At 70.9% G+C, this 57,671-nt stretch carries 49 protein-coding genes and 4 pseudogenes (1 of these 53 running past the window's edge); 27 read left to right on the forward strand and 26 right to left on the reverse strand.

All coding sequences use genetic code 11. From position 1 onward, the window contains the following. Positions 1–612, reverse strand: a 612-nt coding sequence (locus tag ACH499_RS13930) for a plastocyanin/azurin family copper-binding protein (RefSeq protein ID WP_399015677.1), incomplete at its 3' end; no start/stop codon positions are given. Between the two features lie 631 nt (positions 613–1,243). On the opposite strand from ACH499_RS13930, the gene ACH499_RS13935 reads away from it, so the two are divergent. From ACH499_RS13935 to ACH499_RS13980, 10 genes and pseudogenes are all read left to right on the forward strand, one after another. After that, positions 1,244–2,224: a multicopper oxidase domain-containing protein gene (locus ACH499_RS13935; RefSeq protein WP_399015678.1), complete on the forward strand. Its 981-nt coding sequence runs from the start codon at positions 1,244–1,246 to the stop codon at positions 2,222–2,224. A gap of 270 nt (positions 2,225–2,494) precedes the next feature. Then, positions 2,495–3,457, forward strand: a pseudogene (locus tag ACH499_RS13940) (ThuA domain-containing protein); the annotation flags it as partial. Positions 3,458–3,460: 3 nt separating this feature from the next. Next, positions 3,461–5,410 (forward strand): annotated as a pseudogene (locus ACH499_RS13945) (ThuA domain-containing protein); the annotation flags it as partial. Between the two features lie 9 nt (positions 5,411–5,419). Continuing rightward, positions 5,420–6,553, forward strand: a pseudogene (locus tag ACH499_RS13950) (family 16 glycoside hydrolase); the annotation flags it as partial. A gap of 274 nt (positions 6,554–6,827) precedes the next feature. Then, positions 6,828–7,616: a GntR family transcriptional regulator gene (locus ACH499_RS13955; protein ID WP_356205172.1), complete on the forward strand. Its 789-nt coding sequence runs from the start codon at positions 6,828–6,830 to the stop codon at positions 7,614–7,616. Between the two features lie 32 nt (positions 7,617–7,648). After that, on the forward strand, positions 7,649–7,876 hold the full coding sequence (locus ACH499_RS13960; RefSeq protein WP_010986276.1) for a ferredoxin family protein: 228 nt from the start codon (positions 7,649–7,651) through the stop codon (positions 7,874–7,876). A gap of 13 nt (positions 7,877–7,889) precedes the next feature. After that, on the forward strand, positions 7,890–9,251 hold the full coding sequence (locus ACH499_RS13965) for an ABC transporter substrate-binding protein (protein WP_399015681.1): 1,362 nt from the start codon (positions 7,890–7,892) through the stop codon (positions 9,249–9,251). After that, positions 9,248–10,141, forward strand: a complete 894-nt coding sequence (locus ACH499_RS13970) for an ABC transporter permease (RefSeq protein ID WP_399015682.1) — start codon at positions 9,248–9,250, stop codon at positions 10,139–10,141. The genes ACH499_RS13965 and ACH499_RS13970 overlap by 4 nt, the downstream gene beginning before the upstream one ends. Further along, the gene (locus ACH499_RS13975; RefSeq protein WP_399015684.1) at positions 10,119–10,907 is read left to right on the forward strand and encodes an ABC transporter ATP-binding protein; all 789 of its coding nucleotides are present in this window, start codon (positions 10,119–10,121) and stop codon (positions 10,905–10,907) included. The genes ACH499_RS13970 and ACH499_RS13975 overlap by 23 nt, the downstream gene beginning before the upstream one ends. A 12-nt stretch (positions 10,908–10,919) precedes the next feature. Further along, positions 10,920–13,649, forward strand: a complete 2,730-nt coding sequence (locus ACH499_RS13980) for a fumarate reductase/succinate dehydrogenase flavoprotein subunit (RefSeq protein ID WP_399015687.1) — start codon at positions 10,920–10,922, stop codon at positions 13,647–13,649. A 317-nt stretch (positions 13,650–13,966) separates the two neighbouring features. Here the strand turns inward: ACH499_RS13980 and ACH499_RS13985 are convergent, their stop codons facing one another. After that, on the reverse strand, positions 13,967–14,191 hold the full coding sequence (locus ACH499_RS13985) for a hypothetical protein (RefSeq protein WP_356205168.1): 225 nt from the start codon (positions 14,189–14,191) through the stop codon (positions 13,967–13,969). A gap of 602 nt (positions 14,192–14,793) precedes the next feature. On the opposite strand from ACH499_RS13985, the gene ACH499_RS13990 reads away from it, so the two are divergent. Beyond that, complete coding sequence (locus tag ACH499_RS13990) at positions 14,794–14,997, forward strand: cold-shock protein (protein WP_356205167.1); 204 nt, start codon at positions 14,794–14,796, stop codon at positions 14,995–14,997. A gap of 264 nt (positions 14,998–15,261) precedes the next feature. On the opposite strand, the gene ACH499_RS13995 is transcribed toward ACH499_RS13990, so the two are convergent. The 15 genes and pseudogenes from ACH499_RS13995 to ACH499_RS14065 form a co-directional block, all read right to left on the reverse strand. Continuing rightward, the gene (locus ACH499_RS13995) at positions 15,262–16,578 is read right to left on the reverse strand and encodes a phytase (protein ID WP_399015690.1); all 1,317 of its coding nucleotides are present in this window, start codon (positions 16,576–16,578) and stop codon (positions 15,262–15,264) included. 213 nt (positions 16,579–16,791) lie between these two features. Further along, complete coding sequence (locus tag ACH499_RS14000; RefSeq protein WP_399015692.1) at positions 16,792–18,042, reverse strand: lytic murein transglycosylase; 1,251 nt, start codon at positions 18,040–18,042, stop codon at positions 16,792–16,794. Positions 18,043–18,080: 38 nt separating this feature from the next. Next, positions 18,081–18,845, reverse strand: a complete 765-nt coding sequence (locus ACH499_RS14005) for a hypothetical protein (protein ID WP_399015695.1) — start codon at positions 18,843–18,845, stop codon at positions 18,081–18,083. A 27-nt stretch (positions 18,846–18,872) separates the two neighbouring features. After that, positions 18,873–19,493 (reverse strand): hypothetical protein, encoded by a 621-nt coding sequence (locus ACH499_RS14010; RefSeq protein WP_399015696.1) that lies wholly within the window; start codon positions 19,491–19,493, stop codon positions 18,873–18,875. Continuing rightward, entirely contained in the window at positions 19,448–20,173 is a 726-nt protein-coding gene (locus tag ACH499_RS14015) for a hypothetical protein (protein WP_399015699.1), read from the reverse strand. The genes ACH499_RS14010 and ACH499_RS14015 overlap by 46 nt, the downstream gene beginning before the upstream one ends. Further along, complete coding sequence (locus ACH499_RS14020) at positions 20,170–20,688, reverse strand: hypothetical protein (RefSeq protein WP_399015701.1); 519 nt, start codon at positions 20,686–20,688, stop codon at positions 20,170–20,172. The genes ACH499_RS14015 and ACH499_RS14020 overlap by 4 nt, the downstream gene beginning before the upstream one ends. After that, positions 20,685–21,977: an MCE family protein gene (locus tag ACH499_RS14025; RefSeq protein ID WP_399015703.1), complete on the reverse strand. Its 1,293-nt coding sequence runs from the start codon at positions 21,975–21,977 to the stop codon at positions 20,685–20,687. Before ACH499_RS14025 ends, ACH499_RS14020 begins: the two co-directional genes overlap by 4 nt. Beyond that, complete coding sequence (locus tag ACH499_RS14030; protein WP_399016016.1) at positions 21,974–23,158, reverse strand: MCE family protein; 1,185 nt, start codon at positions 23,156–23,158, stop codon at positions 21,974–21,976. The genes ACH499_RS14025 and ACH499_RS14030 overlap by 4 nt, the downstream gene beginning before the upstream one ends. A gap of 152 nt (positions 23,159–23,310) precedes the next feature. After that, positions 23,311–24,345, reverse strand: coding sequence for an MCE family protein (locus tag ACH499_RS14035; protein ID WP_356205160.1), 1,035 nt, complete (start codon positions 24,343–24,345; stop codon positions 23,311–23,313). Continuing rightward, positions 24,342–25,445: an MCE family protein gene (locus ACH499_RS14040; protein ID WP_356205159.1), complete on the reverse strand. Its 1,104-nt coding sequence runs from the start codon at positions 25,443–25,445 to the stop codon at positions 24,342–24,344. Before ACH499_RS14040 ends, ACH499_RS14035 begins: the two co-directional genes overlap by 4 nt. Then, positions 25,442–26,500 (reverse strand): MCE family protein, encoded by a 1,059-nt coding sequence (locus ACH499_RS14045; protein WP_399015705.1) that lies wholly within the window; start codon positions 26,498–26,500, stop codon positions 25,442–25,444. The genes ACH499_RS14040 and ACH499_RS14045 overlap by 4 nt, the downstream gene beginning before the upstream one ends. Next, entirely contained in the window at positions 26,497–27,759 is a 1,263-nt protein-coding gene (locus ACH499_RS14050; protein WP_399015707.1) for an MCE family protein, read from the reverse strand. Before ACH499_RS14050 ends, ACH499_RS14045 begins: the two co-directional genes overlap by 4 nt. 1 nt (position 27,760) lies before the next feature. Continuing rightward, on the reverse strand, positions 27,761–28,567 hold the full coding sequence (locus tag ACH499_RS14055; RefSeq protein ID WP_356205156.1) for an ABC transporter permease: 807 nt from the start codon (positions 28,565–28,567) through the stop codon (positions 27,761–27,763). Between the two features lie 5 nt (positions 28,568–28,572). Further along, positions 28,573–29,325: pseudogene (locus tag ACH499_RS14060) on the reverse strand (MlaE family ABC transporter permease); the annotation flags it as partial. Between the two features lie 8 nt (positions 29,326–29,333). Continuing rightward, on the reverse strand, positions 29,334–30,362 hold the full coding sequence (locus tag ACH499_RS14065; protein WP_399015709.1) for an ABC transporter ATP-binding protein: 1,029 nt from the start codon (positions 30,360–30,362) through the stop codon (positions 29,334–29,336). Between the two features lie 753 nt (positions 30,363–31,115). Here ACH499_RS14065 and ACH499_RS14070 point away from each other — a divergent pair. From ACH499_RS14070 to ACH499_RS14090, 5 genes are all read left to right on the forward strand, one after another. After that, positions 31,116–31,748, forward strand: coding sequence for a hypothetical protein (locus ACH499_RS14070; protein ID WP_399015711.1), 633 nt, complete (start codon positions 31,116–31,118; stop codon positions 31,746–31,748). 109 nt (positions 31,749–31,857) lie between these two features. Beyond that, positions 31,858–33,444 carry a DUF6801 domain-containing protein gene (locus tag ACH499_RS14075; protein ID WP_399015713.1) on the forward strand — a complete coding sequence of 529 codons (1,587 nt, stop codon included), beginning with the start codon at positions 31,858–31,860 and terminating at the stop codon, positions 33,442–33,444. A gap of 37 nt (positions 33,445–33,481) precedes the next feature. Next, the gene (locus ACH499_RS14080; RefSeq protein WP_399015715.1) at positions 33,482–34,429 is read left to right on the forward strand and encodes a hypothetical protein; all 948 of its coding nucleotides are present in this window, start codon (positions 33,482–33,484) and stop codon (positions 34,427–34,429) included. A 219-nt stretch (positions 34,430–34,648) separates the two neighbouring features. Next, the gene (locus ACH499_RS14085; RefSeq protein WP_399015717.1) at positions 34,649–35,857 is read left to right on the forward strand and encodes a helix-turn-helix domain-containing protein; all 1,209 of its coding nucleotides are present in this window, start codon (positions 34,649–34,651) and stop codon (positions 35,855–35,857) included. A 643-nt stretch (positions 35,858–36,500) separates the two neighbouring features. Next, positions 36,501–37,727, forward strand: a complete 1,227-nt coding sequence (locus tag ACH499_RS14090) for a SpoIIE family protein phosphatase (RefSeq protein ID WP_356205889.1) — start codon at positions 36,501–36,503, stop codon at positions 37,725–37,727. Between the two features lie 319 nt (positions 37,728–38,046). Here ACH499_RS14090 and ACH499_RS14095 read toward each other — a convergent pair whose 3' ends face one another. Both ACH499_RS14095 and ACH499_RS14100 read right to left on the reverse strand, forming a co-directional pair. Continuing rightward, entirely contained in the window at positions 38,047–38,652 is a 606-nt protein-coding gene (locus ACH499_RS14095; RefSeq protein WP_356205888.1) for a dihydrofolate reductase family protein, read from the reverse strand. A 376-nt stretch (positions 38,653–39,028) separates the two neighbouring features. After that, positions 39,029–39,673 (reverse strand): LysE family translocator, encoded by a 645-nt coding sequence (locus ACH499_RS14100; RefSeq protein ID WP_356205894.1) that lies wholly within the window; start codon positions 39,671–39,673, stop codon positions 39,029–39,031. Between the two features lie 394 nt (positions 39,674–40,067). Here ACH499_RS14100 and ACH499_RS14105 point away from each other — a divergent pair, with 394 nt between their 5' ends. Then, the gene (locus ACH499_RS14105; RefSeq protein WP_399015719.1) at positions 40,068–40,727 is read left to right on the forward strand and encodes a LysE family translocator; all 660 of its coding nucleotides are present in this window, start codon (positions 40,068–40,070) and stop codon (positions 40,725–40,727) included. Positions 40,728–40,952: 225 nt separating this feature from the next. Here the strand turns inward: ACH499_RS14105 and ACH499_RS14110 are convergent, their stop codons facing one another. Then, complete coding sequence (locus ACH499_RS14110; RefSeq protein WP_356205886.1) at positions 40,953–41,513, reverse strand: TetR/AcrR family transcriptional regulator; 561 nt, start codon at positions 41,511–41,513, stop codon at positions 40,953–40,955. A gap of 96 nt (positions 41,514–41,609) precedes the next feature. On the opposite strand from ACH499_RS14110, the gene ACH499_RS14115 reads away from it, so the two are divergent. From ACH499_RS14115 to ACH499_RS14125, 3 genes are all read left to right on the forward strand, one after another. Then, the gene (locus tag ACH499_RS14115; RefSeq protein ID WP_399015721.1) at positions 41,610–42,482 is read left to right on the forward strand and encodes an alpha/beta fold hydrolase; all 873 of its coding nucleotides are present in this window, start codon (positions 41,610–41,612) and stop codon (positions 42,480–42,482) included. 340 nt (positions 42,483–42,822) lie between these two features. Continuing rightward, positions 42,823–43,230, forward strand: coding sequence for a (2Fe-2S) ferredoxin domain-containing protein (locus ACH499_RS14120; protein ID WP_356205884.1), 408 nt, complete (start codon positions 42,823–42,825; stop codon positions 43,228–43,230). Positions 43,231–43,993: 763 nt separating this feature from the next. After that, on the forward strand, positions 43,994–45,484 hold the full coding sequence (locus ACH499_RS14125; protein WP_399015724.1) for an alpha/beta hydrolase: 1,491 nt from the start codon (positions 43,994–43,996) through the stop codon (positions 45,482–45,484). Here the strand turns inward: ACH499_RS14125 and ACH499_RS14130 are convergent. The 3 genes from ACH499_RS14130 to ACH499_RS14140 all read right to left on the reverse strand — a co-directional run bounded on the left by ACH499_RS14130 (position 45,472) and on the right by ACH499_RS14140 (position 47,314). After that, the gene (locus ACH499_RS14130) at positions 45,472–45,615 is read right to left on the reverse strand and encodes a hypothetical protein (protein WP_399015726.1); all 144 of its coding nucleotides are present in this window, start codon (positions 45,613–45,615) and stop codon (positions 45,472–45,474) included. The two genes, ACH499_RS14125 and ACH499_RS14130, sit on opposite strands and share 13 nt — an antisense overlap. A 47-nt stretch (positions 45,616–45,662) precedes the next feature. Further along, positions 45,663–46,247 (reverse strand): DinB family protein, encoded by a 585-nt coding sequence (locus ACH499_RS14135; RefSeq protein WP_399016019.1) that lies wholly within the window; start codon positions 46,245–46,247, stop codon positions 45,663–45,665. A 167-nt stretch (positions 46,248–46,414) separates the two neighbouring features. Next, the gene (locus tag ACH499_RS14140; RefSeq protein WP_399015728.1) at positions 46,415–47,314 is read right to left on the reverse strand and encodes an MBL fold metallo-hydrolase; all 900 of its coding nucleotides are present in this window, start codon (positions 47,312–47,314) and stop codon (positions 46,415–46,417) included. 229 nt (positions 47,315–47,543) lie between these two features. Between ACH499_RS14140 and ACH499_RS14145 the strand changes: the two genes are divergently transcribed. The 3 genes from ACH499_RS14145 (at position 47,544) to ACH499_RS14155 (ending at position 50,098) form a co-directional block, all read left to right on the forward strand. Continuing rightward, positions 47,544–47,753 (forward strand): hypothetical protein, encoded by a 210-nt coding sequence (locus ACH499_RS14145; protein WP_399015730.1) that lies wholly within the window; start codon positions 47,544–47,546, stop codon positions 47,751–47,753. Next, positions 47,740–49,131 carry an amidase gene (locus tag ACH499_RS14150; protein WP_399015732.1) on the forward strand — a complete coding sequence of 464 codons (1,392 nt, stop codon included), beginning with the start codon at positions 47,740–47,742 and terminating at the stop codon, positions 49,129–49,131. Before ACH499_RS14145 ends, ACH499_RS14150 begins: the two co-directional genes overlap by 14 nt. 391 nt (positions 49,132–49,522) lie before the next feature. After that, positions 49,523–50,098 (forward strand): TetR/AcrR family transcriptional regulator, encoded by a 576-nt coding sequence (locus ACH499_RS14155; protein WP_399015734.1) that lies wholly within the window; start codon positions 49,523–49,525, stop codon positions 50,096–50,098. Positions 50,099–50,662: 564 nt separating this feature from the next. On the opposite strand, the gene ACH499_RS14160 is transcribed toward ACH499_RS14155, so the two are convergent. Beyond that, on the reverse strand, positions 50,663–51,580 hold the full coding sequence (locus ACH499_RS14160) for an alpha/beta fold hydrolase (protein WP_399015736.1): 918 nt from the start codon (positions 51,578–51,580) through the stop codon (positions 50,663–50,665). Between the two features lie 189 nt (positions 51,581–51,769). Here ACH499_RS14160 and ACH499_RS14165 point away from each other — a divergent pair, with 189 nt between their 5' ends. After that, positions 51,770–52,189 (forward strand): DUF6221 family protein, encoded by a 420-nt coding sequence (locus ACH499_RS14165; protein ID WP_399016021.1) that lies wholly within the window; start codon positions 51,770–51,772, stop codon positions 52,187–52,189. 201 nt (positions 52,190–52,390) lie between these two features. Here the strand turns inward: ACH499_RS14165 and ACH499_RS14170 are convergent, their stop codons facing one another. Next, a complete protein-coding gene (locus ACH499_RS14170; protein ID WP_356205875.1) occupies positions 52,391–52,879 on the reverse strand; it encodes a GNAT family N-acetyltransferase in 489 nt (162 codons plus the stop codon). A gap of 173 nt (positions 52,880–53,052) precedes the next feature. Here ACH499_RS14170 and ACH499_RS14175 point away from each other — a divergent pair, with 173 nt between their 5' ends. Next, positions 53,053–54,738 carry a ribonuclease J gene (locus ACH499_RS14175; protein ID WP_399015738.1) on the forward strand — a complete coding sequence of 562 codons (1,686 nt, stop codon included), beginning with the start codon at positions 53,053–53,055 and terminating at the stop codon, positions 54,736–54,738. Positions 54,739–54,912: 174 nt separating this feature from the next. Here ACH499_RS14175 and ACH499_RS14180 read toward each other — a convergent pair whose 3' ends face one another. Beyond that, a complete protein-coding gene (locus tag ACH499_RS14180; RefSeq protein ID WP_356205873.1) occupies positions 54,913–55,545 on the reverse strand; it encodes a TetR/AcrR family transcriptional regulator in 633 nt (210 codons plus the stop codon). A gap of 130 nt (positions 55,546–55,675) precedes the next feature. Here ACH499_RS14180 and ACH499_RS14185 point away from each other — a divergent pair, with 130 nt between their 5' ends. Beyond that, positions 55,676–56,458 carry an alpha/beta fold hydrolase gene (locus ACH499_RS14185; protein ID WP_399015740.1) on the forward strand — a complete coding sequence of 261 codons (783 nt, stop codon included), beginning with the start codon at positions 55,676–55,678 and terminating at the stop codon, positions 56,456–56,458. Positions 56,459–56,649: 191 nt separating this feature from the next. Further along, on the forward strand, positions 56,650–57,671 hold the 5' portion of the coding sequence (locus ACH499_RS14190; RefSeq protein WP_399015742.1) for a PQQ-binding-like beta-propeller repeat protein. The gene runs 208 nt beyond the window's last position; only the first 1,022 of its 1,230 coding nucleotides appear in the window; its start codon is at positions 56,650–56,652; its stop codon lies off the right edge, out of view.

The raw sequence follows: 57,671 nt of genomic DNA on the forward strand, positions 1-57,671 counted from the left end.
GGCGTCCGAAGCGGACAGTGCGACGCTGGCGCTGCCGACGTAGTTCCCGGCATCGTCCTTCGTCCCCGACACCGTCGCTGAAGTGTCCGGGGCAGTGGTGTCGTCGCCGGGCGCGGCCGTGACGATGAGCTCGCCCGCCATCATCTGATGGCCTGGCATCGCACAGAAGTAACGGTAGACGCCAGGTGTGAGGGTGACTTCGGCCGTGTGCCTGCCTCCCTGGGAGTCGAAGGGGCTCGCCAGGATGTTGAGGCTGACGTCGTTGTTGTAGTCGGGGTTCGAGGTGTCGAACGTCAGGGTGTGCGTCAACCCCGTCGTGTTGCCGGCCGCCGTGCTGTTGTCGAACACGATGGTCGCCTTGCCCGCCACCGCGGTGGTGGGGGCCGACGTGTACTTCATGTAGTCGTCGCCGGCCGTCCAGGTGAGCACCTGGTCCGCTGCGGTCTCCTCCGCGCTCTTCACCGTCGCGTACGCGGCCGGAACGGCCAGGGCGAAAGCCGTGAAGACAACGGCCAAGAGCGCCATCAGCACCGGATGCGCGCGGAATCGTTCACGTGGCGCGGATCTTGAAGAGGGCGGATCCGTCTGGGTATGGAGCAGTCTTCCGAACACCGCTGCACCTTTCGGGAATTCGCTTGTGCGGCACCGCGCAGGACCCGCGGTCCCGCCGGGTGGACGATCGGCCGCCGGGATGAGACACGAGTCCTCCGCTCACCCGACCGGCGCCCTGGACGGAACGGGGGCGGGCGCCGCGCTTCGGTTGATCGCCCGCGCGCGACGACGGCGGGGGCGCCGTCACTCACGCGCAGGCGGCATCCGCCCCTGTCTCTGCGAGGCCGCTGGCACCGCGAACCCGAGGGCGGGGTTCACGCAACCTCTTTCCATGCGGCAACGCTGGGAAGTTAGCGGGTCTTTTGACGGTCCGCCAAGACCTATGACCGGAATCCAACCAACTTTGACCTGAGTCTGGAAAAACTGGAGGCGTGCCCGCTACGGTGTCCAGCGCCCCGAAGTGAATCCTGTCCGCCCAGCCGATCCGATCCCGGATGCAGCCGGCACACCGAGCCAAGCTCGACCGCTTCCACCGGAGTCCGGTCCGACGACCGCTCCGCCTGCCTGGCGGGGCCGAACACCCGGCGCACCACCGCGTACCGCCGTGACGGGACAGCTGCCGTCGGCGGCGGCTCATACCACGACCACGAAACACCTTCGGGCACGCACGCGTTTCGAGGATTGGAGAACGATGACCGACTCAGGCGCAGGCACGAGACGCCTCTTCTCCCGGCGAGCGTTCGCCACCGGCGCGGCCGCCGCGGCGGTCGTGCCCACGGTGCTCGGCACCGCCGCCGCCACCGGCCCGAAGGACGAGCCCGGTGAAGGAAACGGTCGAGGAAAGGACAAGGGCACCGTCCGCGAACTGACGCTGTACATGGAGAAATTGTCGAACGGGGAGATGGGCTACGGCCTGGAGCCCGGCAAGGCGACCATTCCCGGCCCCCTCATCGAGATGACCGAGGGCGACACCATGCACATCGAGGTCGTCAACAACCTCGATGTCGCCGCGAGTCTGCACGTGCACGGAGTGGACTACGACGTCGCCAGCGACGGCACGGCGATGAACAACAGCGTCGTCGAGCCGGGCGGCCGGCGGACCTACGTCTGGCGCACCCACGCCCCGGGACGGAACAAGGACGGGACCTGGGATGCCGGCAGCGCCGGATACTGGCACTACCACGATCACAACGTGGGGACCCCACACGGCACGGGCGGCCTCAAGAAGGGCCTGTACGGACCCGTGATCGTGCGCCGCAAGGGCGACGTGCTGCCCGACAAGCAGTTCACGGTCGTGTTCAACGACATGACGATCAACAACAAGGCCCACCACGACACTCCCACCTTCAAGGCCGTCCGCGGCGAGCGCGTGGAGTTCATCGTCATCACCCACGGGGAGTTCTTCCACACCTTCCACGTGCACGGCCATCGCTGGGTGGACAACCGCACCGGGATCCTGCAGGGCCCGCAGGACGTGAGCCGGGTCATCGACACCAAGACCGTCGGCCCCGCGGACTCCTTCGGGTTCCAGGTGATCGCGGGCGACCATGTCGGCGCCGGCAACTGGATGTACCACTGCCACGTTCAGAGCCACTCGGACATGGGCATGGCCGGCCTCTTCGTCGTGACCGAGGCCGACGGCACGGTCCCCGGCGGCACGCCCCACCACTAGAAGGCAGCGGGCGGGGGCCTGATTCGGGCTCCACCCCCGAAACCACGCCCGTCCGGCCTGCCTGACGGCCTGGCGGGCGTGCACCAAACCTGCCGCTGGTCGGTCCTCGCCCGCCGGGACCCGGGGCGACCCCGACCTCCCTGCTCCGGCACCCCGTCCTTCCCGGGCGTCGTGACCGCCTGCCCGGACACACCGGGCGGGGTCCCTGCGGCAGCCCTCGCTCCATCCCCTGACCACTCTTCCGTTGCCGGATCGAGTCAAGGAGCAAACATGGGCAAGAGAGACCGGTTCGTCGCCCTGTCAAGACGAAGAGGATCGCCGCCGTCACGTCCTGGGCGCTCCTCTCGGCACGCGTGGTCCTTGCGCCACGCGGTCGTTCTGCTGTCCAGCGTCGCGCTGACCGCGGGGCTGACCGCGCTGCCTGCCGTGCAGGCGCAGGCGCAGGCGCAGGCGCAGGCGCAGCCGACCGTCGAACGCGGCGGCCAGGACGCCGCCACCGACACCAAGGTGAACGTCCTGGTATTCCACGGACCGGCCGCCAAGCAGGACGACCCCGTCAAGAAGGCCACGGCGGCGATCGCGGACCTCGGGGAGAAGAACGGGTTCAAGGTCGTCGAGTCCGAGGACGCGAGGGTGTTCAACACCGCCGACCTCGCCAAGTACCGAGGGGTGGTGTTCCTGTCGGCCGACGGCGTGACGCTCAGCGCCGAGCAGGAAGCCGCGTTCCAGTCGTACATCAACAACGGCGGCGGCTTCGTCGGCGTCCACGACGCCGCCCGCGCCCAGGCCGACTCCTCCTGGTTCACCGGGCTCATCGGCACCCGTCCGGCCCTGGGCCTCCCCGACGCCGAGAAGGTCGTCGAGAGCGCGGCCAACGGGGAGAATCCGCCGAACGAGACCAAGGACAAGTTGTTCGACGGCAAGGACGACACCAAGTGGCTGACCTTCACGCCGACCGGCTGGGTCAGCGCGAAGCTGGACAAGCCCGTCGCGGTGGTCAACTACGCGCTGACCTCGGCCAACGACTCCTCGGGACGGGACCCCAAGGACTGGAAGCTGCAGGGCTCGCAGGACGGTGAGACCTGGAAGACCCTGGACACCCGTACCGGCGAGACCTTCCCGTCGCGGTTCCAGACCAGGCAGTTCCAGTTCACCAACAGCACGGCCTACCAGCACTACCGGCTGGAGATCACCGCCAACAGCGGTGAGCCGCTGACCCAGCTGGCCGAGCTGCGGCTCTTCAGCGCCAACCCGACGCCTCCGCAGGACTCCAAGGTCCAGGAGGCCGTCGTCGACGTGACGGACCGACAGCACCCGGCCAACAAGGGACTGCCGCTCAACTGGACCCGCTCCGACCAGTGGATCAACTGGGAGCCCAACCCGATCGGCAAGGTCCACACCCTCGCCCAGGTCGAGGAGTGGAAGTACAAGCCGGGAGCCGGCGCCAACGGTGCGTTTCACCCGATCTCGTGGTGCCGCGACTACGACGGCGGCAGGTCCTTCTACACGGGCATGGGCCGCACGGAGGAGAGCTACACCACCGACACCAAGTTCCAGAGCCACCTCCTCGGCGCCATCCAGTGGACCACCGGCATGGTCCGCGGGGACTGTCAGGCGACCATCGCGTCCAACTACAAGACCGAGCGGCTGACGGCCCAGAACCAGCCGGGGCAGCTCGACCAGATCGGTGAGCCGCACGGCCTCACCATGGCACCTGACGGCAAGGCCTTCTACATCGGGAAGGCCGCCTGTCCGTCCGGCCCGATCAGCTCCTGGAACGACCCCAAGGTCGGCCTGGGCTGTGGCACCATCCACCAGTGGGACCCCAAGACCAAGAAGGTCAAGCTGCTCACCACACTCGATGTGATGGGCAACCGGGGCAGCGGTGACGAACTGGTCAAGAACGAGGAAGGCCTGGTCGGCATCACCCTCGACCCGAAGTTCGAGAAGAACGGGTGGGTCTACATCTACTGGATGCCGCACGAGTCGATCGACCGCGACAAGCGGATCGGCCAGCGGACGGTCTCCCGGCTCACCTACGACTTCGCGACCGAGTCCATCGACAAGGGCACCCGCAAGGACCTGCTGCACTGGGACACCCAGATCCACAGTTGCTGCCACGCCGGCGGCGGCATGTCCTTCGACAAGGACGGCAACCTCTACATCGGCTCCGGTGACAGCAACTCCTCCGGCGGCTCCAGCGGCTACTCCGGGAACAACTGGACCCAGGACTACAAGGGCACGTCCTTCCAGGACGCCCGCCGCACCTCCGGGAACACCAACGACCTGAACGGCAAGATCATCCGCATCCACCCCGAGCCCGACGGCACGTACACCATTCCCAAGGGCAACCTCTTCCCGCCGGGTACCGCCAAGACCCGCCCCGAGATCTACGTGATGGGTGTCCGCAACATCGCGCGGCTCTCCGTCGACCCGGTGCACAACTGGCTGAACGCCGGCTGGGTCGGGCCGGACGCGGGCGCTCCGGATCCCGAGCTGGGCCCGGCCAAGTACGAGACGGCCACGATCATCACCTCCGCGGGCAACCAGGGCTGGCCGTACTGCATGGGCAACCGGCAGCCGTACCGCGACCGCAGCAACACCGACGCCGGCAAGCTCACCGGCTGGTACGACTGCGACAACCTCAAGAACGAGTCGCCGCGCAACACCGGCCTGGTGGACATCCCGCCGGCCCGTGACAACATGATCTGGTACTCGCCCCAGGGCGGCGGCCCGGTCTTCCCCGAGCGCCCCGACGGCAGCGGTGTGCCGTCCTACAAGTCGAGCGAGGCCACCTACACCCAGCCGTACCTCCGGGGTGGCGGCCAGGCCATCATGTCCGGTCCGACGTACCACCGCTCCCAGGTGGACACCAAGAGCGGTGTCGCCTGGCCGGAGTACTGGAACGACAAGTGGTTCATCGGTGACCAGTCCAACGCCGGCAACCGCGTCGCGGTGACCGTCGACCCGGACAAGGTCAAGGACGCGGGCGCGCCGGCCTTCGGCGAGGACCTGCGCAGCATCATTCCGTCCGGCGGCGGCTCCACCCAGCTGCAGAGCTGGATGGACGCCAAGTTCGGTCCCGACGGTGCGCTGTACATGCTCGACTACGCGGGCGGCTTCTTCAGCCTGCATCCCAACCAGAAGCTCATCCGCATCACCTACCAGGGTGGCCCGGCCACCCCGAAGCCGCAGGACGCCGGGGCTCGCGTGATCAAGCAGAGCGAGCCCAGGACGGTGGCGTTCTCCAGCGCCAAGGCCGGCGGTGTCGCCTGGGAGTGGGACTTCGGTGACGGCAGCAAGCCGTCGCACGAGGCCAACCCCACGCACACCTACGCCGACTACGGCACGTACAAGGCGAAGCTGACGGTCACCTACGCCGACGGCGAGAAGGCCACCGCGACGTTCGACGCCGAGGCCGGCTGCCCCGCGCCCGACGCCCGGAAGACCGTCAAGCTGCTCGACACCGACACCGGCGTGGCCAACCACCGTGCGGGCGGTGGCTGCACCGTCAACGACCTGATCGACGACGAGGCGTCCTGGCCGAACCACGGCGAGTTCGTCAGTCACGTCAGCGGCGTCGTCAACGACCTCCGCAAGGAGGGCGTCCTCGACAACCGGGAGTCGTCGGCGATCCAGAAGGCGGCGGCCAAGAGCGAGATCGGCAAGGTCGCCGGGTACGAGCCGATCTTCGACGGGACCGCGGCGAGCCTGGCGGACTGGCGGCAGGCCGGCCCCGGGAAGTTCTCACTGCTGCCCGACGGCACCATGCGGAGCTCCGGCGGCATGGGCATGCTGTGGTACGCCAAGCAGGAGCTCGGGGACTTCTCGGTCAGGCTTCAGTTCCGGGACGTGGCTCCGGGTACCGGAAACGCCAACACCGGTGTCTTCATCCGGTTCCCCGATCCGCGGACGCCGCTGGCCGAACGCCCGGCCGGCAGTTGCGGGACGGTCGGCTCGGCCCGCACCGCACCCGAGTGGGTCGCGATCTTCTGCGGTCAGGAGATCCAGATCTACGACGGGGCCACGGGCGAGGCCCAGAAGACCGGCTCGGTGTACAACTTCAAGCCGGTCGGACTGGACAAGGCGGGGGTGACCCCGAAGGGCCAGTGGAACGACTACGAGATCCGCGCGGTCGGACAGCACTACACGATCATCCGCAACGGCGTGGTGATCAACGAGTTCGACAACACGCCCGGCAAGTCGTCGTCCCGGGCGGGTGACCCGCCCACGGACCTGCGTCAGTTCCTCAGCGGGTACATCGGGTTGCAGAACCACGGCAACAACGACCTGATCGAGTACCGCAACATCCGGGTACGGAGCCTGTAGTCGCACAGCGCCGGTGCCGGGCCCGGGGCAACAGCCCCGGGCCCGGCACCGGTGCGAGCGGTCGCCCCGCAGCGTGACCTTGTGGCAGGCCCGCTGGTGGAGCTCGCAGCCGTAGCCGACCCTCCCCACCCACACCCTCACACCCTGCACCCCGGTGGCGCATCTCCCCCCAGCCAGCAGGAAACCCCAGCTCACGCCCACCTGCGGCGGAACCGCCGATGGCGCAACACTTCAGCAACACCACGAACCCCACCACATAGGTATGGTTCCCGCCATGCCCCCCACCGACCGCATGCGAGACCACGCCGGCCAGGGCGCGACCACCGTCGCCGCCCACCGCGCGCGGCGCCGGCTGCGCGCCGACAGGGCCCGCCAACTCGCCGATCTGCTCCGCCGCCAGATCCTCACGGAGGTCTTCCCCGACGCCACGCTTCCCCACGAGGACGCCCTCGCCACCGAGTACGGCGCCTCCCGCAACACCGTCCGCGAGGCACTGGACCTGCTCCGCGCCGAAGGGCTCGTCGCCCGCCAGCCCGGCGTCGGCACCGTGGTCGTGGCCCGCAAGTACGCCCACGGCCTGGACCGCCTGATGGGCCTTGCCGAAACCCTCCACGAACACGGCCGGGTCACCAACGAGGTCCGCACGACCGTCCCGGTCCGCGCTCCCGCCCCGGTCGCCGAACGTCTCCACGTCCCACCCGGCACCGACGTCCTCTACGTCGAGCGCCTGCGCCGTCTGAACGGCATCCCCCTCTCCCTCGACCTGACCTACCTGCCCCTCGACATCGGCACCGCCCTGCTCGGCGCCGACCTGGAGAACACCGACGTCTTCCGCCTCCTGGAGTCCGTCACGGGCCGGCCTCTCGGTCATGCCGAGATCACCCTGGAAGCGGTCGCTGCGGACGCGCACTGTTCCGCGGTGCTCGAGGCCCCGCGCGGCACGGCGGTCCTCATGCTGGAACGCCTCACCCACCTCGCGGACGGCCGCCCCGTTGACCTGGAGTTCATCCGCTTCCGCGGTGACCGCATCGCGATGAGCGGCCTCCTGCACCGCTCCCGGTAACCCCCCTTCTTCGCACATTCCTGGAGACAGCCATGCCCTTGGCGCCCCAGCGGGCCGACGTGCCCGTGACCATCGACGAGTCGAAGTGCATCGACGGCTGCACGCTCTGCGTGGACATGTGCCCGCTGGACTCCCTCGCCATCGACGAGAGCAACGGCAAGGCATACATGCACGTCGACGAGTGCTGGTACTGCGGCCCGTGCGCCGCCCGCTGCCCCACCGGGGCCGTCACGGTCAACATGCCCTACCTGCTGCGGTGAGAGGCCGACTCCCATGAAACCCGAACGTTCCGCCGTCCTGGCCACCACGGCCCTCGCCACCCTGCTGCTCCCCCTCACCGCCTGCGGCGGCACCGCGTCGGCCGACGGCGACGGCTCGACGGTCACCGTGACGGTCGGCTACCAGTCCCGGACGATCAACACGGTCACGGCCGGCACCCTCCTGCGCTCCCTCGGCTACTTCGAGAAGCACCTCAACGCCCTCGGCGACGGCGTCACCTACAAGGTGGACTGGCAGGACTACGCGACCGGCGCGCCCATCACCGCGCAGATGACCGCCGGAAAGATCGACATCGGCTCGATGGGCGACTTCCCGCTGCTCATCAACGCGGCCCGCGGCGAGCGGCTCGGCGAGCCGACCCACCTGGTCTCGGTCACCGGCTACAACCTCCGCGGCGGCCTCAACACCATCGTCACCGCGCCCGACTCCTCACTCAGTTCCCTCAAGGACCTCAAGGGCAAGAAGGTCTCGACCAGCGTCGGCTCGGCTGCCGACGGCACGCTGGTACGGGCGCTCCAGCGGGCCGGCCTCGACCCGGACAAGGACGTCGAGAAGCTGAACCAGCAGCCGGCCGTGGGTGCTTCCGCCCTGTCCTCGGGCAGCGCGGACGCCCTGTCGCAGTTCGTCGCCTGGCCCGGCCTGCTCGCCCAGCAGGGCAAGGCGAAGGCCCTGTACGACGGTGCGCAGCTGAACCTGCCCACCTTCCACGGAGTCGCCGCCCGCGAGGACTTCGCGAAGAAGCGCCCGGCCGTGCTGGACGCCTTCCTGAAGGCCCAGGCCCAGGCGACCGACTATCTGAACGCGCACCCGGTGGACGCCGCCGAGACGGTCGCCGAGGCCACCGGCCTGCCCGCCGAGACGGTCTACCTCTACAACGGCGCCCAGGGCATCGCCACCTTCGACCCGGCGATCAAGCCCCAGCTCGTCGCGGCCCTGAAGGAGGACGTGTCGGTCCTCAAGGACGCGAAGCTCACCGGCGACGTGGACGTGGACGCCTTCGTCGACGACCGCTACGTGCGCAAGGCACTCGGTCCGGCGCAGTACGCCGAGCGGCTCTCCACCACGCCCCCCGAGCCGGCCGGCGAGGTCTGGCCCGAGGGCGCACGCAAGACCGTCTCCTTCACGTCCCCCAGCGCCCTGCTGCGGCACGTCGCCACGCACCGCGACGCCGTCCGGGCCGCCTACGTACCCGACACCACGACCGGCACCCTGTGGTTCGCCGACCGGTCGGTGTGGGTGGCCGACGGCGACGAGCTGCTGCCCTTCGTCACACCGGCGACCGCCGAGGCGTACCTCGCCGGGCACCGCGGAGCACGCGTCGTCACGTACGCCGAGGCGCTGGAGCGAGCGTCGTGACCCGGTACGCGCTGCGCGTCGCCTCGCTCGCCGCCGCCCTCGGCCTGTGGCAGCTGCTGACCAGCCGGGACGTCGACCTCTGGCTGCGCTTCTCGCAGTTCCCCACCACCACGGACGTGGCCCGCACATTCGCCGACCGGCTGGCCGGCCCCGACTACTGGACGGACCTCACCGACAGCCTCACCCGGATCCTCACCGGCTTCCTGCTCGCCGCCGTCCTGGGTGTGGCCACCGGTGTGCTCGTGGCCCGCTCGCGGCTCGCCGAAGACCTCCTCGGCCCGGTGCTGGAAGTGATCCGCCCGATCCCGGCCATCGCCCTCGTCCCCGTAGCGATCCTCCTCTTCCCCTCCAACGAACAAGGCATCGTCTTCATCACCTGCACCGCCGCCTTCTTCCCCGTCCTGGTCTCCACCCGGCACGCGGTCCGCGCGCTGACCCCCGTGTGGGAGGAGGCGGTGCGCACGATGGGCGGCGGCCGGTGGCGGGTGCTCGGCTCGGTCGTCCTGCCGGGCGCGCTGCCCGGCGTCTTCGGCGGCCTGTCGGTCGGGATCGGCGTGTCATGGATCTGCGTGATCTCCGCCGAGATGATCTCCGGTCAGTACGGCGTCGGGTACCGCACCTGGCAGGACTACACCGTCGTCGACTATCCGGGCGTGTTCGTCGGCATGGTCACCATCGGCGTGCTGGGCTGGCTGACCTCCACGGCCGTGGAGCTGCTGGGCCGCCGTCTGACCCACTGGCTGCCGCGCGCGTCGTACGGCCCCGGCCCCGCCCGCGCCACGTCCGCGCGGGCCGGCACGGCCGCGCCCGTCGTCCGCACCGCCCTACCCGCCGTACGCAAGGGCACCGAGCCCGAGGAGGCACGCGATGACTACCTCGTCCGAGACTGAGCTGCGCCAGGCGGCCGGCCCGCGGACCTCCTCGCGTGGCGCCCGTCTCGCTCTGCGCGGCGCCGTTCTCGGCCGCCCAGGAGCCCCCACGCTGACCGGTGTGGACGTCGACGTCCCCCCGGGCGGGATCCTCACCGTGGTCGGCCCGTCGGGCTGCGGCAAGTCCACGCTGCTGCGCACCCTGGCCGGGCTGCTGCCTCCGCTGGCCGGGACCGCCGAGCAGGACGGCCGGCGCATCGAGGGACCGGGGGCCGACCGCGCGCTGGTCTTCCAGGAGGACGCCCTCCTGCCCTGGCGCTCGCTGCGCGCCAACGTCGAACTCCCCCTCGCCATCCAGGGCCTGTCCCGCGTCGATCGCCGGGAACAGGCGGCCACCTGGCTGGACCGGGTCAAACTCTCCGCGCACGCCCGGCAGTTGCCGCAGCGCGTCTCCGGGGGCCAGCGCCAGCGCGCCCAGTTGGCCAGGGCGCTCGCCGCGCGTCCCCGTGCCGTCCTGATGGACGAGCCCTTCGGCGCCCTCGACGCCCAGACCCGCGCCGGCATGCAGGACCTGCTGGTCGAGGTGCTGCACGGCACCGGCGCGACCGTCGTCTTCGTCACCCACGACGTGGACGAGGCCCTTTTCCTCGGCGACCGCGTCGCCCTGCTCGGCTCCGGCCGGCTCACGGCCGTCCGCGACGTGCCCCGCCCACGGGACCGCGCCGCGCACGACGACCCGACCCGTGTGGCGCTGCGACGCGACGTCCTGACATCCCTCAGCACCTGAAAGGCCCCCCTGGTGGAGATCCCCGCCCTCACCGACGCCGAAGAACTCTCCTGCGACGTACTCGTCATCGGCGCAGGCACCGCCGGCACCATGGCCGCGCTGACCGCCGCCGAACACGGCGCGGACGTACTGCTGCTGGAGAAGGCCCACGTCCGCCACTCCGGCGCCCTCGCCATGGGCATGGACGGCGTCAACAACGCCGTCATCCCGGGCCGTGCCGAACCCGACGACTACGTCGCCGAGATCACACGCGCCAATGACGGCATCGTCGACCAGTCCACCGTCCGCCAGACCGCCACCCGCGGCTTCGACATGGTCCGGCGACTGGAGTCGTACGGGGTCAAGTTCGAGAAGGACGAGCACGGCGACTACGCCGTCCGCCAGGTGCACCGCTCGGGCTCCTACGTGCTGCCGATGCCGGAGGGCAAGGACGTCAAGAAGGTGCTGTACCGGCAGCTTCGGCGGCGCGAGATGCGGGAGAGGATCCGCATCGAGAACCGCGTGATGCCGGTACGGGTCCTGACGGCGGAGGGCCGTGCCGTGGGCGCGGCCGGCTTCAACACCCGCACCGGACAGTTCGTGACCGTCCGCGCCGGCGCCGTGATCCTCACGACCGGCGCCGCCGGCCGGCTCGGCCTGCCCGCCTCCGGCTATCTCTACGGCACCTACGAGAACCCCACCAACGCGGGCGACGGCTATGCCATGGCCTACCACGCGGGCGCCGAACTGACCGGCATCGAGTGCTTCCAGATCAACCCGCTGATCAAGGACTACAACGGCCCCGCCTGCGCCTACGTCGCCAACCCCTTCGGGGGCTACCAGGTCAACCGGCACGGCGAACGCTTCGTCGACTCCGACTACTGGTCGGGCCGGATGATGGCCGAGTTCGCGGCGGAGGTCGCCAGCGACCGCGGCCCGGTGTACCTGAAGCTCAGCCACCTCCCGGAGGAGTCGGTCTCCGCCCTGGAGTCGATCCTGCATTCCACCGAGCGCCCCACCCGCGGCACCTTCCACGCGGGCCGCGGCCACGACTACCGCACCCACGACGTCGAGATGCACATCTCCGAGATCGGCCTGTGCGGCGGCCACTCGGCCTCCGGCGTCCGCGTCGACGACCACGCCCGCACCACCGTGCCACGCCTCTACGCCGCCGGCGACCTGGCCTGCGTGCCGCACAACTACATGATCGGCGCGTTCGTCTTCGGCGACCTGGCGGGCAAGGACGCCGCCCGGTACCGGCCGTACGCAGGAGAGTTGCCGGCCGACCAGGTGCACGCCGCGCACGAACTGGTCTACCGCCCGCTGCGCAACCCCGACGGCCCGCCGCAGCCGCAGGTCGAGTACAAACTGCGACGTTTCGTGAACGACTACGTGGCCCCGCCCAAGTCCGGGGCGCGGCTGTCGCTCGCCCTGGAAGCGTTCGAGCGGATGCGCGCGGACATCGCGGCGATGGGCGCGCGCACCCCGCACGAGCTGATGCGCTGCGCCGAGGTCACCTTCATCCGCGACTGCGCGGAAATGGCCGCCCGGGCCTCCCTGGCCCGCACGGAGTCCCGCTGGGGTCTCTACCACCAGCGCGTCGACATCCCCCAGCGCGACGACGCGTCCTGGTTCCACCATCTCGATCTGCGCAAGTCCCCTTCGGGTGCGATGGAGTTCACGGCCCGTCCCGTGGCTCCCTATCTCGTGCCGGTGGAGGAGTTCACGCCGATCGGCGGGCCCTCTCGGCACCTCGGCGAGGTGCACCCGGAGCAGGTGGCGACGGCCGGCGCCCGCGATGCCGCACCCCGCGCCGCGGCGGCGCTGCCCACGGTGGCCCCGGACGACGGCGGTCGCCCGGCCGGCGAGCCGCCGGCCACGGCCCCGCCCCGGCTGCTGGAACTGCTGAACCTGGCCGAGAACGAGCCCGAACTGTCCGCCCTCTGGCCGTACTTGTCCGACCCCGAGCCCGCCGTCCGGCGCACAGCGGTCACCGTGCTGACCGAGACCGTGCCCGCAGGCACAGGTCCGGCACTCGCCGCCGCCCTGTCCGACCCGGACGGCAAGGTACGCGCGGCCGCCGCGGCCTCGCTGCGCGAGCTGGCCGAGACGCTGGCACCCGAACCGGCGCTGGGCGAGCCCCTGGACCGGGCGCTGGACCAGCCCGACCCCCTGGTCCGCGCCACCGCTCTCGACCTGCTGCGCGTCCTGCGGCTGGGCGACCCCGGTACGTTCGCCGGGGCCCTGGGCGATGCGGACACCTCCGTGCGCATCGAGGCCGTACGCGGGCTGGTCTCCGTGGACGCCGCGCAGTCGCTGGCACCGGCCGTCGAGGACCCGTCCCGCGAGGTCCGGGTAGCCGTCGCCAAGGCGCTCGGCACGCTGCGGGTGACCCCCCGGGCGGGCGGCGCTCACGACCGGCTCACGGAGGACCCCGACGGGCTGGTCCGCGGCGCGGCCTTCGCGGCGCTGGCGGAGACGGGCTGCCCGGCTCCGCTGGCGGCACGGGCGGTCGCCGCGCTGTCCGACCCCGACTGGCGCGTACGGGCGGGCGCGGCCACCGCGCTGTCCGCCGCCGCCTCCGACACCGCGGTCCCCTTCCTCGCCAAGGTCCTCGCCGACCAGAACGCCGATGTCCGCAAGGCGGCCGTCCTGGCCCTGACCCGGCACACCGAGGCATCGCCGGATGCCCGGTCGGCACTCGCCACGGTCACCACCGACAGCGACGCCGACGTCAGGGCCTACGCGGCGCGAGCCCTGTGACACGGCAGCGCCCGCGGTGCCCCTCATATCCAGTCGTCGGGCTCCGGCTCCGGTGCCCTGCTCGCGGGCCTGTTGCACATGCCGGACCCCAGCCCCCCCGACGGCGGGAGCAGCTCGGCGGGCTTGCGGCTTCCCCCGGAGCAGCCCGTGCTCCATGCCTGCCGGCCCGGCAGCAGGAGCCCGCAGCGGGCCTCGGCGGGCTCCTCAGCTCGGGCGCGGTGCCGGCGAGGCGGTAGGAGACGGTGCGGTCTCGACGATGCTGAGGGGATCGACTCGGCCGTAGGGCGGCGTCGTGCCGGTTGCCCCCGCCTCCCGGCTCAGTCCTTGACGCGGTGCAGTTGTATCTGATGATTGGCGAAGAGGTGCACGAAGCCGCAACGCAGGCAGATCAGCCCAGTAGCGGTCTCGTCCGCCCACGCCAGATTGAACAACTCCCCGCCTGTGCTGTTGAGTTTCACACCTCGTTCGCGGAAGACATCGCTCTTGCAGACCTGACACGTGATCCATGTCTCTCCGAGCGAGGCCCGCACCGCTTTGGCCATTGCATCCCCTTTGCATACCCGCCACCGTGGCACTGGGCCATCAGTACTCAGTCGCTCATGTTCGGCTTGTCTTTGATCATCGTCGGGCAATCCGTCGTTCGGGAGGGCATTTGAGCAAGAACTGAGCACGAGGACCGAACACGGCAGCGTTCACCGTCCTGGCACCATGCGCGACCAGGCCGCGCCCAGGCCGTGAAACGGCCCGTATCACCGGGCGCGCACGCCTGTCAGTCGTGTGGCGGCGGTGCCTGCGCCTTGGGCAGTTGCGTCGCGATGGCGGTGAGGCGTTCGGCCGGCGCGCCGGGGTTGGATCTCGTCATAGCGGTGAGACGGATTGTCGCCGTCGTGTGACGGAGCGGTCCGAACCGGACGGCGGGGGTGACGCGGACGCCGCGGCGGGCCCGCGCCCGCCGAGCCGATACCCGTGGCGGGCGGTGCCGGGACCGGGGGTGAGTCGCAGAATGCCGCCAGACGGGGACGGAGCCGGTCCGCGACCAGCGTTTTACCTTCCCTGGGCGTGAGGGGGCCCGCATGATCCACCTCATGGGCGCGGTGATCGGCGGGTCCGCACCGCCCGTTCCTCGACGAAAGGCAGAACTGCCATGGCCACCGGCACAGTGAAATGGTTCAACCCGGAAAAGGGCTTCGGTTTCATCGAACAGGACGGTGGGGGCCCGGACGTGTTCGTCCACTACTCGGCGATCACCGGTAGCGGTTACCGGGAGCTCAGCGAAGGCCAGAAGGTCCGCTTCGACGTCACTCAAGGGGTCAAGGGCCTGCAGGCCGAGAACGTCACCCCGACCTGACGGGAGCCGGGCCAGGCCGGGGTAGACGTGGCGTTCACGTGACGGCCGGGCCGACGAGGAGCCGGACCGGGCCATCGGCGCGGATCACGACCGGGCCGCCTGGCCGGTCCGTCGTGACGAGGTCCGGTTCAGCTCACCCCGAGCGCCGAGCTCATCAAGCACGCCCCGTTGCAGCCCGGGCCACACGTGGCCCGATGTCGGGGGGCCTGCTCGTCGGCGTCATCGAGGCCGCCGGCGAGATGGCACGGCAGCCGCCGACAGGGATCAGTCGTCGAGGACGTCCATGACCTTGCCGAGGTCGACGAACTTGAAGTTGGTCGAGTCGCGGTCGCCGTCACCGGGGGCGTCGTGCCCGTCCTGGACGACGAGGAGACCGTTGGGGTACTTGGAGCCGAGCGGGGCGTTCAGGACCGCGGCGCCGTCGCACTCCTCGGAACCGTCGAGGGTGTCGTTCGCGGCGGCGACCCGGAAGCCGCCCTCGTACTCGTTGGCGTCTTCCAGCCCGCGGTCGTAGGCGGCGAAGGTGTTGTCGCCCTGGCTGGAGGCGAGGACGTAGCCGTCGCCGCCGGACTCGGTGAGCAGGGTCAGACCCTCGACGTCCGCGGAGATCTTCGTGCCGCCGAAACCGGGGTCGGCGCCCGGCGTGCACTCCTCGGTCGCCTCGTCGTAGACGCCGGGGACACCGTACTCGCGGACCTTGTCGATCAGCTGCGGCGTGCCGGCGAGGTCGGCGCGCATCCGCCAGACCCCGATGTCCTCCTGGCCGGCGTAGAGCATGCCGTTGGCCGGGTCGACGACCATGCCCTCGACCTGCGGCAGTTCGCCGGGTTCGCCGCAGGGGGACCACGAGGTGCCGTCGGGCAGCCCGAAGGAGGAGGGTAGGTCAAGGGTGCGGACCTTGCGGTACGTGACCTTGCCGTCGGCGGTCGGCAGCAGCTCCAGGAGGGCGATGCTGGTGCGCTCGCGACGGCTGACCAGGGCGTAGGACTTCCCGGTCGCCCGGTCCGTCCAGGTCGCCAGGCCGTAGGCGGTCCGCTGGTCGTTGATCTCGGCCTGGTCCTGCGAGAACACGGGCGGCGCGGCGGGGTCGGTGATGTCGGTCAGCGGGCCGCCGGTGCGGTCGCGGTCGATGCGGTAGAAGCGCAGCCGGTCGTGGCCGCGGTCGCTGGTGACGGCCAGGTCGGCCTTCCCCGAGGAGAGCCGCAGGCCGTGGACGAGGTCCACGTTGTTGAACCGGCCCGGGGCGTCGTCCTCGCCGGCGGCGGGGGGCGCGGCTATCGACTGCACCGGACGCGCGTCCAGGTCGTAGACGCACAGCCCGCCCTCCTTCGCGGTTGCGACGACGAGGCTGCGGCCGGGGGCCGCGGCGTTGCGCCAGATGGCGGGGTCGTCCGCGTCGGCGTTGCCGCCCTCGTCGTCGTCGTGCAGGACCGGCGTCTCCGCCCGGGGGGTGACAGCCGGCAGGAAGTCACCAAAGACGCGGTGGCGGCCGTCGGCCTGGGCAGGCACGGCCAGGGCCGCCGCCGTGAGGGCCGTGGCCACGGCCAGTACGGCCGACCTGACGATCGTGGAGCGAGTCACGCGGTTCTCCTCCGAGAGGGGTAACAGGTCTCGCGAGAGCATGATCGGCCTTCGTGTCGGCACGGCATCGCCGACCGTCTCCTCGCATGTCCACGAGGTAACGACGCGTCGGACGGCGGACGGTACGTCGGGAGCGATCGCTCGACGAGTTGAGTCATGCGCGGCTCACCAGACGATCATTCCGGGGAGCGCCGTCCCCTCGCCGGGAGTCGTTCAGGCCCAGCAGGTCGGCTCTTCTCCCGGATCGGCCGGGTCCGCGGCGGGCGGCGTGTCCGTGCTGGGAGAGGGACTCGGCAAGCCGGAGGGGCAGTCCTGCGGCGTGGAGGGTTCGGAGGTCGGTGTGGGCGGGTCGGAGGGGTCCGGTGTGGGCGAAGGAGCCGGTGGCGTCGGACCGGTCGGGGACGGGTCCGGTGACGGCGAGGGGGCGGGTGTCGTCGGGGACGGGGACGGCCGGGGTGAGGGCGGTGCCGGTACCGGGAGTGAGGGGGCTGGGGTGGGCGAGCCGGGATCGGGGCCGACGATGATGCCGCCCTCGTGGCCCTGGTCGCTTCCCCCCTCCCCGCCGGCGCTTCCACGGCCGCCCCTGTCGACCGCTTCGGTCGCCGGGGTGTCGCCGCCGGCTCCGGGGGACCGCGGGATCACGCCCTCGCCGTCCGGCACGCCGTGCACGCCGCCGCGGTAGAAGGCCAGCCAGCGGCGGACCAACGCCAGGTAGGAACGGGAGTGGTTGTAGCTGAGAACCGCTCGGTCGAGGTCGGCGGCCCGGCTCAGGTCACGGTCCCCGGCGCACAGGTAGTGCCCGGCGGCCAGGGCCGCGTCGAAGATGTTGTTGGGGTCCTCGCGGCCGTCACTGTTACCGTCGGCGCCCCAGCGCGCCCAGGTCGACGGCAGGAACTGCATCGGCCCCACCGCCCGGTCGTACACCGTGTCACCGTCGTGGGCGCCGTCGTCGCTGTCCAGGATCAGGGCGAAGCCGCGCCCGTCGAGGGGCGGGCCGGTGATCCGGCCGAGCGTGGTGCCGTGCCGGTCGACCCGGCCGCCGCGCGCCTGCCCCGACTCGACCTTGCCGATGGCCGCGAGCAGTTCCCAGGGCAGCGCGCACCCGGGGTCGGTCCGGCCGACGGCCGTCTCCGCGGCGCGGTAGGCGCGCAGGACCGTGGCCGGGATGCCGGACTCGGCGCGCGCCCGGGTCACCTGGGCGGGGCGTGCCGGGACATCCGGAGTGACCAGCGGCGGGAGTTCGGTGTGGTAGGAGCTGTCGTCGGGCGGGGCGAGTTCGCTGTACGGGAGGTCAGGGGCCGGAGCGGGCCGACGGTCGTCGGCGGCGGGACGGGCGCTCTTCTCCTGCGGGAGGCCGGGGGCCTGGGAGGCGGTGAGCGCCGCCACCGCGGTGACGGCGACGGCCGTGGCCCGCAGACCTCGCCGGGTCCGGACGGGCACGCGTCGGTCACGGTGTGCGGGCATGGTCGGTCCCTCCTTGGGGAGTGAGGCGCGTGCGGGGGTCAGCGGCCGAAGGTGTCGATGCCCGAGACGAGCCACCGACCGTCGCGCCGCTCGACGTCGACGGCGAACATCGCGCCGGCGTAGGCGCCGTCCTCACCGGCCTTCTTGTCACCGGCGGTGCTGACGCTGCTCTGATCGGCATAGACCAGGACGCGGGCCCGGTCCCCGTCGATGCGCTCGACCGCGCTGTCGGTGACCGTCGTGGTGATCACCGCCTTCTGCTCGTCGGCCCGGGCGCGGATGTCGCCGAACAGGTCCCGGTGCTGGGCGACGGCCCGTCCCGTCAGCCATTCCTTCGCGGCCCTGTCGAAACTGCCGGGGTCGGCGTGGTCGTACGAGAAGAGGGCGGCGACCGCCTTCGTCGACTGCCCCTTGATCTCACTGGTGCGGGCGGTGTCGGAGAGGGCGGTGTTGCTCGCGGCCGGAGTGTCGCGGATGGCCTGCGCGCGGGAATGGGCCCAGCCGGCGAAACCGCCGAGGACCACGGTCAGCAGGCACAGGACGGCGAGCACGCGGCGGTTGCGCCGGAGCCGGGGCGGGCGTTCGGACGTCGCGTCCGGTCGGTCCGGGCGCTCGTCCCGTGCGACGGGGGCCCGGCGCGCGGTCGCCCTTCCGGCGTGGGGCGTGTGCTGGGTGCGGGCGGGTCGAGGCGGGTAACGCGGTTCTCCGCGCCCGGGGAGGGTGTCGGTGCCAGCCGGGGCCCGCAGGGCCTCGCGGGCCTGGCGGCGGCGGAGGTTGTTCAGGTGGTGCCGGGTTGTCGGCATCGTGTGTCGTCCTCTCCTGAGGCCGGGTCAGCCGGCCGGCGTGCCGCCGACGGGAGCCTGGCCCAGGGCGCTGAGCTTCCAGTGGCCGCCGGTGCGGGTCAGTTCGCCGAGCATGCGGCTGTCCTTGTCGGTGCTCGCCTCGCCGGGCGCCTTCACCGTCACCCTGAGGGCGACGAGCACCCGGGCGCGGCCGGCCCGGTCGTCGAGTTCGGTGACGGCACCGGACAGCACACGTGCCGTGGTGACCGTCTTGGCGGCCTTCACACGCGTGGCGAACTCCGCCCGCCCGGCGCTCAGTTGCTCGTGGAGGTCCCCTGTCGTCGAGGACTCCCACAGGTCGAGGCCCCGGTCGACGCGCCGGTGATCGAGGGTGTTGAGGTTTTGCACGGCTTGTTCGCCGGCGGCCAGGGCCTCGTCGCGCTGCACGGCGTAGGCCCTCGTGTCGTCGTGCGCCGCCTCGTACCAGTCCCAGCCCGTCCACGCCGCGAAGCCCCCCGCCACCAGGGTGAGGGCGAGGGCGAGTCCGGTGACCGGAAGGGTCCGGACTGCGGCCGGCAGGCTCACGATGCGCCTCACGCGTGCTCCCCTCACCCGCCGCGGTGTCAGTGGGTCCTGATGTCGACGATCCGCCACTGGTCCTCCTCCCATCGCGCGGTGACCGTGAGCTGAGCTGCCGCGGCGGTCGTGCCCGCCTTGCCGCGGTGGGACATCTGGTCGAGGAAGACCAGCAGTCGGGCGCTGTCGCCGTCGAGTTCGATCACCCCGGTGCGCACGGCCTGGGTGCTCAGGGTGACGCGCTGCTCGGCGACGTCCCTGCGGATGCGGTCCATCAGTTCCGTGTACTGGCGTTGCGCGCGCCCCGCGAGGACGGACCGCGCCGCGCGCTCGGTGGCCTCCAGTCCGTCCGGTGCGTACGAGAAGACGCGGGCGAGGGAGTTGCCGACGTCACCGGCGACGCGGCTGGTCGCCCCGGCGTCGGTCAGCGCCCGGTTCTCGGCGGACGGGGTGGTCCTGAGCTGGTGGGCGCCGTGGAAGAAGGCGCAGCCGCCGAGGACGAGCAGCGCGGCGCCCACCGAGGGGACCAGGCGTCTCGAGAGGGCACCCGCACGCCGGTCGCCGCGGCGGGCCTTCGTGAGGTCCTGCTCGGGGGTCTCGTCACCGGGGGTCTGCTGCCCGGGTCCGGCATCCGCGTCGGTGCCCGACTGCCGGCCGGCGGCGGGGGGCGCGTCCGTGCGGTCACCGTGGTGTCCGGCGACCGTGTCGTCCCGCGTCGCGTCACCCGAGGGTGCGGGGTTCCGGGACCGTACGAGGTGCGTCAGCCTGGTCATCTGTTCTCGTCCTCCTCCGCCGTCCGAGCGAGCGGGACCGCGCTCAGCGCCTTGACCTTCCACTCCCCCTCGCCGGTGCGGGCGAGGACGGCTTCCAGCCGCTTGCGGTCCGTGGTCGGCGTCTTCGCTCCGACGGGCGTGACCTCGACGCGCACGGTCGCCACGAGCTTGGCGGTGCCCGCTCGGGTGTCGAGGGCGGTGAGCGCGGCCTCCGTGACCGTGCCCCGCGCCGAGGCGCCCTCGGCGGGAGCCGTGTTGCCCAGTTCGTCCCGCAGGGGCCCGGTCGTAGCGGCACGCCAGTCCTCGATGCCCGCCCGTGCCCGCCGCGCGGACGAGGCGTCGAGGGTGTTCAGCACGGCGAGCCGCTCGCGTCCGTCGGCCAGCGCCTCGTCGCGCTCACGGCTGTACGCGAGGGATTCGTCGCCCCGCGCCTGTGCGTACGTCCACGCCCCGGCGCCGCAGAACGCCAGCGCCACGGCCAGGCCCACCCCGGTGAGAACCCCCGCCCGCCTCACCGGCCGGTCTCCGCGTCCGCGCCGAGGAGCCCCGGCAGGCCCCTCGCCTCGCTCCCGCCCGTGTTCGGCAGCGCCAACGCGCCCGGCAGGGACGCGGAGGCCCCGGTCGGGGCGGCGCCGCCCTTACCGCCCTTGCCGCCCGAGGGCAGGGATCCGGGCTTGGCCGGGTCGGGTACCGTGCCGCCCCGGGGGGCGTTGGCGGAGCCTCGTACGTTGACCCCGCTCGCGGCCGGTGCCGTGCAGGAGGCACCGGTGTTGAGGGCGGGAGCGGTGCCGAGGTCCAGGCCGGTGCGGTACCGGGTGGCGCCGTACCCGTCGGTGCAGGGCAGGGGCTGGAAGAAGGTGACGGCCAGGCCGAGCTTCATCGTTCCTCCGTCGACGGCGGTGGCCCCGGCGGAGACGGCCGCCGGGTACTTCACCAGGAGCTCCTCGATGCCGCGCTGCCGAGTGACGGCGACCTCGGAGGTGGTGAGCAAGTTGGCGAGGACGACGCCCAGACTGGGGTCGAGGTCCCGCAGCAGCCCGCTGACCTGGGTTGCGGCTCCCGGTGTGACGGCGAGGAGCCGACGCAGGTCGGCGTCGGAACCCTTGAGGGAACGGGCGAGTCGCGTGGCTCCGTCGGCGAAGCCGCGGATGGCCTCCGCCTCCTCGGCCTGGGTGCGCAGCACGGTCTCGCCGTCGGCGAGCAGGCGGGTGGTGACGGGCAGGTTGCGGTCGGCGGCCTCGATGAAGGCGCTCCCGTTGTCGAGGAGGACCTGGAGGTCGTCGCCGTGCCCTTCGAAGGCTTTGCCGAACTCGTCGACGACCGTGCGCAGGTCCTCCAGCGGCACGGACCGGGTGAGGGCGTTTACGCTGGTGAGGACGTCGGTCACGGGTGCGGGGACCTCGGTGTCGGGTTGCTCGATCAGGGCGCCGTCGGCGAGGTAGGGTCCGGTGTCGCTCTCGGGCCGCAGGTCGATGTACTGCTCGCCGACCGCGGAGAGCCCGGCCACCACCGCGCGGGTGTCGGCGGGGATGTCGGGGGCGGACTTCTGGATGCGCAGTTCCGCCACCACCCCGTCCGCGGTCAGCTCGATCGGGCCTACCCGGCCCACCGACACGCCTCGGTAGGTGACGTCGGAGTGGGTGAACAGGCCTCCTGTGCGCGGGAGTTCGACCTTCACGGTGTAGTGGTCCGCGATGCCGACGTACCGGCCGAGATCCGCGTAGCGGATGCCGAGGAAGCCGAGGACCAGAACCGCGATGACGAGGAAGGCGAGGTTCTTCAGGCGTACGGCCGGGGTGATCACCGCTGTGCACCTCCGTCCCCGGTGTTCGTGTCGGGCGTGGGCACGGAGGGCAGGGGCAGCGGCGCCGGCGGCGAGGCCGTGGCCGCGGCGCCGGACCGCTTCCCGGGCGCGGCGTCCCGCCGGCTCTGCGTCGTGGGGGTGGGGCCGCCGGTGGGCGAGGGGGTGCCCTGCGGGACGAGGGGCGGGACGATCCGGGTGCCGGGGGCGGCGGTCATCCTCAGGTACACGTTGAGGTAGTCGCCCTTGACGCCGTTCAGGACCTCGTCGGTGAACGGGTAGGTGAGGAGCACCTGGAGTGAGTCGGGCAGGTCGGCGCCCGCGTCGGCGAGGGCCTTGAGGGTGGGGGCGATGGCTTTCAGGTCGGCGACCATGTCGTCCTTGCTCGCTTCGACGGTGGTGACGGCGACCCCGGACAGCGTGTCCAGGGAGCGCAGCATGGTCAGCAGGGAGCCGCGCTGTTCGTGCAGGGTCTTCAGGCCGGGTGACAGGTCGGTCAGGACGGTGCGTACGTCCTCCTGCCGGCCGGCGAGCGTCGCGGCGAGCCGGTTGACGGCGTCGAGGGCGTCGGTGATGTCACCGCGGTGGTCGTCGAGGTTCGCCACGAGTTTCTCGACCCGTCTCAGCATGGAACGGACCTCGGGTTCGCGTCCGTCGAGGGCCTTGTTCAGTTCCTGCGTGATGGTCTTGAGCTGGTTGACGCCGCCGCCGTTGAGCAGCATGGACAGCGCGCCGAACACCTCCTCGACCTCGGTGTTGCGCCCGGTGCGGGCGAGCGGGATGACAGCGCCGTCACCGAGCCGCCCCGCGCCGGCCGGTTCGGCGGGCGCGACGAGCTGGACGTACTTCTCGCCGAGCAGGCTCGACTGTTCCAGGCGGGCGCCGGCGTCGCGGGGCAGCCGGACGTCGCCGTTGATCTTCATGGTGACGCGGGCCGACCAGTCCTCGCCGTCGAGGCGGATGTCGGTGACCCGGCCCACGGCGACGTCGTTGACCTTCACCGCGGCCTGCGGCACCAGGCTGAGGGCGTCGTCGAGTTCGGCGGTGACGGTGTAGGGGTGGGAGCCGAGGTCGGCGCCGCCCGGCAGGGGCAGGTCCTCGATGCCGTCGAAGCGGGGAGCGGTGACGGAGAACGCGCCGAGGGCGAGCGCGAAGCCGAGGCCGAGGGCGAGGAGTCCGCCGATGCCGGCGCCGGTCACGGCGCCGGTGGTGAGCACCCGGCGTCGTACGGTGCCGTCCGGAACCTCGACGCGCTCCGCCTCGGCGGTCTCCACCTGGTCCGCGCCCGTGGAGTCCACCGGTTCCGACGCTGGTGCGGCGCGTCGCACGACGCGTTTCACTGTTCCCCCTTCCCAGCGCCCGCGGTCGACGAGGTCGCGGTGCCGCCGGTCGCCGGCAGGGGCAGCAGCGGGCCGCCCGTGCTGATCTCGTTGAGGTTGGCGCGGCCGTGGATCCTGCCGGTCCCGGGGTCGTAGGCGCGGACGAAGTTGTCCGCGGCGAGGGGTGCGACGTCCAGGGTCTCGGCGAGCGAAGCGCGCTGACGGACCAGTGTCCGGGTGATGGGGATCAGCCGTTCGACGTTCTTCTTCAGTTCTCCCCGGTTGTCCTCGATGAAGGTCTTCACCTGGCCCAGGGCGGTGCCGAGTTCCTCCAGCGCGCCCGCGAGGTCGTCCTTGTTGTCGGCGAAGTAGCCGACGACGGTGTCCAGTCGCTCCTGTGCGGTGCGGACGTCGGTGTCCTTGTCCTTCAGCATGGTGGTGAAGTCCTGGAGGCTGCTGAGGGTGGCGAAGAGGTCGTCGCTGGAGCCGTCGAGGGTCTTGGCGGCCTTGCCGAACTCCTCGATGCCCTCGCCGATGGCCTCTCCGTTGCCGTCCAGGTTGGCGGCGCCTGTCTTCAGCAGTTCGGACAGGGCGCCGGAGGAGTTGGCGCCGTCCGGTCCGAGTGCCTCGCTGAGGTCGGTGATCGATGCGTAGAGCTGGTCGATCTCGACCGGTGTGCGGTTGCGGGAGGCGGGCAGTACGGCGCCGTCGGGCAGGGCGGGTCCGGAGCGGTAGGCCGGGGTGAGCTGGACGTAGCGGTCGGCGACGATGCTGGGCGCGACCACCAGGGCCCGCGCCGACTTCGGTACGCGCACGCCGTCGTCCAGGGCCAGTTCGACCCGCACGCGGGTGCCCTGGGGGCTGACCGACTCCACCTCACCGACCCGGACGCCGAGGACGCGCAGGTCGGAGCCGGCGTAGATGCCGACGGCTCGGTCGAAGTAGGCGGTGATGCGGGTGCCGGTGGAGTCCAGCGCGCGGACGGTGGCGAGTCCGGCGGCGACCACGGCGAGGGCGATCGCGGCCGAGAGGAGTTTTCTGCGCTTGCTCATCGCTCACCGCTCCCCCGGGCCGCCGCCGGCTGTTTGGGCGGCATGCACGATGTCTTGGGCTGGGACTGGGCGGGCAGGTAGTCGCGGGGCACCACCCCGCACAGATAGCTGTCGAACCAGCGGCCGTTGCCCAGGGTGTTGCCGACCAGGCGGTAGTACGGGCCGACCAGGGCGAGCGTGCGGTCCAGCTGGGAACTGTTCTCCTCCAGGACCGTGGTGACGCGGCCGAGCGCCTTCAGTGTCGGGCCGAGCTGCTTCTCGTTGTCGTCCACGAGGCCGGACAGTTCGGTGCCGAGGTCGCGGCTGCCCTCCAGCAGGGCGGTGATGGCGTCCCGCCGGTCCTGGAGCTCTCCGAGCAGCGGTCCGGCGTCCTCGACGAGGGTCTCGAAGCTGGACTTCTTGTCCTTCAGCGTCTTGGTGAACCGGGCGCTTCCCTTGAGCAGTTCGGCCAGTTCACGGTCACGTCCGGAGACGGAACGTGACAGGTCGGCCAGCCCGGTGGCCGCCTTGCGGACGTGTGGCGGCGACTTCTCGAAGGTCTGCGAGATGGTCTCGAAACTCTCGGCGAGCTGCCGGGTGTCGATGGCGTCGACGGTGGAGCCGAGGTCCTGGAACGCCTGGGTGACGTCGTACGGCGAGGTGGTCCGGGACCGCGGGATGCGGTCGCCGGGGTCCTGTTCCGCGGTGCCGAGGGGGTCGAGGGCGAGGTACTTGTCGCCGAGCAGGGTCTTGATGGCGATGGCTGCGGTGGTCCGGTCGCCGATCCAGGCGTCCTCGACCTCGAAGGTGACCTTCACCCGGTCGCCGTCGAGGGCGACCGCGGTGACCTCACCGACCTTGACGCCGGCCACTCGGACCTCGTCACCCTCGTCCAGACCCGCGGCCTCGGTGAAGTCGGCGCTGTAGGTGGTGCCGCCGCCGGTGACGGAGAGCCGGTCGGCGTTGTAGGCGAAGACGGTGAGCAGGGCCAGCAGGACCAGGCCGACCACGGCCACGGCGATCGGGTTGCGGTCCTTGACCGGCTTCAGGCGCGGGCGGCGGGGGCGGCTCGGCGCGGTGGCGGGAGTGTCGCGGCGTTCCGGCCGCTGCGGCGGGGTCATGCGCCGCACCTCGCTTCGGTGACCGCGATGCCGGTGGGCGGTTTCGCGCCGGTGGAGGTGGTCACGCCGTCCACTCGGGCCTCGCAGAGGTAGAGGTTGAACCAGGAGCCGTAGGAGGACAGGCGGCCGAGGGCCGTCAGCTTGGCGGGGGTCCGTTCGAGGAAGTCCTCGATCTGCGGGGTGGCGTCGCCGAGGTTGCCGGAGAGACGGCCCAGTTCGCGGATGTCCTTCTTCAGGGGCTCGCGTGCTTCTTCGAGGAGGCCGGCGGTCACGGTGGTCAGGTCGCCCATGGCAGCGACCGCCTTGCCCAGGGGCTTGCGGTCGTCCTTGAAGCCGGTGACCAGCTTCTGGAGGGTGTCCACCAGGTCGTCGAAGTCGGCCTCGCGGTCGTTGAGGGTGGTCAGAACGGTGTTGAGATTCTTCACCACCTCTCCGACGACCTTGTCCTTGGCGGCGACGGTCGTACTGAGGGAGCCGATGTGCCGGATGAGGCTGTCGACCGTGCCGCCCTCACCCTGGAGGACCTGCACGATGGACCCGGCGAGTTCGTTGACGTCCTTCGGGGAGAGACCTTCGAAGAGTGGCTTGAAGCCGTTGAAGAGCAGGGTCAGGTCGAGTGCGGGGGTGGTGCGGTCGACCGGGATGGTGTCACCCGCGTCGAGTGTGCCGGTGAGGTCGCCGCTGCCCCGGTCCAGGGCGATGTAGCGCTGCCCGACCATGTTGAGGTACTTCACCGCGGCGGTGGTCGACGCGGGCAGGGTGCGGTCGTCGCGGACAGTGAAGGTCACCTGGGCGGTACGCCGGTCGACGACGCGGACGTCGGTGACCTCTCCGACCTCGACGCCGGAGATCCGCACGCTGTCTCCGTCCGTGACTCCCGTGACGTCGGTGAACATCGCCTTGTAGGAGACGCCGTCGTCGCCGACGCCGGAGCCGGACACGCTGAGCCCGAGCACAGTCGTGGCCAGCGCGGTGACCACCAGGAAGGCCAGGGACTTCAGGAGCGGGCCGGTCAGCGGGCGGCGTCGCGTGGGGGCGGTGCTCCGGTTCGTCATCGCAGGGTCACCTCCGTGCCGCGCAGGGCCGGTCCCGCGAGGAGGCTGCTCCACTCGGGAAGGTCGGCGGGGGCCTTGCCGGTGGCGGGTGCGAGGAGTTCGTTGACGAGGTCGTTCTCCTGCGGAGAGTTGGCCGGCCCAAGGTCCTGTCCGGCCGCCCCGGGTACCTGTGCGGCGGGCTTCGCGCTGACTCCGAGGTACGGCACGGGATAGCAGCGGGGGCCGCCGCCTGCGCCGTAGGCCGGGGTGTCGCGGCCCGGCCGGTAGGCGCCGCGGGAGGGCACGGTGGTGACGGCGACGCGCAGGCCGGGCCGGCCGGTGTCCTTGCCGAGGGCCTTGTCCATGGCCGGGACGAAGTCAGCGAGGGTGCGCAGGGTGCAGGGGAAGGCGGAGGAGTACTCGGCGAGGAGTTCCAGCGTGGGGCGGGAGGTGGCGGAGAGCCGGATGATGGTGTCCTTGTTCTGCCGCAGGAAGGCGGTCATGTCCTCGGCCGTCCTGGTGGTGGCGCCGAGGGTGCCGGCCAGCTCGCTCTCCTTCTCCGCCAGGGTGCCGCTGGTGGTGGTGAAGTCGGTGAGGGCCGTGATGATGTCGGGAGCGGTGTCGGCGTAGACATGGCTGACCTTCACCAGCTCCTTCAGGTCGCGGTTGAGGGTGGGGAGTTGGGGGTTGAACTTCTTGAGGTGGGAGTCGAGGAGGCTGAGGGTGTCGCCGAGCCGGTCGCCGCGTCCCTCCAGCGCCCGGGAGACGGCGGACAGGGTGGCGGAGAGCTTCTGCGGCTGGACGGCGGTGAGCATGGGCAGTACGTCGTCCAGCACCCGCTGGAGTTCGACGGCGCTGGTGGAGCGGTCCTGCGGGATGACGGCCCCGGCTTGCAGCGGGCGGGAGGACGGCGACGCCGGCGGCACGAGGGCGACGAACCGTTCGCCGAACAGGGTGGTCGGCAGCATCTGGGCGCGCACGTCGGCCGGTATGTCGTCGAGGGCTCCGGGCCGCAGGGCGAGGGTCAGCCGGGCACCGTCCTCGGTGGCGTCGATCTCGCGGACCTCGCCGACGACGACGCCGCGCAGCTTCACCTCGGCACCCCGGTGCATCTCGTTCCCGACGCTGCCGGTCTCCACGACCACCGGGTCGGAGTCGGTGAACCGCTTGTCGTAGGCGGCGACCGCGAGCCACACCAGCAGGGCGGGGGCCACCAGGAAGACGACTCCGGCGAGCCGGCGGCGCACGGTCGCGCCTCGTGCGGTGAGCGTTGCGGTCATGTCAGCCCGCCACCTTCACGGTCGTGGTGGCGCCCCACAGGGCCAGCGACAGAAAGAAGTCGGTGACGCTGATCAGCACGATGGCGTTGCGCACCGACCGGCCGACGGCCACGCCGACGCCGGCCGGGCCGCCTGAGGCGCGGTAGCCGTAGTAGCAGTGGGCGACGATCACCATCACGCTGAAGATGAGCACCTTCAGGACGGAGAGCAGCACGTCCGTAGGCGAGAGGAAGAGGTTGAAGTAGTGGTCGTACGTCCCTCGGGACTGGCCGTTGAAGAGGACCGTGACGTACCGGGAGGCGAGGTAGGAGGAGAGCAGCCCGATCGCGTAGAGGGGGACGATGGCGACGACGCCGGCGATGATGCGGGTGGTGACCAGGTAGGGCAGGGAGCGGATGCCCATGCCCTCGAGGGCGTCGACCTCCTCGTTGATGCGCATGGCCCCGAGCTGGGCGGTGAAGCCGGCGCCGACGGTGGCGGAGAGGGCCAGGCCGGCGACCAGCGGGGCGATCTCGCGGGTGTTGAAGTAGGCGGAGACGAACCCGGTGAAGGCGGCGGTGCCGATCTGGTCGAGGGCCGCGTATCCCTGGAGTCCCACGACGGTTCCCGTGAAGAGGGTCATCGCGATCATCACGCCGATGGTGCCGCCGACGACCCCGAGGCCGCCGGTTCCGAAGGCGACCTCGGCGAGGAGCCGCTGCACCTCTCGGAGGTAGCGGTGCAGGGTGCGCGGGATCCAGAACAGCGAGCGCGCGTAGAACAGCAGTTGGTCGCCGGAGCGGTCGAGCCAGACGAGCGGGGAGGCCATGGACCTCAGCCTCCCTTCGGCGGGACGAGTTGGAGGTAGACGCCCGTCATCACCATGTTGACGAAGAAGAGCAGCAGGAAGGTGATGACGACGGACTGGTTGACGGCGTCGCCGACGCCCTTGGGGCCTCCTCGCGGGTTCAGGCCCCGGTAGGCGGCCACGACGCCCGCGATGAACCCGAAGACGAGGGCCTTGAGTTCGCTGATGTAGAGGTCGGGCAGCTGGGCGAGGGCAGAGAAGCTGGAGAGGTAGGCGCCGGGGGTGCCGTCCTGGAGGAAGACGTTGAAGGCGTATCCGCCGAGGATGCCGACCACGGAGACGAGGCCGTTGAGCAGGACCGCGACGCCCATGGTGGCCAGGACGCGGGGCACCACGAGGCGTTGGACGGGTGAGACGCCCATGACCTCCATGGCGTCCAGCTCCTCGCGGATGGTGCGCGAGCCGAGGTCGGCGCAGATCGCGGAGCCCGCCGCGCCTGCGATCAGCAGAGCGACGATCAGCGGGCCGGCCTGCTGCACGACGGCCAGCACACTGGCGCCGCCGGTGAAGGACTGCGCGCCGAGTTGCTGGGTGAGCGAGCCGACCTGGAGGGCGATGACGGCACCGAACGGGATGGAGACCAGGGCCGCGGGCAGGATCGTGACGCCGGCGATGAACCAGAACTGCTCGACGAACTCCCGGAACTGGAAGGGACGTCGGAAGATCGCACGGGCCACCTCGGCGGCGAGCGCGAAGAGCAGACCGGTCTGACGGAGGGCCCCGCCGATCATGTTCCGCTCCCGGTGGCCGGCATCGGGAGCGTCGGACTGGAAGTGGCGCCGGGCGCGTCGCCGGCGGCGTACGTACGCTCGATGGCGGTGCGGGCGGCGGGCGGCAGCCGGTCGAGCATGCCGAGGACCCTCTCCCGGCGCCGGGTGACGGCGCGGCGCGGCGGAAGGCCCGGGGACGGCTCCAGTTGCGGAACGATCTCGCGCGGACCGTCGGCGTCCGCCGCGCGCGATTCCGCGGCCTCGGCGGCGAGGGTGGCGGCGTCCTTCTCCTCCGACATCCCGATCGGGCCCGCCCGGCGACCTGCCAGGAACTGCGCCACGACCGGTTCCTCGCTGGTGAGGAGCACCTCGCGCGGGCCGAAGGTGACCAGTTCGCGCCGGAAGAGCATGCCCATGTTGTCGGGGACCGTGGCGGCGATGTCGAGGTTGTGGGTGACGATGAGCATCGTCGCGTCGATCTGCGCGTTCAGGTCGATCAGCAGCTGGGAGAGGTAGGCGGTGCGCACGGGGTCGAGCCCGGAGTCGGGTTCGTCGCACAGGATGATCTCGGGGTCGAGGACGAGCGCGCGGGCGAGACCGGCCCGCTTGCGCATGCCGCCGCTGATCTCCCCCGGCAGTTTGCCCTCGGCGCCCAGGAGTCCGACGACCTCGATCCGCTCCATGACGATGCGCCGGATCTCCGCCTCCTTCTTCCTGGTGTGCTCACGCAGGGGAAAGGCGATGTTGTCGAAGAGGGACATGGAACCGAAAAGAGCGCCGTCCTGGAACATGAGCCCGAACTTCTTCCGGGTTTCGTAAATGTCCCGTTCCGGACTGTTCACCATGTCGATGCCGTCGATGAGGACACGACCGCGCTCCGGTTTCAGCAATCCGATGAGCGACTTGAGAAACACGGTCTTTCCGGTTCCGGACGGCCCCAGCATGACGCTGACCTCTCCGGCCGGCAGGGTGAGGCTCACGTCCTGCCAGATCTTCTGTCTGCCGAAGGACTTGGTGAGGCCTTCGACCACCACTTCGATTCCCATATCACCTCCAAAGAGGGTGCGGCCGGTGTGCGCGACGCACACGCCGGCCGGTGCGTGGTGCGCCGACAACGGGCCGGCCCTGCGGTCCGCGCCGCCCTTCCGTTGTTTTGTCACCGCTGTTTTGTCACCGCGCAGACACATCACGCCGTGGGCCTGTCTTCTTCGTGCGAGGCAGGGTCGCGCGGTTCCCGGGGGGACGGGTTCCGTGCGGCCCTGCCGACGGATGTCCGCCCCCGAAGGGAGGGCAGGGCCGGAAAGTCATCCGTCGCGCCTCCTCGGCATGGGGGGCACCCACCAGGGGATCAGCGCCGTGACCGGCACGCTACGGCCGAGTAACCAGGGGAGGCAAGAGAAGGGTTCGACTTTCCCTGAGGAATCGGTTGGCCCCACTCGACTTTGTCAGCGCGATAACAAAGCCACCCCTTCCTCTTGTCACTCGATGAGCAAATCGGGCCTTGCTGGAGGCCGGCCGTAATCCCCACGCCTGCACGGTGGGTCCCACGCCGATCCGCGACACGACGCCTTCCTTAGCAGCGGATGACTAAGCCGGACTCCGGACTGCTCACCTGGGGAACAGGTATTGACACTTCTCAAAGAATCATGGTCCGCAGGCATTGTTCGCCTAAGTTTCCCGCAAGTAACGTCATGGCTCGCGGTCGATAATTACCGGGCCGCGGACCGCCCGTTCTCCCACCTCACGAATACGGGCGCGATCCATCTCTGCCGGTCAATCCGCAAGGGAGTCCCCAGCTCATGAAGAAGCCCCTGACGAGAATCGCCGTCGTGGCGGGCGCGGGCGTCGCCGCTCTCACCATGGCCGTCGCCCCCGCCTCGGCCGTCCCGTCCACGGTCTGGACCGTCAACCCGTCGCCGGCCAACTTCTCGGCGATCAACAGCGGCAACATCGTGCTGACCGCCAACATCCCGATGACGTGCACGACGTCCAGCGCCTCGGGCACGATGGGCAGCACCACCGGCAACCCCGCGACGGTGGCCACCATCAACGCCATCAACTTCGGCACCAGCACGTCGCCGTGCACCAGCGTCCTGGGCAACGTCACGACCGTGGCGACCACCCCCTGGACCGTCGTCGCCCAGGACTACACCGCCTCCACCGGTGTGACCAAGGGCTACATCGGCAACGTCAAGGCGAAGGTGACCGCCGGCGCCTGCGTGTTCAACGTGCAGGGCAAGGCCACCGCCACCTACACCAACTCCACCGGCATCCTCGCGGTCACCAGCGTCAGCGGGGACCTGGCCGTCACCTCGGCCTCCGGCTGCGGCACGGTGGTCACCACCGCCACCAAGCCCACCTTCAAGGGCAACTACGCGGTCAAGGTCTCGGGGACCAGCACCATCCCGACGATCGTCGGCAGCAACCCGTAAGCAGGGCATGGCCCGCCGCCCGGCCGGGGACCCCGGCCGGGCGTGCGGGCGCCCGCACGCCCGGCCGGCCGGCCATGCGGACCGTGGAACGACCCGAGCGGAGAGACAGATGACAAGGCCCCGTACCGCCGTCCGAGGGACGGCCCGCCGCCGCGTCCGGAGCGCGGCGATCGCCGCGTTCGTCGTGCTGGCGGCCACCGTGCCGGCCGCGGCCGGGGCCGCCGGCACGCAGGAGGTCGACGTCGCGCTGCCCTACGTGTGCCTGTTCCCCTCCGGGGAGCAGTCCGCGACGGTACGGGTCTCGGCGGGCCTTCCCGAGCGGGTGGCGACCGGTGAGCCGATCGAAACCGGGGACGTGACCGCGACCGTCGAACTGCCGGAGCCGGCGGTGGCGGACCTCGCCGCGCTCGGTGCGGCGGACGTACGGGCCGCGACCCGGCTCGAGGTCGGTATCGCACAGGGCGAGGCCACCGCCGAGGCGACCTGGCGCGGCGAGACGGAGCCCACTGCCCTGCCCGGGACGGGACCGCTGACGCTGACCGCGACGGGGGACGTCCCCTCGGTGACCGGGCAGAGCGCCGGCGAACTGACCATGACCGCCGGTGACTTCAGCCTGGACCTGTCCCTGACCGCGGCGGACGGCAACCCGACGGACCCCGCCGCCGTGACCGTCGACTGTGCCCGCGGCGAAGCGGCCCCGGACGGGGGGCGGCTGGCCGCCGTCCGGGTCGGGACGGACGGCGGCACCGACGCCCCGACCGGTGCCCCGTCCGGCACGCCTTCTCCCTCCGACACCTCGGGGCGGCAACCGGACGAAGACACGCAGGGGAACTCGGCCGACCGGCAGGGCGAGCGCGCGCCGAAGGTCACCGAATCCGCACCGGAAGGCTCCGCCGGCGAGCGTGCCGCACCGACCTGCAAGTACGACGAGAAGTACCCGGCCGGGCCGATGTCGCTGAACGCGTACATCACCGGCTACGCCAACGTGAACAAGCTCGACGGGGCCGCTCTGGTCCCGCCGTTCTGCACCCTCATCACCCAGGGCGAGCCGCAGTTCGAGTTCTTCCCGGACTTCAGCGGCGCGACCATCACCCAGCACTCCACCGCGGACCTCTACTACCAGCAGCGCAAGCAGACCCCGCCCTTCCGGGCGACCTTCCTGACATTCGACTTCACCCCCACGACGGCCACGATGGTGCTGGAGCAGACCGGGCCGATGACCATCGACTCGCACGGCACCACCGACTTCTTGTTCACCAGCACCGACACCTACGTCCGGGCACCGGTCGTGCTCCGGGTGACCTCCCTCGAGGTCAACGGCACCCCGCTGAACGTGGGAAAGAACTGCCGGACGAGGACCTCCCTCACGTCCCCGGAACCGGATCCGAAGAAGTTCCCCGGCGACCACCTGGTCCTGCACGGCAGAGGGGAACAGACCACCGGCCAGCCGGCCACGGGCTACCTGCTGCTGTCCGGCGGTCCGCTGACCGGCGAGGTCACCGTCCCCGCCTTCACGGGCTGCTCCACCGCGAGCGGCGAGAACCTCGACCGCCTGCTCACCGCCTCGGTCTCCGGCCCCGGCAACTACGTCAAGCAGATCCAGGGCCAGGCGTGCTTCGTCTCGGCCGACGTGCTCAACCCCGACGAGTGCACGGAGGACGCCCAGCCCCGCAAGATACCCGTAGCCGAACGCTGATCCCCTCCCCTCGCTCCCCGACCCGGAAGGCAACACGATGCGGTTCTCTCTCGGCGCCAGAGTCGCCACCACCGCCACCGCCCTCGGCACCGCGCTCGGCGCGTTCGCTTCCATGGGCACCGCCACCGCGGCGGCCGCCGTACCGAACGGCGAGTGGGCCCCCTTCACCCGCTGCCCCGTGGACGCCCCGGCGATGCTGGCCGCCGACGGCCTGACCCGCACCCCGCAGTGCGTGGTCTCCAGCTCGCCGAGCGGCTCCATCAAGCTGGGCAAGACCACCGTGACCACGGGCAGGACCAACCTCCAGATCGGGGTCGTGCAGAACTCCGACGGGACCAGCTCGGTCGTGGCCCCGGCCGGCGGCGCCCTCGTCGCCGACTCCGCGACCGTCCCCGGCGGACTGCTGGGACTGATGTGCCCGAGCAACATCCCCGTGGTCACGGCCATCTGCGAACAGCTCGACGACAGCTCCCTCAACAAAATCACGGCAACGGTGGAGTCCGTCGGCACCCCGTACGCCTTCGACCAGACCGCCGGCATCCTCACCGACCAGCCGATCGTGGCCATTCCGGTCCGCATCCACCTGGAGAACCCGTTCCTCGGCAGCAAGTGCTACATCGGCACAGCGGACAACCCCGTCGTGCTGCGTCCGGAGAACCGGCAGTTCCCGGAGTTCGGCATGTCGTTCTTCCGGGGCGACGGCACGGCCGCCGACGACGGCGAGATGAGCCGCATCAGCCTCACCGGGGCCACCCAGAACGACAGCACCTTCACCGTGCCGGGCGCCGGCGGATGCGGGCTGGGCCTGTTCGGCCTGATCGACGCGGCGGTCAACGCCAAGACCGGGCTGCCGTCCGCCTCCGGGAACAACAGCCTGACGCTCAACGACACCAGGACCTACCTCGCCGGCCTGAACGCCCCTGGCACCTTCGCCCCCGACGCCGGCAAGCGCCTGTCGCAGAACTGGCACTCCGCCGTCGACTAATGGCCGTCGGACGGCGATTCTCGGCCGTCCCGGCGGTGTCGTCACGTCGCTCGCCACCGAAATGTGCACGGACTGTGTACGTCCCACAGAAGATGACCTAGCTTCACCTTCAGCAGCCCAGACACACGGCACATCACGTCCGGTCGTGTGCCCCTTCTGTGAAGGACCGGGGCCCACGGCCGGTGCACCGTGGGCCCCGGAAAGCGAGGGACGGCACTCATGCCTTCAACTACACGACCGTCTGAAGTCGGTGAACCGCTGGAGCCCCTCCCCAAGGAGTTCGCCGCCTTCATGAGACCCGAGTTACCGGGCCTCCTGAAGGAGATCGGCGCGGAGGTGACCCGGGCCTACCCGGTGTACGGGAAGCTGCTCAACGGCCCCAACGCCGCCGCCGTCCGACAGGGCGTCGAGCAGGCGCTCTACGCCTTCGTGGACCGCGTCGCCGACCCCGGCAAGAACGCCGTGCTCCGTGACGAACTGCTGCGCAAGTTCGGTCGCGTGGAAGCCTACGAGGGCCGCGAACTCGACACCCTCCAGGGCGCCTACCGGCTCGGTGCCCGCATCGCGTTGCGCCGTGCCAAGGCCCTGGGACGTCAGTACCGGCTCTCCCCCACGGTGATCCTCGCCTTCGCCGACGCCCTGTTCGCCTACGTCGAGGAACTGGAGCGGATCTCCCGCGAGGGCTACGTGGAGGTGCAGTCACGGGCCTTCTCCGAGGTGCCGGCGCAGCGCAGACGGCTACTCCACCTCATCCTCGCCGCTCCCCCGCTGCCCCAGGCGCTGAACGGACTCTGCGAGGCCGCCGCCTGGCGCCTGCCCGCCGACGTCACCATGGTCGCCCTGCGCTCCCCGCTCCCCGAGCACCTGGAGGCGGGACTGGCCGACGACGTGCTCTTCGACCTGGACGTCCCCCAGCCGCACCTGCTGGTACCCGGGGCCCTCACCCCGGAGCGGCAGGCGATGCTCGACGCGGCCCTGGCCGGATCCCATGCCGTGGTGGGGCTGACCGTGCCGCCGGCCCAGGCGGCCGACTCGATCCGCTGGGCCCGCCGTGTGCTGCAACTCATCGACGAGGGCGTGGTGGCCGACGCTCCCGTGGTGCGCTGCGAGGATCACCTGGTGACGCTGTGGCTGCTGACGGACCCGTCCCTGATGAACCACCTCGCGGCCAGGGAGTTGGCCGCCCTCGACGCGCTGCCGGCCGGCCGTCGCGACCGGCTGGTCGAGACCCTGCGGGTGCACGTCTCGACGCGGGCGCCGGCGGAGCAGGTCGGCGAGATGCTGGGCGTGCACGCGCAGACGGTCCGCTACCGTCTGCGGAACCTGGACGCCCTGCTGGGCGACCGCCTCACCGATCCCGACCGCCGCTTCGCCCTGGAGGCCTCGTTGCGCGCCCTGCACCTGTCCTCCCGCGGCAGCGGGGGGTAGGGGCCGGCAGGGGGCACCGGCGTTCACGCGCTGCGGTGGCTGACGTGGGAGTGACGGGTCCTCCGCCTGCGCGGTGGTCGGCCAGGGGCAGTCGTCGCACAGGGACCACACCCCTCACGTACGCCCCTCCGCGCGCACACCCACACGCGGTCCTCGCCGGGCCTCCGTTCAGTCGGCGACCGGCGCGGGAGCCGGCCTCCACGAGGACCTTCTCGCCCGGCTCGACCTGCGCCCGGCGAAAGAGCGGGAGTGCCGTGCGACCGTCGGCGAGCAGGGCGACCGCGTCCTCGACGGCGGGGCCGGCCGGAACCGGTACCACCTCGTCGGCCCGGGCGAGAGCGCGTTCGGCGTAGCCGCCCTGGCCGCCGGTCGTGGTGACCACGACCGTGCCGGTCAGGGCGGGGTCCACGTCGGGGCGACGGCGACGACGCGACCGACCACACCGTTGCCCGGCACGCGGGAGAGCTCGGGGCGGCCGAGGGGTCCGTCACCTGAGCGCACCTGGGTCGCGACGAAGGTGACGCTTGCTGCCGTCGGAGGCGCAGCAGCCCACAGATCGTCTTCCGCGTCCACGACCAGAGCCGGATCCGTCCGACTCTTATCGTGGAAGTTGCGGACGGTACCGAGCGCTGGGCAGGCAGTCGTGGCGGAGACGGGAATCGACTACGCGGCGGTGTTCCAGGCGCTGCCTGGCATGGTGGCCCTGCTGACCCCGGATCTGGTGTACGCGGACGTGAACGAGGAGTTTGCGCGCCTGTCCGGCCGTACGCGGGAGCAGCTGGTGGGCCGGTACCTGTTCGACGTGTTTCCCGACAACCCCGGCGACCCGGCCGCCACGGGTGCGCGGAACCTGGAGGCGTCTCTCAGGCGGGTGCTGGCCACGGGTGAGCGGGACACGATGGCGCTGCAGCGCTACGACGTGCAGTCGCCGGAGCGGCCCGGTGAGTGGGAGGAGCGGTACTGGAGTCCGGTCAATGCTCCCATCGTCGGCCCGGACGGCCGGGTGGAGCTGCTGGTCCACCGGGTGGAGGAGGTGACCGAGCTGATCAGGGCCCGCGGCGGGCCGCAGGGCAGCCGTGCACGGGTCTTGGAGGCCGAGCTGTACACCCGCGCCCGGGAACTGCAGGAAGTCAACGAGCGGCTACGCAAGGCGCACGCCCGTGAACGAGAGGTCGCCCTCGCCCTCCAGGAAGCGATGCTCCCCGCCCCCGAACCCGTTGGCCACCACCGCGCAGCCGTGCGTTACCGGCCCGCAGTCGGTTCTCTGAACGTGTGCGGCGACTGGTACGACCTGGTCGATCTGCCCGGCGACCGCATCGGCGTCGCCGTCGGTGACGTCGTCGGTCACGGCCTGCGCGCAGCGGGCGTCATGGGCCTGCTCCGCAGCGCCCTGTCCGCCGCGTCCCGCGTGGCAGACGGCCCGGCACAGGCGCTGGATGTCCTCGGCCTGTACGCCCGCTCCGTAAAGGGGGCGGAGAACACCACCGCCGTGGAAACCTGCATCGACTGGGACACGCACACCCTGACCTACAGCAGTGCGGGCCACCCTCCGCCCGCCCTGCTGCGTACGGGTGGCACCGTCGAGTTTCTCGACCAGGCCACCGATCCGCCGCTCGGTGCCCGCCCTGACCACGTCGCGGGGCCCCAGGCCACCGTCGCGTTCACCGAGGGTGACACCCTCGTCCTCTACACCGACGGTCTGATCGAACGCCGCCGCGAGGACATCGATGCCGGCCTCGCCCGCTTGGCCGAGGCCCTCACCCGCCATCGCGCAGCCGATCCCGAAGGTCTCGCCGACGCCCTCCTGCTCGAGTTGCTCCCGGTGGGAGGGGCCACCGACGACACCGCCCTCGTCATCGTCCGGCTCTGACCCACCGCCGCCACGGCCGAGAAGATCTCCTGTCGTGGCGGTGAGGTCCTGAATCAAGGTGGTCAGTTCGTCGCTCCGGTCGCTGCGTCAGCGGCGTGGAGGTCATCGATCCGGTGGCCGGGTTGGGGACGCAGGACGGTCCGGTGCGGGTCGCGCTGAGGGCGGGCAGCGCACGAACGGTGTGCTGCCCGCCCTCGTCTCGTGTCAGCGGTGGGTGCTGTAGTTCCGGGCACGTCAGGCGCCCCAGAGATCAGCAAGTCTTGCTCCACGCCCGCCGACGCCGCCCTGGCGGCCGTCCCCGCCGGCGGACGGGGCGACGTCACGCGGGGACGCCGAGCGGCGGGTGCTCGAGCACGCGGGGCTTGTACTCGACCAGCTGGATGCGGCCGTCGAAGGTGCGGTGCTCGATCATCTCGAGGGCAACGTCCGGGTAGCCGTCGTAGATGCGTTCTTCGCCCGTGGCCCCGGTGATCACCGGGAACATCACGACCCGGAAGCGGTCGACCAGTCCGGCTCGCAGCAGGGACCGGGAGAGGCTGAGACTGCCGATCGTGCTGAGGAGCCCCGGGCCACTCGACTTCATGGCGCGGACTGCCTCGACGGCGTCGTCGCGGACGAGCGTGGAGTTGGCCCACGTCAGTGGCTCCTCGAGCGAGGAGGAGAACACCACCTTGGACGCTTGCGTGAGCTCGTCGACGGATGCCTCTTCCTCGGGCCTGAACTCGTCCTGGCCATGCGGGACCTCACCTGCGGCGAAGCCCGACATCAGGCGGTAGGTGTTCGCTCCCATCAGGTAGGTGGCCTCGGGCTGCTCGCCCAGCCATGCGAGGTACTCCGGGCCCTCGAGGCCCCAGAACCCGGGCCATCCCTCTCCCGATGCGTGGCCGTCGAGGGAGGTGATGAAGTCGACGAGAAGCTCCGACATGGCGGTGTCCTTTCCTGGGTGTCACGAGCTTGGACCGTCCGGGCGTCACAAACTCACCGGCCGCGCCGTGGAGTGACGAGAAAACCCATGACGCTGCAGCCGATCAGGTCCGCGGAGCGGCGCTGCTCCGGCACTTGCTGTCCCGGCCCGCGGCTGGTTCTGGTCACTGGCTCCACTCGTCGCGGCCGGCTGGATGTTCTCCGGGCCTCTTCCTCGCGATCGTTGCTCCGCAGCCTGGGTCCGCGGCGGTCGCGGGTATCGCCTTCGACCATGCGGCGGCCACTACGTCGGCGCACTGCCCCTCGGGGGCGCCGTGCCGGCGGCTGGGGTGCACCTCGGTCCATGTTTTCCGGTCTCACAGGTGCACGTGCATGGCTCAGGTCGAGACAGGGGTGCGGGACAGGGCTGTGCGCAGCGCGAAGACACCGAGCAAGCCGCCTGCCGCAAAGCGCTGAGCGGTCATCACGCGGGGCCGGGTGGCCAGAAATCCCGACACCCGTGCCGCGCCCAGCATGACCAGAGCGTTCACGGAGACCCCCACGATGATCTGCACACTGCCGAGCTGCAGCAGTTGTGCCCAGGCCGGACCCGCCTGCGGATCCATGAACTGGGGCAGGAGAGCGGCGTACAGGAGAGCGATCTTGGGGTTGAGCAGGTTGGTCAGAAGCCCCGTCGAGAACAGGCGGGCGTCGGAGACGGGAGGCAGGTTCTGGGCCGGTGCGAAGGGGGAACGGCCACCGGGCCTGAGCATGTCCCAGGCCAGGTAGGCCAGGTAGGCGGCGCCGGCGAGCTTGACCATCGTGTACGCGAGCGGCACGGCGGCGAACAGCGCGGACAGACCGGCGGCCGCAGCCAGCAGATAGCACAGGAATCCCACGGCGGTCCCGCTCAGGCTGACGAGGCCCGCCCTGCGGCCCTGGGTGATCGCGCGTGAGGCAAGGTGGATCATGTTCGGTCCCGGGGTCAGGGCCATGCCCAATTCGACCAGGGCCACTCCCCCCACTGCGGCCAGACTGATCAATGTCAACTCCGGATCGTTTGCCGGGCACCCGGTACCCGGCGTGGGCGGCACCCGGCGGCGACGGACGGCTGCGACGCATCGGCAGTGTCTGCGTCGCCTGCCTCAGGATACGGCCCTGCCGTTCGACTCCTCCCCGTGCAGCCGTCTGGTGGCCGGCGCTCATGAGCAGCATGACGCCCCTGCCCGGTGATGTCCTGGCGGATGGCGCCGCGCGGGCGCGCGGGGTCGGTCAGTTCTTGAACGGGGACCTCAGACGTTCGCGCTGGGAGTGGAGGGTGCGTCGGCAGGCCTCGAGTCTCCGGCGGACTCGGGAACCCGGGTGGTGGACGTTCGGCTGCATCGTGATGACTGATTTCCGCCAGCACGACCGACGGCCGCTCTGAAGACTCTACATATGATCTTCACGGCTCCGCCGACGCCGGCGTTGAGCGCGGACACGCTCATCGCGCTCCTGATCTTCTTGTTCCCGCTTGCGTACAGTCCGGGCCCGGGAAATGCGTTCTTCGCGGCGATTGGTGCGTCGAAGGGGCTGCGCGCCGCCGTTCCGGCCCTCGCCGGGTATCACGTCGCGACCTTCGGTGTGACCGCGGTAATCGGGATCGGGCTGGGGGTCACCGTCCTTGAGCATCCCTTGTTCGCCAAGGTTCTCAGCGCGGTCGGGAGCCTCTACGTGTTGTGGTTCGCGGTGACGTTCGTTCGTGCTGCTCGGGCGAAGGGTGGGGCCACGACGGATGCCACACCGATCGAGGAGCAACGGATCGGGTTCTGGGCCGGCGCGGTCGTCCTGCTACTGAACCCCAAGGCGTACTACATCGTTGCGGTGTTGTTCACCCAGTTTCTCGGGCCGCCCGCCGACGACGGCGTCGCCACGGTGCTGGTGATCACGATCGTGTTCACGCTGAACAACCTGGTCGCCTTCATCGTCTGGGTACTTGGCGGCCGGGCGCTCACCGCCCTGTTCCGCAGTGAGCGGTCGAAGCGAGGGATCGACTGTTTGTTCGCCGCCACCTTGATCGGAGTCGCGGTCTGGATGGCGGCACCGCTGTTCGCCTGATCCATGCTGCACGCGAAGCAGGAGCGGTGTCATCGGCATTGGCGGGCTACTGCGTACACAGCGTCAAGAACGAGAGAACAGGAGCCTGTTCGCCCGCCGCTCCGGCGTGGGCCCAGGGATGTCAGCCGTCCCCTGATCGGCGAGCCGGCTCGCCGCGGCCACGGCCGCTCTCGTGACCGGGGCCGCGCAGGCGGGGGCGGGTCTTCCGTGTGTCCGGGGTCCGGGTCATCGCGCGGTGTCGAGGAGTACGCGCGCAGCGGCCTTCGCCTGGGCAGCCGGTTCGGGGGAGCCGGTGATGCCCGCGACGGCCATGGCGCCGTTGGCGAGTAGGGACAGTTGGTCGGCGAGGACGGGCGGGGCGCCGAGAGCGTCGGTCTGCTCGGCGAAGTACGCCCGCAGGGCCTCCTTGTGCTCGCGGGAGATCGCGGCCACCTCCGGGGAGACCCCGCCGAGCTCCCCGAAGCCGTTGATGAAGGCACAGCCACGGAACCCGGGCTCCGCGAACCAGTCTGCGAGCCAGTCGAAGACCGCGAGGGCCCGTTCGTACGGCCCGTCCGCGGTCCGCGCGCCGTGTGCGGCGAGGGAGCTGCGTACGGCCTCGTCGCGGCGCCGCAGGACGGCCTGCACCAGGAGGTCCTTGGAGGGGAAGAGCTGGTAGAGCCGTTTGAGGGAGACCCCCGAGGCGCTGCGGATGGCGTCCATGCCGACCGCCTGCACCCCGTGTGCGTCGAAAAGCCGCTGGGCGGTGTCGAGCACGTTCAGTTCCGCGGTCTGCGCGTCCAGCATCCTTCACCCCTTGCACGGAGAACCATCGTTCTCCTACTCTACAGGGCATCGGGAGAACGACCGTTCTCTCGGCCGGTCACGGAACGGGGAGCAGCCATGCCCACCTTCGTCACGCGCGCCCACACCACCACCGTCGACGGCCTCGACGTGTTCTACCGGGAGGCCGGCGACCCGGCCGACCCCACCCTCGTCCTGCTGCACGGCTTCCCGTCCAGCTCGCACATGTACCGCGAACTGATGGCCGACCTCGCCGACGCGTACCACCTGATCGCACCCGACCACATCGGCTTCGGTTTCTCCGCCGCACCCTCCGTCCAGGACCTCACCTACAGCTTCGAGAAGCTCACCGAGATCACCGCCGGCCTCATCGACCAGCTGGGCATCGACCGCTTCGCCCTCTACATCCAGGACTACGGCGCCCCCATCGGCCTCCGCCTGGCCTCCCGCCGGCCCGAGCGGATCACCGCGATCGTCACCCAGAGCGGCAACGCGTACATGGAGGGCTTCACCCCCTTCTGGGACGTCCTCTTCGCCCACGCCGAGGACCGGACGGTCAACGAGGCCGCCGTCCGCGAGTTGCTCACCGCCGAGGCCACCCGCTGGCAGTACACCCACGGCGTCCCCACCGACCGGCTCGACCGGATCGGCCCCGAGACCTGGACCCTCGACCAGGCCGGCCTCGACCGGCCCGGTAACAAGGACATCCAGCTCCAGCTCTTCTGGGACTACCAGTTCAACCTGGACGCCTACCCGGTCTTCCAGGAGTACTTCCGCACCCACCAGCCCCCGCTGCTCGCAGTCTGGGGACGCGGGGACGAGATCTTCGGCCCTGCGGGCGCCGAAGCCTTCACCCGGGACCTGCCGGACGCCGAGATCCACCTCCTGGACGCCGGACACTTCGCCCTGGAGACGCACGGCCCGGAGATCGCCGCGCTGGTCAGGGACTTCCTCGGCCGCCACGTGAAGTGAAGCGGGGCTGCCGGGCCGAGAACCGGCAACTGGGCTGCGGCTGTGTGGAGACAGCCGACCTCGGCGCGTACCTAGCGGTACGCGATTCCGAAAACCTCGGCCCATCACCTAAGATCATCAGCCGCACCGCCCTGGCTGACCTGCTCAGCCACTACGCCCGGCGGTGAACCAGTCGTCGACTGGGGCACCCTGACCCGACATCATGGACGGCGTGCCCCACCGAGGACGGACACGCGCCGAAACAGGACATGGCCGGCCTGCGGAGATCGACGGCCCAAATGGCCTGCGCCCGCTTGCGCGAGGCCCGGCCCCCGCCGGCCAACGACATGGAGGACACCGCGTGAGCAAACGCAGCCGCCGTGCCACCCCCTCCCCGGGGGCGGCACGGCCCACTGTCACGGTCTGCCGCGGCTGCTGCTGCGGCACGCCGAAAATCCCCGGCCCGGACCACGCGGCCCAGCTCGCCGAGTTGCGGCAGTCCCTCGCCGGTACGGCGACCGTGAGGGTCACCGACTGCCTCGATGCCTGCGAACGCGCCAACGTCATCGTCGTCCAGCCCTCCGGCGAGGGCCGCAGGATGGGCGGGCGCCCGGTCTGGCTCGGTCTGGTCAACGACCCCGACGCCGTCTCCGACATCACGACCTGGGTGGAGAACGGCGGCCCGGGCATCAGCGAACCGCCCGACATCCTCGACCTCTACACATTCCGCCCCTCACGTCGCGTCCAGGCAGAACTCCACGACGCATGACACCGGCGACAGCCGGCTCTCATCAGGTGCATCCCCCAGAGAGCCGGCAGGTGGGGATGATCCGAGGGCCGTCGGCCATGATGATGTCCTCCGGCTTCAGGTCTCGGTGAACCTGGCGGGGCGATGTCCGCATGGGGCGGTCAGTCGACCACGCGCAGTACCAGCCGTACAAAGCTCATGATTCCCCTCCCGACCCACCCGAGCAGTCCTGTCTCCGCTGCCAGTTCGGCAGCATCCGCGGCCGCGTCCCCCCGGTCCGACTGGGAACGGCACCGGGGACAGGAACGAGGCCAACGGCGCTTTTCCGTACCGCACTTCCCACACATCGCCATGGCCTCATTCTCTCCTTGTTTCCGGACCGCCCGTACACGGCCCTGCCCGCCCGACCGCCTTCCGCGGGTCCGGCCCCGGGTCCGGGTCCGGGTCCGGGCGAGGGGGCTGGCGTTGCCCTTGGCGTGGCCCATCACCGCCCCGGACCCAGTCCAGCGTCATGCCGGATCCGACGCCCAACTCCTCCGACGCCTCTGGGGCTCCGACTGGTTCCTGGGATCCGTGCGCACGGGCGCGCCGGGGACGCGCCTCGGCGGTGACCGCTGTACGCCGAGCTGGCCGGCGCCCGCCCGGCCATATGCCGGGCGCGGCCGTACCGCTCTTCGAGGCCCGCCTGGGTGGAGTTCGTCAGGGGGACGGTGGGGTAAACCCCAAGGCGTTTCAGGTTGTTGCCCGGATGGGGCGGGCCCCTGGGATCCGCGAGGCTCGTCGCATGACGCAGCGCACGCGCACCATCCGCAACGCCGCCATCGTCGGCGTCTCCACCGCCCTTCTGGCCGTCACCGCGCCCGTGACCGCCTCCGTGGCCGCGAGCTCCTCCGAGGGCCTCGCCTGGACCGCCTGCGAGGGCTCCGGCACAGACCCCCGTCAGCAGTGCGCGACCCTCCGGGTCCCCATGGACCACACCGACCCCGACAGTCCCCGCATCGACATCGCCGTCTCGCGCATCCCGAGCGAGAATCCGGAGGCCCGGCGCGGCACCCTGCTGCTGATCCCCGGCGGGCCGGGCGGCTCCAGCCTGAACGACCCCTCGGGGAAGGGACAGAAGCTCCCCCAGGACGTCCGGGACGCCTACGACCTGGTCGGCTTCGCCCCACGCGGGCTCGCCCCGTCCACGCCCGTCGACTGCGGGCTGGACCACGGCGACCTCGCCACCTCCAAGCTCCGCCCCTGGCCCGCCGCCGACGGCTCGGTGGACGCGAACATGGCCACCGCCCGTCGCATGGCCGACGCCTGTGCCGCGAACGGCGGCGAACTGATCCGGCACCTCAGCACCGCCAACGAGGCCCGGGACATCGACCTCCTCCGCGCCGCGCTCGGCGAGCGCAAGCTCTCCGCGTGGGGCGTGTCGTACGGGACGTACGTCGGAGCCGTGTACGCGCAGATGTTCCCGCACCGCACCGACCGCATCGTGCTGGACAGCAACGACAACCCCGACCCCACTCTCGTCGCCCGCGCCTGGCTGGCCGGGCACGAGCAGGGCGTGGAGGACACCTTCCCCGACTTCGCCGCCTGGGCGTCGAAGCCGGACAACCCGGACCGCGTCGCGAGCACGGCCGCCGACGTCCGGCCGTTGTTCCTGCGGCTGGCCGCCCGGCTCGACCGGGAACCCCTCCCCTGGCCCGGCGCCAACCCGGAGGAGCTGAACGGCAACGTCCTGCGCCAGACCATGCTGGACAGCCTCTACTCCCCCAGCCGCTATCCCACGCTCGCCAAGCTGATGCGGGCCGCGCAGCAGGGCACCGTGCCGCCCGCGCCCGCGGCGCCGCCCGAGCCCGTCCTGCAGAACGTCGCCGCCGTCGGCGCCGGCACGCTGTGCAACGACGTCGCGTGGCCCACGTCCCAGGCCGTGTACGAGAAGGACGTCACCGAGAGCCGCGCCGAGTACCCGCTCACCGCCGGCATGCCCCGCAACGCGATGCTGTGCGCCGCCTGGCCGTATCCGCCGCGTGAGGCTCCGGTGCGGATCACCGGCCGGGGGCCGTCCAACATCCTGCTCGTCCAGAACGAGCGGGACGTCGCGACTCCGCTCAGCGGCGCCCGGAAGCTGCGTGAGGCGTTCGGCCGGCGCGCCGTCATGGTGACGGTGAACTCCACCGGGCACGACGCCTACCTCGCCAACGGCAACGCCTGCGGCGACAGCACGGTCTCCCGCTTCCTGGCGACCGGGCAGCGGCCGGGCACGGACGCCTACTGCGCCTGACGGTCGCCCGGCGTCACCAGGCCCGACTCGTGGGCCACGACGACCAGTTGCGCCGGCCTCGATGCCGTCCAGGTGGGCATGCGGACGTCCATGACGACGAGGTTGTCCCTGCGGGCGCGGGCCAGTTCCACGGCCTGCGCAACAGCGCTTCACCCATCGCGGTCCCGCTCGACGATCTCTAAGCCCTGACCGGTGCGGCCGACCTGGCGGCCTGCTCGATCTTCGCGCAGTAGGCCGCACGGGCTTCCTCGTCGATCTGCGTCTCGTATTCGGCGCGCAGCCCGGTCCGGCCGTCGAGGCCCTCGCGCAGAATATCGGCGTGCCCGGCATGCCGGACGGACTCGCCGAGGACATGGACCATGACGGCGAACAGGTTCGTCTCGGCATGAGGCTCCGGCCACCACGGCACGTGGCCGGGGGCGTCGAGCGGAAGCTCGTCGATCGTCGCGTCCGAGTGTTCCCACGTGCGCCGGTAGAACCCGACGATCTGATCGCGGGTCTCGTCCTCGGTCGCCCAGAGATCGCTGCCGTCGGAGTCCTGCCACCGGGGCAGCGGATCCGGGCAAGGGCGGTCGAAGACCTCGCCGAAATACCTGGCCTCGACGGTGGCCACATGTTTCACCAGGCCGAGGAGGTTGGTCCCGGTCGCCGTCAAAGGTCGGCGGGCGTCGTATTCGGACAAGCCGTCGAGTTTCCAGAGCAGCGCCTCGCGGTCCCGCCGCAGTCTGCCGTGCAGGGTGTCCTTCGCGAATTCATCGATCATGCGGCACGAGCCTGCCATGGGCTGATCGTGGTCTCAAGATCCAGAACGTGCCCGGACAGCGATCACGCGCCCGAGCAAGCCCCGAGACAAGCGGGCAAGAGAGGGAACCTGACGCGGCGCAGATCCGGCACCTGACCAGTGACCTTGGAACGGCACGTCACACCCGGTCAGGCCGCGGGCTGGGGCAGCAGCCGGTACGCGTCACCGTGGGCGACGACCCGGCCCGCGGTGGGCGGGGCGAAGTGGGTGCCGAGCAGCAGGGTCTCGGTGCCGGCGAGGGAGGCGAGCAGCGTGCGGCGGGTGGCCTCGGACTGCTGGGGGTCGATGTCGACGCAGGCTCCGATGGCCGGGTGGGCGAGTTGGACCGGGTGGTGGACGCAGTCGCCGGTGATCAGCGCCGTTTCGCCCCGGCTGGTCAGTTCGACGGCGACATGGCCGGGGGTGTGGCCCGGAGTGGGGAGGAGGCGCAGTCCCGGGACGATCTGCACGCCGTCGGCCGGGGCGTCGACCAGGTCGAGCAGGCCGGCCCGCTCGACCGGGATCACCGAGTCGAGGAACATGTGGCGGCGCGCCTCGTCCATGTCATACCCGGTCCAGAACTCCCGTTCGACGCGGGCGGTGACGTAGCGGGCGGTGGGGAACGTGGGTACCCACGCGCCGTCCACCTGCCGGGTGTTCCAGCCGACGTGGTCGGCGTGCAGGTGGGTGAGGATCACCAGGTCGACGGAATCCGGCGGGAAGCCGGCCGAGGTGAGGTGCTTCAGGTAGTCGGTGCGCAGGTCGTGCCAGGCCGGGTTGGCCCGCTGCTTGCCGTTGCCGATGCCTGTGTCGACGAGCACGCGCAGCCCGTCCACGACGAACGCGAAGCTGTGGCTGTCGATGTGGAGGATGCCGTCGTGGCGGGCGAAGTCGGGGCGCAGCCAGCCCTGACCGGCCACCACCTCGGGGGTGGCGTCGGGCAGTAGCCACGGCCCGGTCGCGGGCGGCAGGGGTGTCTCGTCGATGCGGTGGACGGTGATGTCACCCACGGCCCAGGAGGGGACGGTGGCGGCGGCGGGAGACTGCATGATCGTTTCCTTTGCTCGCTCGGCGGAGATGGGTTCTTGCCGCAGGGACGACCGGCCTGGAGGGGGCCGTGCGCGGGTGTGCCGGACATGTCGCCGGGCATGGAACTCCTCCACACAAATGCAACGGGTTTGCTTTAAGCAACCGTAGGCTCTACCGTCACTTAAAGCAAATACATTGCTTTTACCTCTGAGTGCTGCATCTCGCCAGCCCCGACCAGATGAGGGATCCGTGTCCTGCACCGAACTCACGCCGTCCGAGGCCGCCCGCTGGGCCGCCCGGGCCGGGCTTCCGCTGCCCCGTGACCGCCACGCCGCGGTCGCGGCCACCGTCAACCACATCCACGCCGTCGTCGCGGTCCTGCGCGAGCTGGACTTCGGGGACACCCCGCCCGCCGGCGCCTACCGCGCGCGAGAGGAGAAGCACGATGCGGCCGTATGAGCTGACCCTCGCCGCCGCCGCGACCGAGATCCGGGAACGGCGGCTGTCACCCGTCGAACTGGTCGACTCCGTCCTCGAACGCATCGACCGGGTGGATCCTCAGGTGGGGGCCTACGTCACGGTCACCGCAGACCAGGCCCGCGTCACGGCGCGCGAGGCCGCGCAGGAGATCGTCCGGGGCGGGTACCGGGGGCCACTGCACGGCATTCCAGCCGGGTTGAAGGACCTGATCGACGTCGCCGGAACGGCCACCACGGCCAGCTCCCGAGTCCGGGAGGGCCACCGCGCGGCCGCCGACAGCACGGTCGCCGCCCGGCTGCGGGCCGCCGGCGCGATCCTGGCCGGCAAGACCCACACCCACGAGTTCGCCTACGGGCTGACCACCCCGCAGACCGGCAACGCCTGGGACGGCGGCCGGGTCGCCGGAGGTTCCAGCGGGGGGTCCGCGGTCGCGGTGGCCGCCGGGGCGGCGACCTTCGCCCTCGGCACCGATACCGGCGGATCGATCAGGGTGCCCGCCGCGCTGAACGGCGTGGTCGGCCTCAAGCCGACGTACGGGCTGGTGCCCCGCCACGGCGTCACCTCGCTGTCCTGGTCGCTCGACCACGTCGGCCCGATCACCCGCACCGTCGAGGACGCGGCCCTGGTCCTGGCGGTCCTCGCCGGACACGACCCGCGCGACCCCGCCTCAGTGCACGCCCCCGCCGTCCATCTCCGGCCGGAACGGGACCCGGACCTGACGGGCGTACGCGTCGGGGTGCCGAGCAACTACTACTTCGACCACGTCGACCCGGAGGTGGCCGCCACCGTCCACCACGCCATCGCCCATCTGGAGGCGCTCGGCGCCCAGCCCGTCGAGGTCAGCATCCCGATGACCCGCTACGTCCAGGCCACCCAGTGGGGGCTGATGGTGCCGGAGGCCACCGCCTACCACGAGCACACCCTGCGTACCGTGCCCGAGCTGTACCAGGCGGACGTGCGGATCCTCCTGGAGGCCGGAGAACTGATGAGTGCAGGTGATCACTTGAGGGCCCAACGCGCCCGCACGCTGATGCGCGGCGCATGGGCCCGCCTCCTTGACGAGGTTGACGTGATCACCGCCCCGACCGTTCCGATGACCGCGGTCCCTGCTGCCAAGGAGACCGTCACCTGGCCCGACGGCACCACCGAGAGCGTCTCCGACGCCTACGTCCGCCTCTCCTCCCCGGCCAACATCACCGGGGTGCCCGCCCTGTCCGTCCCGGTAGGCCACGACACGGCGGGCATGCCCATCGGCATGCAGCTGCTCGCCAGGCCCTTCGGCGAACAGACACTGCTGCGGGTGGGCCACGCCTACGAACAGACGCGGCCCGCCCCAGCACTCGCACCGGCCGCCTGAGCGCGTCGTACGGGAAGCGGCCGGCCCGGCCCGCACGCCGCCGCGACGGATACGGAGTTCTTCCGCGCCACCACGGCCCGGACGGGCCCGGGTGACGTTGCCGCCCGGGCCGTGGACGGTCAGGGTGTGCGGGAAGTACTGAGCTAAGGGTCGAACGGCACCCGTCCCGCAGGGCGTGGAGCATCGGCAGGGGGAGAGTGAGGCCGCGCGAAGGCATGTGGAGGCACCCGCACCACACCGACGGGCGACGACCGCGGGCAGAGGAGGACAGCAGCGGGCGGCCCTGCGGCCCACCTCCGCGGCGAGGAAGTCGCCGACACCCACGGCAGATGATCGCCGAGCCGCTCGGGCAATCCTCTAAACGCAAAAGCTACGCTTTAATCTGGGTGTCATGAGCCGCAAGCAGATGGTGCGCCCCGGCGGACGCAGCGCCCGGGTCCAGGCCGCCGTTCACTCAGCCGTGCGTGAACTCATGGCGGAGGTGGGGCGCGGCGCACTGACCGTCCCCCTGATCGCCCAGCGCGCCGGCGTCACCCCGTCGACGGTCTACCGCCGCTGGGGCGACCTGGCCGAGTTGTTGTCGGACGTCGCCGTGGAACGACTGCGCCCCGACGGTGATCCGGAGGACCACGGCGACCTGCGGTCCGACCTCACGGCCTGGGCCGAGCAATTCCTCGACGAAATGGCGTCCGGATCGGGCCGCGCCTACATCCGGGACGCCCTGCTCGGCGACCCCGACGGCAGCAACGCCGGCCAGTGCTCGGCCTACGCGGCCGAACAGATCAACATCATCTTCGCCCGTGCGGCCGGCCGCGGGGAGAACACTCCCGACATCGAAGCGGCCATGGACCGCGTCGTCGCCCCCATGATGTACCGCATCCTCTTCCGCCCGGTCGGCCTCGATGCCGCATACGCCGGCCAACTTGTCACCGCCCTCCTCGGCGCCCCCGGGGAGGGCGGCCGGTAGCCGGGCGGCGGCGGTCCCAGAAGAGCCGGGCGACCGGGCGACTGCCCGTCCTTGAGGCTGTCGGCGAGACCACGGACCGCTCCGGTCCGGCTGACAGGGATCGTCATCAGCACCCGGTGGGGCGGTTTCGGGCCTGACGCCGGAGGCGGCGACGAGGACCTGCTCTGCGATGGCGGCCGCCGTCTCCTCCTCGAGGCCGCGCAGTGGGGCGCAGGGCGGCGGTCGGGCGGGACCGAGCCGCGGCCAGGCAGAGGATCTCCCTCCGCTCCCCCGGCCGCCGTTCGGACACCGACCGCCGGGTCGTGTCCGCGTGCCGAGCGGGCGTCGCACGACCCGCTGCTTGCACCACGCCGCCCGCCCCGAGGGCCTGTAGGAGGCAGGGGCCACCGAGGACAGCTCCGCCGTATCGCCGCAGCGGCCCTGGGCGAGGTCTACTTCCGCGACAGCGGCCACGGCGCCCGCGGCCTCGCAGGAGAACTCGCCGACCTTCTCGACCTCGAGTTCGAGCTGCAAAGGCCAGAGGCCCGGACAGGACAGGTGGGACTGAGCGCTTCAGTTGACCCATCAGCGTCCAAACTGGCCAGTTGTGTGTGTGGCGCGAGGGTTCTGCCCTTCAGTGCCTCTCCAGAACTCTCGCAGGGCGAGGGCGAGCTCTTCGGGCGCCTCTTCAGCCATGTGGTGCCCGGAGTCGATCGGGCCGCCGCACAGGCGGTCGTTCGTCCAGTCCCGCCACACGCTCAGTACGTCGCCGTAGAGATCGACCATGTCGTCGTGCACAGCCCACAGCACCTGCAGCGGGCAGCTGATGCGCCGCCCGGCCTCACGGTCGGCGTCGTCGTGCTCCCGGTCGACCCCGAGGCCGGCGCGGTAGTCCTCGCACATGGCGTGCACGGTGGCCGGGTCATGAATGGCACTGCGGTAGTCCTCGAACGCCTCGGCACCCATGTGCTCAGAAGTCGCCTTGTACCAGGCGTCGGGGTCCGCATTGATGATGCGCTCAGCAGGCTTGTCGGTCTGTGCGAGGAAGAACCAGTGCCACCAGCTCGCGGCGAACGTCGCGTTGCAACGTCGCAGTGCCTCCCCGATGGGAACGGCGTCCAGGACGCTCACGGCGGACACCGCCCCCGGATGGTCCAGGGCGAGACGAGTGGCCACGTACGCGCCCCGGTCGTGACCGACGACGGCGAACCGCTCGTGCCCGAGGCGGCGCATGACCGCCAGGCAGTCGCCGGCCATGGCGCGCTTGGAGTACGGGCGGTGCTCCGGGTCAGTGGCCGGCTTGTCGGACCGTCCGTACCCACGCAGGTCGGGGCAGACGACAGTGTGACCGGAGGCGGCCAGCAGCGGGGCGACGCGGTTCCAGGTCGCGTGCGTGCGCGGGTGCCCGTGCAGGAGCAGTACCGCCGGACCGTCGCCACCGTGGCGCACCCGCAGGTGAGCACCATCGCCTTCGCACTGCGTCAGCTCGAAGCCGTCGAACACGTAACCTCCTAGGCCGGACACCACAGCTCGCCTGCCCCTCGGCGCACTCCTCACACGGACGTCATCCCCGCTGACAGCGCGTACCGGCACCGCCGTGCCCAAACGGCCGGCCGAAGTGCTCAGTCACAAGCAGAAAGCACCGCAGGCCCGGCCGGCCTCCTGGACGGCTGCGCCGTCTCGCTCGGCGAGATCGACCAGGACTGGCAGTACCAGCCGGACGACGAGCTGGGCGGCACGGTCGTGTCCACACGTGGCGCAGACATCCTCTACGGCGTGACGACCGGCGTGGGCGAGCACGTTGCGGAGCACGATCCGCGCCGAGTGCTGCGCGAGGTCCGGAACGACCGCGAGACGCTGCGCCAGTACGAGCGATTACTCCGGTCCCGGGCTCGGAACTCGGAGGCTGAGGCCGAGCTGACTGCTGAAATCGAACACCAAGAGCGCACCGGCCGCTGGGACGGTCCAGGTGATCCGGGGTGCCGAGGGAGGGCGCCACGCCGCGAGGCCGACTGTCTCCCGGCGATGCCGGCGATCATGGACGCGTGGGCCGGACGGAAGGCGGCCGTCTACATGGACAGGCCCGGCTACCACGAGGACTGGTGGCCGTAGCCTTCGTGCACCGATGCCCCGCCTCAGTGACGGACAGCGGACAACCCAGCGGTGCGGGCTCTCCGGTCCAGCGGGCGCCCCTCCTCTGCCGCACCACGTGGCAGACCGGTGTCATCGGCAGTGTCGTCATGACGGTCCGCAGCCGCGCGCCGAGCTCTGGCAGCCACGCAGGCGAGCCGGTCTGCGAACGTGCGCATCGCGTCATGCCGAAGGAATGCGGAACTCGAATTCGGGACGGTCCCACGGCACGGCGGGCGGGTTCGCGAGCGCGGTGCCGGTCCGCACCGCACCGACGCGGTGGTAGAAGTCCTCGGCGGGAAGATGCGACACGACCCTGACACGGTCGAGCCCGGCGGCACAGGCCTCGGACCGCATGTGCGCAACGAGCAGTCGTCCAATACCCCGCCCTTGCGCTTCGTCGGCGACGAACAGCAGATCGAGCTCCGGTGGAGCGAGGACGAGCGAGTAGAACCCGAGGATCCGGCCTCCATGCTCGTCCGCGCCAACGGCTACGAAGGCGCGGTGGGCCTCGATGTAATCAGGACCGACCCGGTAGCCCGCGACTGCGGCCGCGTACTTGCCCCGGTAGGCGCCTGAGCCACGCACGAGCCGCGTGAGCCGTTTGGCATCCCGCGCGACCGCCCTCCGTATCGTGATCGGCCGGCTGACGGAGGAAGTGCGTGAACTCATCCGGAAAGTATGTCGCACCGAGGTCCCGTCAGGGACTTCCTCGGCGGGGCTCGCCGTCTCGACCGCTGTCACAGGTCGTCCCGGCGGCCGACTGCGGGCGCCCCACTCCGTCGGGCGGAGAGATCACACAGGCAATGGATCATCGCGGTCCCCTCTACGGGTACCGTCAGGGTATGAGTCATCCGCACCCTGAGCTGAAAGCCGCCCCGCCTCTGCCCGAGGGAGGGCTGCGGGTCGTCGCCCTGGGCGGCCTCGGTGAGATCGGCCGCAACATGACCGTCTTCGAATACGGCGGCAAGCTGCTCATCGTCGACTGCGGCGTGCTGTTCCCCGAGGAGACCCAGCCCGGCGTGGATGTGATCCTGCCGGACTTCACCTCCATCCGGGACCGGCTGGACGAGGTCGTGGCCATCGTCCTGACCCACGGCCACGAGGACCACATCGGCGGTGTGCCGTACCTGCTGCGCGAGCGGTCCGACATTCCCGTCGTCGGCTCCAAGCTGACATTGGCGTTCCTGGAGGCCAAGCTCAAGGAACACGGCATCCGGCCGCGCACGGTACGGGTGCGGGAGGGCGACCGGCGGGGCTTCGGGCCCTTCGACTGTGAGTTCGTGGCGGTCAACCACTCCATCCCCGACAGCCTTGCCGTCGCGATCCGCACCGGCGCCGGGATGGTGCTGCACACCGGCGACTTCAAGATGGACCAGTTCCCCCTCGACGAGCGCATCACCGACCTGCGCGCCTTCGCCCGTCTCGGCGAGGAGGGCGTCGACCTGTTCCTCACCGACTCCACCAACGCCGAAGTACCCGGTTTCACCACTTCCGAGCGTGAGCTGAACCCGGCGATCGAGCAGGTGATGCGCACCGCGCCGCGCCGCGTCATCGTCTCCAGCTTCGCCAGCCACGTGCACCGCATTCAGCAGGTCCTGGACGCGGCCCACCAACACGGCCGCAAGGTCGCCTTCGTCGGCCGGTCGATGGTCCGCAACATGGGCATCGCTCGTGACCTGGGCTATCTGAAGGTCCCGTCCGGTCTGGTGGTGAGCACCAAGGAGCTGGAGAAGCTCCCGGACCACAAGGTCACCCTGGTGTGCACCGGCTCCCAGGGCGAACCGATGGCCGCGCTGTCCCGGATGGCCAACCGCGACCACATGATCCGCATCGGCAAGGGGGACACCGTACTGCTCGCCAGTTCCCTCATCCCCGGCAACGAGAACGCCATCTACCGGGTGATCAACGGACTCACCCGGTGGGGCGCCCACGTGGTCCACAAGGGCAATGCCAAGGTCCACGTCTCCGGGCACGCCAGCGCCGGCGAGCTCGTCTACTGCTACAACATCGTCAAGCCCCGCAACGTCATGCCCGTGCACGGCGAATGGCGCCACCTGCGGGCCAACGCCGACCTCGCCATCCGCACCGGCGTCGACCCCGACCGGGTCGTCATCGCCGAGGACGGCGTCGTCGTCGACCTCGTCGACGGGCGCGCGTCCATCACCGGAAAGGTCCCCGCGGGCAACGTCTACGTGGACGGCATGGAAGTCGGCGGCGCCACCGAGGCGTCCCTCAAGGACCGCCTCACCCTCGCCGAGGAAGGCGTCGTCACCGTCGTGGCGATCGTCGACGCCGACACCGGCGCCCTCGCCGAGGCCCCCGACTTCCTGGCCCGCGGCTTCGTCCACGACGACACCACCTTCGAACCGGTCATCCCCGTCGTCGAGAAGACCCTGGCCACCGCGGCCGAGGAAGGCGTCGGGGACCCGCGCCAACTCGAGCAGCTTCTGGCCCGCGCCGTGGCGAACTGGGCGTTCCGCACCTACCGCCGCAAGCCCCTCATCATCCCCGTCATCATCGACGCCTGAGCCACAGCCCGGCCCCCGGTTCCGGTCAAGGCCCGAGCATCCAGGCCGGGCACGGAAGTCAGCGGGCACCCGGAGGCCGGGGCACTGGCGCACGACACGTCGTGGTGTCGATCCTGGTGCGCTCGGGCCGGCCGCTGGGGGGGAGCCGGTGACCACCCGACGGGGCGAGGACAGCTATGTCGAGTCCGACCGGTGTGATGCGCTCGGCCAGGCGGCCATCGCCGTATCGACCACCCGCTCCAGGGTCTGCCGTGTCGCCCCGTCGCACGCCTGCTGGTTCATCCCCTGAATGACCGCCGCGTAGAAGGCCCCCAGCCCTTCGGCGTCCACGTCGGCGGAAAGCAGTCCCGCATCCACGTCGGCGCGGATGCGGGCGACGATCGACGCCTTGGTCTCCTCGCGCATCGCGCGCAGCTTGTCCTTCACGTCCTGCGAACCGGGGGCGCAGTTGGTCGCGCCGGTGATGATGAGACAGCCCGGCGGGTGGCTCGGGTCGGTGTAGTCGACGGCCAGGTGCCGCAGCAGCGCGGCGACGGCCGAGCGGGCGTCCGAGCCCTGCCCCAGTCGGGCTCCGTAGGTGCGCGTGTACAACTGGACGGCCTCGTCGAACAGTTGCCGCTTGTCACCGAACGCGGCATACAGGCTCGGCGGTCTGATCCCCATCGCCTCGGTGAGCGAGGCGACCGACGTCGTGTCGTAACCGTGGGTCCAGAACTCCCGCAGGGCGACGGCCAGGGCCTGATCGCGGTCGAAGGATCGCCGGCTCCGCCTGGACGCGGCCCCGGCCGGGGTTGGTCCGCTGCTCATGACCACAGCCTACCCGAGTATGTAGCGATCGCTAAAGAAACCTTGCTACGGTTGGCGCCGTCGCTCAGCTTTAGCGATCGCTAAAGCCAGTTGCCGGACCGAGCCGTCCGGAGCCACGAAGGGGAATCCGATGACCACGCCCACACCCACCGCCTTCGCCCGCACCGTCCGCGGCACCGGCCCCGGCCTCCTCCTCGCCCACGGCGCGGGGGGCGGCATCGAGGCCAACTACGGACCGATCCTCGACGGACTCGCCGCACGGCACACCGTCGTCGGCGTCGACTACCCCGGCACCGGCGTCACCCCGAAGGCCCAGAATCCCCTCGACCTCGACGAGCTGGCCGAACAGCTCGTCGCGGCGGCCGACGCGGAAGGGCTCGACACGTTCGCGGTCAGCGGGTACTCGCTCGGAGGCCCCGTCGCGATCCGCCTCGCCGCGCGCCATCCCGAACGAGTCACCTCACTCGTGCTGAGCGCGTCGTTCGCACACTCCGACACCCGGACCGCCCTCGCCGCCTCCATCTGGCACCAGTTGTTCGCGTCCGGTCAGCACACCCTGCTCGCGGAGTACCTGAACCTCATGGGGCTCAGCGAAGCAGCCTTGAACGCCCTCACCCCGGAGCAGGTCCACGCCATCGCCGAGCAACTCGCTCCCACCCTCCCCTCCGGCACCGGTGACCAGCTCGACCTGGTCCGCAGGATCGACGTCCGAGGCGACCTCGCCGGCATCGCCGTACCGATGCTCGTCGTCATCACCACCGCCGACCCCCTGATCTCCCCCGCCCTGCAACGGCAGCTCGCCGCCGCCGTCCCCACCGCCGAGACCGCAGAGCTCCCGACCGGACACCTGCCGTTCGTCGAACGCCCTCAGGAGTGGCTGAAGCTCATGACTGATTTCCTCGCACGGACCTGAGGGCCAGGCCCCTCACCTCCTCCAGTGGGAAATGACTCAATGTCCCGGTTGGTTCACGGGATCGTCCCGGTCGGGACTTGGCCGGATCCGTACCGCCCGGCGGCGGCTAGTGTTCCTGGCCGCAGGACCACACGCCTTCGTGAGGACGGCCTGCTCCACCCTGCTCAGACGACTCCACGGGGTACGACGACATGTCCAAGAAGAACAGCGCATCGAACGACAGAGCTTCCCGGCGAAAGGTCCTGCGGCTGGCCGGTGGCGGCCTCACCTTGGCGGTCCTGGGAGCAGGATCGACCGGCTGCCGCGAGAACGACGGGGGTGACGGCGGGGCCTTGGGAGGCGCCGCCCCGTCCAAGGAGGCCACCGCCACCCCTGGGGACGGACAGCCGCCCAAGCCGCTGTGGACGAAGTCGACCTCGGCAGAGACCTACGGCGACAACGACGAGCTCGTGGCCGCGGGCGGCATGGTGATTGCGAGCGGCAATCCGCTCGCCGCCCTCGATGCGGCCACTGGCGAGGAGCAGTGGTCGCTGCGGGACGGGGCGGTACCCGGGGCGCCGTTGCTGCTCGGCAACGGCACCCTGTACCTGGCCAGCGGCGAATACGACGGCACCGTCGCCGGGTACGAACCGGCGACGGGCAAGGAGACCTGGCGCAGTCACCTGGGCAAGGAGTACCGACAGCCGAGTCCGGTCGCGGTGGACGGGAAGCAGGTGTATGTCATCGCGGAGATCCTCGAGGACGACGGCTCGTCCCACACCAACGTGATCGCCGCATTGAACAGCGGCACCGGCAAGCTGGTGTGGAAGGAACAGCGCGACCTCGGCACCGAGGAGAACGGCGTGCACGCCGCCGTCCGGGACCGCTACCTCGTCTACACCGATTTCAAGAAGAACCTCACGGTACGCGACACCGCCACGGGCAAGCAGATATGGACCCGCAAGACCGCGAAGACCAGCTACGGCGTCTTCGCCGTCCACCAGGATCTGGTGATCGTCCCCCAGGGGCAGAAGCTCCAGGCCTTCCATCTGTCCGACGGCGCCGAGAAGTGGGCCTTGCAGGCCGAGGACTTCGACACCTTCAGGGAGCCGGCCGTCCTGGAGGACGTGCTCTACGTCGCGGACAGCGGCAGGACGCTCTGGGCCGTCGAGCCGCAGACCGGCAGGACGATCTGGCAGTCCAAGGACCTCGCTGACGCCAACGCGTACGCGCC

The sequence above is a fragment of the Streptomyces sp. NPDC018947 genome (assembly GCF_044390505.1).
In the GTDB taxonomy this organism is placed as follows: Bacteria; Actinomycetota; Actinomycetes; order Streptomycetales; family Streptomycetaceae; genus Streptomyces.

Coding starts and splice junctions, on each gene's coding strand:
- ACH499_RS13935 (WP_399015678.1), top strand. CDS start 1,244: ATGACCGACTCAGGCGCAGGCACGAGACGCCTCTTCTCCCGGCGAGCG.
- ACH499_RS13955 (WP_356205172.1), top strand. CDS start 6,828: ATGCCCCCCACCGACCGCATGCGAGACCACGCCGGCCAGGGCGCGACC.
- ACH499_RS13960 (WP_010986276.1), top strand. CDS start 7,649: ATGCCCTTGGCGCCCCAGCGGGCCGACGTGCCCGTGACCATCGACGAG.
- ACH499_RS13965 (WP_399015681.1), top strand. CDS start 7,890: ATGAAACCCGAACGTTCCGCCGTCCTGGCCACCACGGCCCTCGCCACC.
- ACH499_RS13975 (WP_399015684.1), top strand. CDS start 10,119: ATGACTACCTCGTCCGAGACTGAGCTGCGCCAGGCGGCCGGCCCGCGG.
- ACH499_RS13985 (WP_356205168.1), bottom strand. CDS start 14,191: ATGGCCAAAGCGGTGCGGGCCTCGCTCGGAGAGACATGGATCACGTGT.
- ACH499_RS13990 (WP_356205167.1), top strand. CDS start 14,794: ATGGCCACCGGCACAGTGAAATGGTTCAACCCGGAAAAGGGCTTCGGT.
- ACH499_RS14000 (WP_399015692.1), bottom strand. CDS start 18,042: ATGCCCGCACACCGTGACCGACGCGTGCCCGTCCGGACCCGGCGAGGT.
- ACH499_RS14005 (WP_399015695.1), bottom strand. CDS start 18,845: ATGCCGACAACCCGGCACCACCTGAACAACCTCCGCCGCCGCCAGGCC.
- ACH499_RS14010 (WP_399015696.1), bottom strand. CDS start 19,493: ATGGGAGGAGGACCAGTGGCGGATCGTCGACATCAGGACCCACTGACA.
- ACH499_RS14015 (WP_399015699.1), bottom strand. CDS start 20,173: ATGACCAGGCTGACGCACCTCGTACGGTCCCGGAACCCCGCACCCTCG.
- ACH499_RS14035 (WP_356205160.1), bottom strand. CDS start 24,345: ATGAGCAAGCGCAGAAAACTCCTCTCGGCCGCGATCGCCCTCGCCGTG.
- ACH499_RS14040 (WP_356205159.1), bottom strand. CDS start 25,445: ATGACCCCGCCGCAGCGGCCGGAACGCCGCGACACTCCCGCCACCGCG.
- ACH499_RS14045 (WP_399015705.1), bottom strand. CDS start 26,500: ATGACGAACCGGAGCACCGCCCCCACGCGACGCCGCCCGCTGACCGGC.
- ACH499_RS14050 (WP_399015707.1), bottom strand. CDS start 27,759: ATGACCGCAACGCTCACCGCACGAGGCGCGACCGTGCGCCGCCGGCTC.
- ACH499_RS14055 (WP_356205156.1), bottom strand. CDS start 28,567: ATGGCCTCCCCGCTCGTCTGGCTCGACCGCTCCGGCGACCAACTGCTG.
- ACH499_RS14065 (WP_399015709.1), bottom strand. CDS start 30,362: ATGGGAATCGAAGTGGTGGTCGAAGGCCTCACCAAGTCCTTCGGCAGA.
- ACH499_RS14070 (WP_399015711.1), top strand. CDS start 31,116: ATGAAGAAGCCCCTGACGAGAATCGCCGTCGTGGCGGGCGCGGGCGTC.
- ACH499_RS14075 (WP_399015713.1), top strand. CDS start 31,858: ATGACAAGGCCCCGTACCGCCGTCCGAGGGACGGCCCGCCGCCGCGTC.
- ACH499_RS14080 (WP_399015715.1), top strand. CDS start 33,482: ATGCGGTTCTCTCTCGGCGCCAGAGTCGCCACCACCGCCACCGCCCTC.
- ACH499_RS14085 (WP_399015717.1), top strand. CDS start 34,649: ATGCCTTCAACTACACGACCGTCTGAAGTCGGTGAACCGCTGGAGCCC.
- ACH499_RS14095 (WP_356205888.1), bottom strand. CDS start 38,652: ATGTCGGAGCTTCTCGTCGACTTCATCACCTCCCTCGACGGCCACGCA.
- ACH499_RS14105 (WP_399015719.1), top strand. CDS start 40,068: ATGATCTTCACGGCTCCGCCGACGCCGGCGTTGAGCGCGGACACGCTC.
- ACH499_RS14110 (WP_356205886.1), bottom strand. CDS start 41,513: ATGCTGGACGCGCAGACCGCGGAACTGAACGTGCTCGACACCGCCCAG.
- ACH499_RS14115 (WP_399015721.1), top strand. CDS start 41,610: ATGCCCACCTTCGTCACGCGCGCCCACACCACCACCGTCGACGGCCTC.
- ACH499_RS14125 (WP_399015724.1), top strand. CDS start 43,994: ATGACGCAGCGCACGCGCACCATCCGCAACGCCGCCATCGTCGGCGTC.
- ACH499_RS14135 (WP_399016019.1), bottom strand. CDS start 46,247: ATGATCGATGAATTCGCGAAGGACACCCTGCACGGCAGACTGCGGCGG.
- ACH499_RS14140 (WP_399015728.1), bottom strand. CDS start 47,314: ATGCAGTCTCCCGCCGCCGCCACCGTCCCCTCCTGGGCCGTGGGTGAC.
- ACH499_RS14150 (WP_399015732.1), top strand. CDS start 47,740: ATGCGGCCGTATGAGCTGACCCTCGCCGCCGCCGCGACCGAGATCCGG.
- ACH499_RS14155 (WP_399015734.1), top strand. CDS start 49,523: ATGAGCCGCAAGCAGATGGTGCGCCCCGGCGGACGCAGCGCCCGGGTC.
- ACH499_RS14170 (WP_356205875.1), bottom strand. CDS start 52,879: ATGAGTTCACGCACTTCCTCCGTCAGCCGGCCGATCACGATACGGAGG.
- ACH499_RS14175 (WP_399015738.1), top strand. CDS start 53,053: ATGAGTCATCCGCACCCTGAGCTGAAAGCCGCCCCGCCTCTGCCCGAG.
- ACH499_RS14180 (WP_356205873.1), bottom strand. CDS start 55,545: ATGAGCAGCGGACCAACCCCGGCCGGGGCCGCGTCCAGGCGGAGCCGG.
- ACH499_RS14185 (WP_399015740.1), top strand. CDS start 55,676: ATGACCACGCCCACACCCACCGCCTTCGCCCGCACCGTCCGCGGCACC.